We start from the raw sequence: 57,671 nt of genomic DNA on the forward strand, positions 1-57,671 counted from the left end.
GAGATCGACCATAGCTTTAACCAGACCGGTCATCTTAATCCTAATACCGTCATCAACGCGGTTGCTGTGTCGGCCGATCGAAAAATCACCATCGCTGGAGTGGATAGCGAAGGTGCCAACTTGGCACGCTTCAATGTCGATGGTTCTCCAGACCTCGACTTCGGGCACGGCGGCAGGACTTCATTCGGCGTAGGTTACCCTTCAGCCGCCATAAGCCTGTCCCTACATGATGACGGGCGTATATTCGCCGCCGGTGTGTCAGACATGGATCCCGGCGATATATGGGGAGCCGGGCTCAGGGGATTGCTCGCGGCATTCACCGCCAATGGTCGCCTGGATCCGGCATTTAATAATGGCGCGCCCCTGGTGAGCGACTTTGGCATTACAGACGGCATGGGCTGGTTTGATATAGGCGGTACACCCGATGAAATAGTTGTCGTGGGTTATGCAGGTTTGCTGTCAAGGGAGAGCGGCCTTATCGCACGCTATCTGGCCAATGGTAATCTCGACACCACCTTTGGCAATGGATCAGGATACGTCAGACGATTTTTTCCAGGCTCACGCGGTGTATGGGAGTCAGTGATCGTCCAGCCGGACAAAGGCATCGTAGTTACGGGTGATACCCCGAGGAACGTCGTCTCCCGCTACCTCGGAACATAGGCCAGGCGGCCCGGAGGCTCGGTGTTTGTCGGGCCTGTTCAGGAATCGCGGCGTAAATCCGGCGGAATCGGCAGGTCGCCCTTGAGCGGGTCCGGGCGCTTGCCCTTGCCGGCACGGTACTGGCGGATCTGGAAGACGTACGCCAGCACTTGTGCCACCGCCAGGTACAGGCCCGCCGGAATCTCCTGATCCAACTCGGTGGAGTAGTAGATCGAACGCGCCAGGGCCGGCGACTCAAGCAGCAGGACGTCGTGTTCGACGGCGATCTCGCGGATCTTCAAGGCCAGGAAGTCACTGCCCTTGGCCAGCAACACCGGCGCCCCGCCCTTCTCCGCGTCGTATTTGAGCGCCACGGCATAGTGGGTCGGGTTGGTGATCACCACATCCGCTTCGGGAATCGCCGCCATCATCCGCCGCTGGGACATTTCGCGCTGCAACTGGCGAATCCGCTGCTTGACCTCCGGCCGCCCCTCCTGGTCCTTGTGTTCGTCACGTATTTCCTGCTTGGTCATCAACAGGCGCTGGTGGGCGGTATAGAGCTGCACCGGGACATCCACCGCGGCAATGATCAACAGCCCCAGGGACATCCACAAGGTACTCCAGCCCACCAGTTGCAGGCTGTGGATGACCGCCGACTCCAGCGGTTCATGGGCGATCCGTACCAGGTCGTCGATATCCGAGGACAACACCGACAGCCCGACGAACAGAATGATGGTGAACTTGCCGACCGCCTTGAGCAGCTCCATCACCGACTTGGCCGAGAACATCCGCTTGATCCCCGGGAAGGGGTTCATCCGACTGAACTTCGGGGCCAGGGTGCCGGGCGAGAACAACCACCCGCCGAGGGCGATCGGCCCGATCAGGGCGGCGGCCAGGGCGGTCAGCAGGATCGGCTGCACGGCCCAGATAGCCATTTCCCCGGAGCGCATGAGAAAAATCCCCATGTAGCGCTGGTCGAGCACCACTTCCCGGCTCAGGGTGAAATTCATGCGCATCAACTCGGCCAGATCCTGGGCCAGGGCGCCGCCGAACACCAGCAGCGCGCCGGCACCTGCCATCATCACGGCAAAGGTATTGAGTTCCTTGGAGCGGGCAACCTCACCCTTCTCCCGGGCATCTTTTTTCTTTTTGTCCGTGGGGTCTTCTGTCTTGTCCTGGCCGCTCTCGCTCTCTGCCATGGTTCAGCGCACCCGTGCCAGTCCACGTAAAAACTGCAGGGCCTCATCGGCTAGCGGTTGATACTGGTTGAGAATATCGCCCAGGCTGACCCAGAGAATGATCATCCCCAGCACCAGGATCAGCGGAAAACCAATGGAGAAGATGTTCAGCTGCGGCGCGGCACGGGTCATGATGCCGAACGCGATGTTCACCACCAGCAACGCGGTGATCGCCGGCAGCACCAGCACCAACGCCGCCCCGAGCACCCAGCCGAGCTTGCCGGAGATTTCCCATAAATCCGTGGTCGACAGCCCGCTGCCCACCGGAAAGGTGGTGAAACTCTCGGTCAGCACTTCGATGACCACCAGATGACCGTTCATGGCCAGGAACATCAGCGTCACCAGCATGGTGAAGAACTGTCCGATCACCGCCGCCGAGACACCGTTGACCGGGTCGACCATGGACGCGAAGCCCATGCCCATCTGGATCGCGATGATCTGTCCGGCCACCACGAAGGCCTGGAAAAACAATTGCAGGGAAAAACCGAGCAAGGCACCGAAGATGATCTGCTCGGCGATCAGCAGCAACCCGCTCAGGTCCAGCGGATGCACCTCGGGCATCGGCGGCAGGCCGGGGGCGATGACCACCGTGATTGCCAGGATGAAATACATGCGGATCCGGCGCGGCAACAGGGTGGTCCCGAAGACCGGCATGGTCATGATCACCGCGCCGACCCGGAACGCCGGCAGCATGAAGCTCGCGACCCAGCTGCTGATCTGCGTGTCGGTCAGCGCGAGCAGCGACATATCAGCCGATGACCTGCGGAATGCTGCCGTACAGCGACAGGATGTACTCCATGAACTTCTGCACCAGCCAAGGCCCGGCGACAATCAGGGTGACCAGCATCACCAGCATGCGCGGCAGGAAGCTCAGGGTCTGTTCGTTGATCTGGGTGGCGGCCTGGAATATCGCCACAATCAAGCCCACCACCAGGCTCGGGATCACCAGCACGGCGACCATCAGGGTGGTCAGCCAGAGGGCATCACGGAATATGTCGACTGCGACTTCAGGAGTCATTACACATCACTCGCTCTAGACACCGCCAAAACTGCTGGCCAGGGTACCGATGATCAATGCCCAGCCATCCACCAGCACGAACAACATGATCTTGAACGGCAGGGAAATAATCAGTGGCGACAGCATCATCATCCCCATGGCCATCAGCACACTGGCCACCACCAGGTCGATGATCAGGAAGGGAATGAAGATCATGAAGCCGATCTGGAACGCGGTCTTCAATTCCGAGGTGATGAAGGCCGGCACGATAATGGTCAGCGGCGCCTGGTCGGGGGTGGCGATGTCGGTGCGCTTGGACAGGCGCATGAACAGCTCCAGGTCACTGGTGCGGATCTGCGCCAGCATGAACTCCTTGATCGGCACTTCGGCCTTGAGCACTGCATCCTGGGCCGTCATCTTGTCGGCCAGGTAGGGCTGCAGGGCGTCATGGTTCACCTTGTCGTAGACCGGCGCCATGATGAACATGGTCAGGAACAGCGCCATGCCGGTGAGGATCTGGTTCGACGGCGTCGACTGCAGGCCCAGGGCCTGGCGCAGGATCGAGAAGACAATGATGATCCGGGTGAAACTGGTCATCAGCATGACGAACGCCGGGATAAAGCTCAGCGCCGTCATGATCAGCAGGATTTGCAGGTTGACCGAGTATTCCTGCTGGCCGTTGGCCCCGGTGCCGAGGGTGATCGCCGGGATCGACAATGGATCGGCCGCCAGCGCCAGAGGCGCCGCCAGCAGCAAGGCCAACGTCAAGACAAACCGCAAAGCACCCATCACTTCTTATCCTTACCCAGCAATTCCATCAGGCGCTGAGCGAATTCAGGCGTGGCCTGCTCGCCGCTCGGCACCTGGACCGGTTCCTTGAGCACATGCAGCGGGGTGATGGTGCCCGGCGACAGCCCGAGCAGGATCTGCTCGTTGCCGACCTGCACCAGCACCAGACGGTCACGCGGCCCGAGGGCACGCGAGCCGATCAGTTCGATGACCTGCCGCCCCTTCGCCCCCGGCCCGACCTGTTGCATACGGCGCAGCAGCCAGGCGAGGACAAAGATGATCCCCAGCACCAGCAGCAAGCCGAGCACCAGTTGCGTCAGTTGCCCGGCCATGCTGCCGGGCGTACTCGGCGTGGCCGCTGTCGCCGTGGCCAGCGGTTCGGCCGCCCAGGCACTGAGCGGCGACAGCAGCAGGATGCCGAGAAGCCTGTTCATTCAGCGCAACTTCTTGATGCGTTCGCTCGGGCTGATCACGTCGGTCAGACGGATACCGAACTTTTCGTTGACCACCACCACTTCACCGTGGGCGATCAGCGTGCCATTGACCAGCACGTCCAACGGCTCGCCGGCCAGGCGATCGAGTTCGATCACCGAACCCTGGTTCAATTGCAGCAGGTTGCGGATATTGATATCGGTGCTGCCGACTTCCATGGAAATCGACACCGGAATATCGAGGATCACTTCCAGGTTCGGACCGTCCAGGGTCACCGGGTCGTTGTTCTTCGGCACACTGCCGAACTCTTCCATGGGCAGGCGGCTGCCGCCCGACGAATTGCCGGAGTCAGCCGCCAGCAAGGCATCGATATCGGACTGGCCGGCATCGCCGGTTTCTTCCAGGGCAGCCGCCCATTCGTCGGCCAGGGCCTGGTCGTCGGCGGAAGTCATATCGTTATCATTAGCCATCAGTTGTCCTCGGCAAGCAGAAATTCAGTTAACACAGCGCATTCCTGATCGACGCCCTAGCGGCGCCCGATCGCCTCAATCACTTGCAGTGCCAGGTTGCCCTTGTGGGAACCGAGCTTGACCTTGAACGACGGCACGCCATTGGCGCGCATCACCATCTCTTCCGGCAGTTCCACCGGAATCACATCACCCGGCTGCATGTGCAGGATGTCCCGCAGGCGCAACTGGCGACGGGCGACCGTAGCGCTGAGGGGCACGGCCACATCGAGCACGTCTTCGCGCAGGGCCTTGACCCAGCGCTCGTCCTGGTCGTCCAGGTCCGATTGGAAACCGGCGTCGAGCATTTCCCGCACCGGCTCGATCATCGAGTACGGCATGGTCACGTGCAGGTCGCCGCCGCCACCGTCGAGCTCGATATGGAAGGTCGAGACCACCACCGCTTCGCTGGGACCGACGATGTTGGCCATGGCCGGGTTCACTTCCGAGTTGATGTACTCGAAATTGACTTCCATGATCGCCTGCCAGGCTTCCTTGAGGTCGATGAATGCCTGCTCCAGCACCATGCGTACCACCCGCAGTTCAGTGGGGGTGAATTCACGGCCTTCGATCTTGGCGTGGCGACCGTCGCCACCGAAAAAGTTGTCCACCAGCTTGAACACCAGCTTGGCGTCGAGGATGAACAGGGCGGTGCCGCGCAACGGCTTGATCTTCACCAGGTTGAGGCTGGTGGGGACATAGAGCGAGTGCACGTATTCGCCGAACTTCATCACCTGAACGCCGCCGACCGCCACGTCGGCGGAACGGCGCAGCATGTTGAACATGCTGATGCGGGTGTAGCGGGCGAAACGTTCGTTGATCATTTCCAGGGTCGGCATGCGTCCGCGGACGATGCGATCCTGGCTGGTCAGGTCGTAACTTTTGACACTGCCGGGCTCGGCAGCGGTTTCGGTCTGTACCAGACCGTCATCGACGCCATGCAAGAGGGCGTCGATCTCATCCTGGGACAGCAGATCCTGCACGGCCATGTCGTGATCCTACTGCAATACGTAGTTAGTGAAGAGCAGCTGTTCGACCACCACTTTGCCGACTTCCTTCTGCGCCACTTCCTGCACGCTGGCAGTGGCTTTCTGGCGCAGCAGTTCCTGGCCGACCGGGGTCGCGAGGGTTTCGTAGGTCTGACCGGAGAACAGCATCACCAGGTTGTTGCGGATCACCGGCATGTGCACCTTGAGGGCATCCAGGTCGGCCTGGTTACGCGCCAGCAAGGTGATGCTCACCTGCATGTAGCGCTGGCGGCCGCTGGCGTCCTTGAAGTTGGTGACAAAGGCCGGGGCCATGGGCTCGTAGATCGCCGGCTGCTTGCCGCTGGGGGCGGCTTCGGCCACTGCCGGTGCCGGTTTGCTCTGGGCACTGTGCATGAAATACCAGGTCGCACCCACCGACAGGCCGATGGCCAGCAGCACGCCCAGCACAATGACGATGATCAGCTTGAGTTTGCTTTTACTGCCGGGTTCTTTTACCGCTGCTTCGCTCTTCGCCATGCCAATAATCCGTCACTATTCGATTTTTCATAGTCGCACGGCAAGGCTGGAGCAAGTGTTATGCCAGATCGGGCATGAGGGAAGTACTGTCTTCGAAATACAGCGGAACCTGTAGGAGCAGGGCTTGTCGGGACGCCGCAGCGCCGCGATGAGCCCCTTGAGACCGCCAAAAGCTTCGCTGGCAAGCCATGCGCCTACAGTACCGTGTGCAGCCGAAAAATGGATGCACACCGAAAGCCCCGGGATCAGGCGTAATAGTCGACCGCGCTGGAGCCGACCACCACACTGGTGCTGGCGGCAGCGGCCGCTTCGCTGACTGCGGCAACCGACAGGTCATCCTCGCTGTCGCCACTGAGGCTACCGCCACTGCCGCTACCTCTGTGCGCCTGCTGCTGTTGCTGCTGCGCGCCCTGGCCCTGGCCGGCCCAGCCACGGGCCTGGTCGGAAACCGTGACGTCGGCCTGACCCAGACCTTGCTGTTGCAGCATGTCCCGCAGGCGCGGCATGTTGCCTTCAAGGGCATCGCGCACCCCGGCGTGGGCGCTGATGAAGCTGATCTGCGTCGGCTGGTCGGCGGACATGTTCACCTTGATATCCAGGCGCCCCAGCTCGGCGGGCTGCAACTGGATCTCCGCCGACTTGAGGTTGGCGCTGGAGAGGTACATGACCCGATTGACCACTTCTTCGCTCCAACCGCTCTGGTGCATCGCCAACGGCTGGTTGGCCGGCAGTGCATTCGCGGTCTTGGGCGTGGCCGCCTGGGTCAGCGCCGCCAGGCGATTGGCGAAGTCGTCGACCCGGGTATCGCTGGAGGCGCTCTTGATATCCTTGAGACCGTCATCGATCAGGGTCTTGAAGGATTTGTCGCCACCCTGGTCGCCGCTGCCAGAATCGGTTTTCTGATCCACCAGGGTGACGACGTTATTGGCCTGGTTCTGTGCCAGCGTCGAGTCGGTGGCATTGGTGTTGGCGCTGTCGGAGGATTTTGTCGAGGCCTGGCTACCGCTGGAGACGTGCCCCCCCTGCTCCATGGCCAGACGCACTGCCGGCAGGTTGTCCAGCGGGTCGGCGGCCGGATCGAAATCCCCCCCCGTGGTCGGCGTTGCCTTGGCAGCCGGGGTCGCCGCGGCGGTGACCGCTGCCGCCAACGGCGCCTGGACCACAGCCGGATCGACGGGAGCCGCAGGAGCCGGGGTCGCCGCGGTAGCGGCCGCCTGGAGCAGAGCCGGATCAACGGCCGGGTCCGGCGTCGCTACGGCGACCGGGGTATCGGTCGCCGTGGTGTCGGTACCGTCGCTGGAAGCGGTCTTGTCGTCGGACTTGGCCGTATCGGTCGAGGCCGTCGTGCCGTCGGCCGCGGTCTTGTCAGAGGCGCCCTTGTCATCGGCGGACGCTGTCTTGCCATCCACCTTGGTCGTTTTGTCGGCAGGCAAGGATTTGCCGCTACCGGCAACCGATGACTGCGCGGAGGCATTCGGGTTGTCGGCCTTGCTGGCCGGTGCGTCCGGCTTGGCCGGCGCCACGGGGGCCTTCTCCGCCATCGACTTGAGCGGATTGAAGGCGACCTTCACCGGATTGCTCTGGGTGTTCTGGTAGACCTGCGCAAAGCTGAAAGCATTGTCCTTGGGCGGTGCGACAACGCTCGGCGCAGGAATAACAGGGTCCGCCTGCGGCTTGACGGCAGCGTTGGCCTGGAGGAGCGAATTAGGGACGAGTGACATGGATACGGTCTCCGCTGCACAAGGATCGTAAGTACAGTGCAGGAAGCAACAGCAAGGTTCGGGCCATCTTTGCCCGACCGACTCGGATGCTCCCCTTAACGGGGCTAGGGCCGGACCGGAAAGCGCTCGCGCTCGCTTTCGTAAAAACGCCGCACCACTTCATATTCACGGTCGATCTGGTTGATCAGCTCTTCGACACCGACCCGCGGAGATTGCGCGGCCAACTGCTCCAGCTGCCGGCAAAGTTCGGCCAGGCGCAACGCGCCCATGTTGCTGCTGCTGCCCTTGAAACTGTGGGCCGCCGCGCCGAGATCCACAGCATTGCTCGCCTGGTGCAATTGCCCCAGGCGTTTGCTCGAATCTTCGAGAAAGGTATCCAGCAACAGCGGATACTCATCCTCCATGATGTCCTGCAATGCACTGAGTGCATCGCGGTCCAGATGTTCCATATCGTTGTTCACTTGATCGCTCCCTGCTCCACACACGCGAATTATGCCTGAGCCTCCCACGAAAACTCCACGTGGGCGCTGCGCCCGCCGTCCGACCAGCAGGCATTGCGGCCGAGCTGGCGCACCAGCCCCACACCACGCCCCGACAGCCGTTCGGCCCCCACGGGACGCTCCATCACACGGGTCACGTCAAAACCCTTACCGCTGTCATCGACCTGTATGCTCAACCGACCGCCCTCGCCCTGCGGGATCACCTGCAGGCGTACACGGACGAAGCCCTCCTCCAGTTCGAGCAGTCGCCGATTGCGTTGCTCATAGTATTGCGCAAATCCCTGCACATCGCGCTTGAGGCTCGAATCCAGGCCGAGGACACCATGTTCCAGGGCGTTGGAGTAGAGCTCGGCGAGAACGCTGTAGAGCGCCCCGCTCTGGGTGCGCAGGCCATGCACCTCCATCAGCAGTTGCAGCATGTACGGCAACGGATTGAAGCGTTTGAGGGTGGCCGCGCGAAATTCGAAGCTCACCGACCAGTCCAGCGGGCAGGACTCGCCGCTGTCGGAGTAGATCATGGCGTTCGGCAACTGCTGCGTCGGTGCCGGCAAACTGACCTGGACCATGCTCACATCATCGCGGGACTCGCCGCGAAAGCGATGCAAGGCGTCCTGGATATCCTCGAACAGGCGATCCGGCTCCCGATTGGCGGCGAAGACTTCCTGCAGGCGCTCGACGCCGAACAACTGCTCGTCGCTGTTGCAGGTATCGATCACCCCGTCGGAGAGCAGAAATACCCGATCGCCCTGGGCCATGGGGTAGACGTCGGTGCGGTGGTCGAACGACTCGGCCCCCAGCACCCCCAACGGCAGGTTCCGCGCCACCAGCGGCTGGCGCCCTCCCGTGGCGACCCGATGCAGGTAGCCGTCCGGCATGCCGCCATTCCACACCTCCACCACCTGTCGCTGCGAGCTCAGGCAGAGAAAGGTCGCGCAGCAGAACATGTCCACCGGCAGGATGCGCTTGAGCTTGGCATTCATCTCCCGCAGGGTTTCCGCCAGGCCATAGCCCTTGGCGGTCATGCCGTAGAAGACTTCCGCCAGCGGCATCGCCCCGACCGCCGCTGGCAGGCCATGGCCGGTGAAGTCGCCGAGCAGCACGTGCATGTCACCGGCCGGGGTATAGGCCGCCAGCAACAGGTCACCGTTGAACAGCGCATAAGGCGATTGCATATAGCGGATATTTGGCGCGTTCAGGCAGCCGGCGTGAGCCACCTTGTCGAACACCGCCTTGGCCACCCGCTGCTCGTTGAGCAGGTAGTCATGGTGCCGGGCAATCAGGTCGCGCTGTTGCAGAACGGTGTCCTGCAGGCGCCGGAGACGGTCCATGGCCTTGATCTTGGCCCCGAGGATCACCTGGTTGTAGGGTTTTTCCAGAAAGTCGTCGCCGCCAGCTTCCAGGCAACGCACCAGCCCATCGACTTCGGTCATGGAGGTGAGGAAGATGATCGGCACCAGCGACTCGCCGGCCAGCAACTTGATCCGCCGCGCCGCTTCGAAACCGTCCATCACCGGCATCATCGCGTCCATCAGCACCAATTGCGGCCGCTGCGCCTCGAACAGGGCCACCGCCTCGGCGCCATTGCTGGCGGTCAGCACTCCGTGGCCCTGACGCCTGACGATGCTCGAGAGCAATAAACGATCGGCCGCACCATCCTCGGCGATCAGTACCGTCAGCGACTCCGCTCCCGACTGCATGCAAGGTCAGCCGATATCGAAGAGTTTGTCGAAATTGGAGATGGCGAGGATCTTGCGCACGTCCGAGTTACTGTTGATCACCCGTACATCGGAATGATCACCACCGGCGTGATCGCGCAACAAGAGCAACATGCCCAGCGCGGAGCTGTCCAGATAGGTCGCCTCTTTCAGATCGACCACAATGGACGACGGTTTCTTGGCAAGTCCCTCGTAAGACTCACGAAATTCCTGATGCCGGCCAAAATCGAAACGCCCCTTGATCGAGATCGTCAATTTTGCGCCATCGGGCGATACTTCTGCGACTACAGCCATGATCCTGCTTCCTTGTCAGTGGCGACGTGTACAAGGTTTAGCACCCCACCGAGGGTAGGGCAACCGTGAGCGTCAAAAATCCTGCAGATCAATACGGACTCTGCCGGGGCAAACGCTGGGACAGCTCATCCAGCAACTTCTGTTCACGCTTGTCTTCCAGATGGCGCGCCTCGTCGACATAACGTTGCACCAGCTTGCGCAAGCCTTCGACCCGGGCGTAGGCCTGCTGCCAGGCCTCGCGCGCCTTGTCGAGATTGTTCTGGTGCCAGGCCAGGCTCTGGCGCTGCTGGCCGACCGCGGTATCCAACTGGGTGAGGAACTGCTGGTAGCCCAGCAACCACTGGCCGGAGACTCCAAGGCTGCCACGCTGGATCCACTGTTCCTGGTATTCGAGACGAAAACGCTCGAGATCCTCCAGCTTGCTTTGCGCGACCCGCACCTGCCCCTGGAAATAGCCGAGACGCTGGACCGCGGTACGCTCGGTATTTTCGGCCATATCGACCACCGGGGCTAGGCGCGCGGCACGGCTCAGGGCCATGATCGATTAACCGCCGGCCACGGGAGCGAACACCGACGCCAGGTGCGCTTCGCTTTCGCCCAGGCTGATATTGGCGTTCAGACCCTGGCGCAGGTACTGGACCATCGCCGGCTGCAGGGCAATCGCCGTGTCGGTCTCGCGATCGCCGCCGGCGACATAGGCACCGACGCTGATCAGGTCGCGACTCTGCTGGTAACGCGACCAGAGCTGCTTGAAATGCTGGGCGCGGCTCATGTGTTCAGGGCTGACCACCGCCGGCATGACCCGGCTGATGGACGCTTCGATATCGATCGCCGGGTAATGGCCTTCCTCGGCCAGGCGCCGGGACAGGACGATATGGCCGTCGAGCACGCCCCGCGCCGAGTCGGCAATCGGGTCCTGCTGGTCATCGCCTTCGGACAGCACGGTGTAGAACGCGGTGATCGAGCCACCGCCGGCCTCGGCGTTACCGGCCCGCTCCACCAGCTTGGGCAGCTTGGCGAACACTGACGGCGGATAGCCCTTGGTCGCCGGTGGTTCGCCGATGGCCAGGGCGATTTCCCGCTGGGCCTGGGCGAAACGGGTCAGGGAATCCATGAGCAACAGGACATTCTTGCCCTTGTCGCGGAAATACTCGGCAATCCGCGTGCAGTACATGGCCGCGCGCAAACGCATCAGCGGCGCGTCATCCGCCGGCGAAGCCACCACCACCGAGCGTTTGAGGCCTTCCTCGCCGAGGATGTGCTCGATGAATTCCTTCACCTCGCGACCCCGTTCGCCGATCAGGCCGACGACGATGATGTCGGCCTCGGTGAAGCGGGTCATCATGCCCAGCAGCACGCTCTTGCCCACGCCGGTACCGGCGAAGAGTCCGAGGCGCTGGCCGCGGCCCACGGTCAACAAACCATTGATGCAGCGAATGCCCACGTCCAGCGGCTGGCTGATGGGGTCGCGGTTGAGCGGGTTGATGGTCGGACCGTCCATCGGCACCCAGTCCTCGGCCTTCATCCCGCCCTTGCCGTCGAGGGCACGGCCGGCGCCGTCCAGCACCCGCCCGAGCATGCTCATGCCCATGGGCAGGCGCCCGGTGTCGGCCAGCGGCACTACCCTGGCACCCGGCGCAATGCCGGCCACGCTGCCCACCGGCATCAGGAAGACCTTGCCACCGGAAAACCCCATCACCTCGGCCTCGACCTGCACCGGGTGATAACTGTCGTCGTTGATGACCATGCAGCGCGCGCCCATGGCGGCGCGCAAGCCCTCGGCTTCGAGGGTCAGACCGACCATGCGCAACAGGCGTCCTTCGAGAATCGGCTGCCCAGGCAGGTCGATGGCTTCAGCGTAACCGCTCAAGCGCTTGGCGAAGCTGGTGCGTTCAAGACGCATCGGACAGGTCCGCTTCGGGAGCCGTCGTCAGCGCTTCCTCCAGCTCCAGGGCCATGTCCGGCACCGCCGGGTGCAGGGATTGCTCGTGGAGCTGATCGAACAACTGTGCGATGGCCTTGCTGATACGGGTTTCAATGGTCGCATCGATCCGACTGTGCTCGGTTTCGACCCGGCAGCCGCCGGCCAGCAGGGCCTCGTCCTCGACGATGCGCCAGGTGGCTTCGTGGCGCTCGCGCAAGGCCTTGACCTGGTCGAAGTCCTGGGGATTGATGTGCAAGCGGACATTCTCGGCCCCCAGCGGCAACAGCTTGAGGGCTTCGCGCAGGACATGCTCGATCTGGCTGGAATCGGTCTTCAGCTCACGCTGGATGACCTCGCGGACCATATGCTCGACCAGACCCACCAGGCCCTGCTCGATCTGCCGGTCCTGCTCGGCGATGGGCGCGAACAGATTGCCCATCAGCGCTTCCAGGGACTTGAGCTTGGCACTGAGGGCGACTTCGGCTTCCTGGCGGACCTTGAGCTGGGTGCTGTGGAAACCTTCGCGCTCGCCCACGGCAAAGCCTTCGTTGTAGGCTTCCTGGCGAATGCTTTCGAGTTCTTCAAGGGTCAGCGGCTGGACTTCCTCCAGCGGCACTTCTTCCATCTCGGCCGGCGGTTCTTCCACCGGCTCGGGTTCGGGCTCCTCGACATGCGGGTCGAAACTGGGCAGCGACCAGAGGTCGAAACCGCCCACGTCCCGGGCGCGGATCAGATCGGTTGGATCAGTCATGGCTTGATCCTTAGATCATCTCTTCGCCGCCCTTGCCACCGAGCACGATCTCTCCGGCTTCGGCCATACGGCGGGCGATGGTAAGGATTTCCTTCTGCGCGGTCTCCACGTCGCTGACGCGAACCGGACCCTTGGCTTCGAGGTCGTCGCGCAGCAGTTCCGCCGCACGCTTGGACATGTTCTTGAAGATCTTTTCCTTGACGCCTTCGTCGGAGCCCTTGAGCGCCAGCACCAGCACGTCCGAAGACACTTCGCGCAGCAGCGCCTGGATACCGCGGTCGTCGACGTCGGAGAGGTTGTTGAAGACGAACATGAGGTCTTCGATCTGGGTCGACAGGTCCTCGTCGACTTCGCGGATCGAGTCCATCAACTGGCCTTCGATCGAGCTGTCGAGGAAGTTCATGATGTCCGCGGCACGCTTGATACCGCCCAGGGTGGTACGGGCCGCGTTGGAGTTGCCGGAGAACTGCTTCTCGAGAATCTGGTTGAGTTCCTTGAGGGCCGCCGGCTGCACCGTGTTCAGCGACGAGACCCGCAGGATGATGTCCAGGCGCACCTTGTGGTCGAAGTTGTTCAGCACTTCGCCGGCCTGGTCCGGGTCGAGGTACGCCACGACGATCGCCTGGATCTGCGGGTGCTCGTAACGGATCACGTCCGCCACCGCCCGCGGTTCCATCCACTTGAGGCTGTCCAGGCCGCTGGTGTTGCCGCCCAGCAGGATCCGGTCGATCAGGCCGTTGGCCTTGTCTTCACCCAAGGCCTGGGTCAGCATCTTGCGCACGTAGTCGTCGGAGCCGACGCCCAGGCTGGTCTGGTCGCCGACGATCTCGACGAACTCACTCATGACCTGCTCGACCTGCTCGCGGTGCACGTTGCGCATCTGCGCCATCGCCACGCCGACCCGCTGGACTTCCTTGGGGCCCATGTGGCGCAACACTTGTGCAGCATCCGTGGAGCCCAGCGACAGCAGCAGGATCGCGGCTTTGTCGACCCGGGTCAGCTTCTGGTTGACGGCGGCGTTATTACTCATCGGCGTTAATCCACTCTTTGACGACCTGTGCCACACGGCCCGGATCTTCGGCTACCAGACTCTTGATGGCGTTCAGCTGTGCGTCATAACCTTCACTCGGGCTCGGCAGCAGGATGCTCTGCGGACCGCCCAGGCTGACGCGGTCGTTGGCCAGTTCGCCATCCAGGCCGCCCATGCCACCGAGTTCGACGTCGCCGCCAAAACCGGCCAACTGCTTGCCCTTGCCGCCATTGGTGATGTTGTTGAGTACCGGACGCAGCACACCGAATACCAGTACCAGGATGAACAATACGCCCAGTACCTGCTTGACCACATCCCAGAACCAGGGTTGCGAGTAGAACGGAATATCGGCGATCACTTCCCCGCGCTCGGCGGAGAACGGCACGTTGATCACGCTGACGCTGTCGCCGCGGCTGGCCTCGAAACCGACGGCATCCTGGACCAGGCGGGTGAAGCGCGCCAGTTCGTCGGCGCTCCACGGCGAACGGGTGGTCTCGCCATTGGTCGGGTTGATCTTGACCTGATCGTCAACCACCACCGCCACCGACAGACGGGTCACGCGACCTTGCTGTTGCTTGGTGTGGCTGATGGAGCGATCCAGTTCGAAGTTCTTGGTCGATTGTTGACGCTTGTCCGCCGGATACGGCGCCAGCATCGGTTGGCCGGTGGCCGGGTCCATGATCTGCTGGCCGTTGGCATCGAGCAGCGGCTGGCCAGCGGCGATGGCGCCGGAAGAAGCCGCTGCGCCGCCGGTGGTCTGCGGCGCGGTGGCCGGGCCTGGCGGTTGGTTGCTCAGGGCCCCCGGCACGCCTTGTGGGCCGCTGCTGGCGGTGCGCTGTTCGGTGGTCGACTGTTCGCTGCGTAGCGCCGGCTGGTCAGGGTTGAATTGTTCGGAGGTCGACTCGACCGCGCTGAAGTCCACGTCGGCGGAAACTTCGGCCTTGTAACGGTCGTTACCCAGCACCGGCTGCAGGATGTTGTGCACCCGCTGGGTGAGCATGCTTTCCATGCGCCGGCTGTAATCGAACTGCTTGCCGGCCATGCTCAATTCAGAATTTTGCGCCTGGTCGGAGAGCAGGTTGCCTTTCTGGTCGACGACGGTGACCTGCGACTTGCTGAGTTCCGGAACACTGGTGGCCACCAGATTGATAATCGCGAGCACCTGTCCGGGCTCAAGGGTGCGGCCGGAATACATCTCGACCAATACCGAAGCGCTGGGCTTGCGCTCATCGCGAACGAACACCGAGCTTTTCGGGATCGCCAGGTGCACGCGGGCGGCCTTGATGTTGTTCAGGCTGGAAATGGTCCGCGCCAGTTCGCCTTCCAGGCCGCGCCGATAACGGGTCGCCTCCATGAACTGGCTGGTGCCCAGGCCCTGGTCCTTGTCGAGAATTTCGAAACCGATGTTGCCGTCGCTCGGTGTCACGCCGGCGGCGGCCAGCTTGAGGCGGGCGCGGGACACGTCATCGGCCTTGACCAGCAGCGCGCCGGAGTTCGGCTCGACGGTGTAGGGAATATCCGCCGCCGCCAGGGTTTCCATGACCTGCTTGGCATCCATACCCGCCAGGCTGCCATACAGCGGCCGGTAGTCAGGCTGTTGGGACCACAACACCACGGCAAAGCCGATCGCCACGCTGGCCGCCAGGCCGACCATCAGGCCAACCTGACGGAGCATGGTCATTTCGGAAAGATTTTCCAGAAAGGACAACCCGAACAGCGGCGGTTTACCGTCTGCGGGGCCGGACTTGGCCGGTACGTTATCGGCGAGAACTTCTGCCATGACTATTTACGTCCCTAACCCTTAGACCGGCATCTGCATGATGTCTTGATACGCCTGGACCAGCTTGTTGCGCACCTGGGTCAAGGCCTGGAACGAGACACTGGCTTTCTGCGAGGCGATCATGACGTCCGTCAGGTCGACACCGCTCTTGCCGATTTCGAACGCCGTGGACAGCTGGCCAGAGGCTTGCTGCACGTCGTTGACCTTGTTGATGGCATTGCCGAGCAAATCGGAAAAGCTGCTGCCACTGACTTCCGGCGCGGCCACAGCCGATTTGGGTTGAGCCATGGCATCCATTTGCATGGAGCGCATGTCCAGCATCAATCGATTAAATTCAACACCCTGGCTCATGAACGTCTCTCTCCGGCGGCCTGCATTTTTTTGACACTTGTGCAGCTGTTAGTGAAGGGTTAGCAACAAGGGTGCCAGCTCCTTGTCGTTCTCGAACAAAATCCGATACACGACGCACAAGCCCGAATCGGCCTAGCTGGCAAACAGATAGGCCTCGACATCCATTCCGGCATCGCGCATCTGCGCCAGTTTGTAGCGCAGCGTACGCGGGCTGATACCCAGTCGCTCGGCGGCCTCCTTGCGCCGCCCGCGCTCGGCGCGCAGGGTGTCGATGATCATCTGGAATTCGCGCCGACGCAGGTCGTCGCCCAGGCCACCCGCCTGCTCACCCGCTACCGCCTCGACCAGCACCGGCTCGCCGACAGACGACCGGTTGGTCAGCACAAGCCCTGGCAGCGGCGCCGCGCCGACCGGGCCGGCCAGGCAGAAATCCTCGGCCTGGATCAGCCCACCCTGCTGCAGGATCAGCGCCCGCTGGATCGCATTGTCCAGCTCGCGCACATTGCCCGGCCACGGATAGCCGATCAGACAAGCCTGCGCCTGGGCCGACAGTCGAACAGAGGCATGTTTCATTTTGGCGCTGTGCTTGGCAAGTAGACGTTCGGCCAACGGCAGAATATCGGCGGTACGCTCGCGCAACGGACGCCAGGCCAGCGGAAAAACCGACAGGCGATAGTAAAGGTCCTCACGGAAGCGTCCCGCCGCCACTTCTCCCGCCAGGTCGCGGTTGGTGGTGGCCACCACGCGGATATCCAGGGTGATCGGTTTGCGTGCACCGACCCGCTCGACCTCGCGCTCCTGGAGCACACGCAGCAGCTTGGCCTGGAGACCCAGGGGCATTTCGGAAATCTCATCGAGCAGGATGGTCCCGCCATCGGCCTGCTCGAACTTGCCGGCCTGGGCCGCGATGGCCCCCGTGAACGAGCCTTTTTCGTGGCCGAACAGGGTGGCCTCAAGCATATTGTCGGGAATCGCCGCGCAGTTGATGGCGATAAACGGCTGGCTGGCACGGGGTGATTGCTGGTGGATATACCGCGCCAGCACCTCCTTGCCGGTGCCGGACTCGCCAGAAATCAGCACCGTCGAATCGCTGCGCGCCACCCGCGCCGCCAGCTCGAGCAACTGCGCACTGGCCGGCTCCGAGGCGATCGGCCCCTCGCTGTCCGACGCGCCCGGCTGCCCCAGGGCATGCCGCGCCACCAGATCGAGCAGGGCCTTGGGCTCGAACGGTTTGACCAGATAATCGGCCGCGCCCTGGCGCATCGCATCCACCGCCCGCTCCACCGCCCCGTGGGCGGTCATCAGCAATACCGGCAATTGCGGCTGGCGCGCGCGCAGCAGGCCGAGCAACTGATGCCCGTCCATGCCCGGCATATTGACGTCACTGATCACCAGGCCGAACGACTCCGCGGCCACCGCCTCCAGTGCTTCCTCGGCCGAACCGACCGCGTGGAACCGATGCCCGGCCAGCAGCAAGGTATCGGCCAGCGCCTCACGCAAGGCATGATCGTCCTCGACCAGCAGGACCTTGAGCAGCGGTCTCATTGTTGAGCCTCCTCCATGGCGCCAGGAATCAGCGGCAGGCAGACCATCGCACAGGTGCCACGCCCCAGCCGCGATTGTAATTGCATGTCGCCCTGATGCGCCCGGGCAACGGCCTTGACCACCGCCAGGCCGAGGCCGGTGCCGGTGGTCTTGGTGGTAAAGAAGGGTTCGCCCAGGCGCAGCAGCACGGTCGGGTCGATACCCGAGCCATTGTCACTGACGCACAGGCGCAAGGTCGCGCCACGGGCGTACAGGTGCACCTTCAGGCGCACCTGGCCGGTGGCGGCCTGCTGGGCGTTTTCGATCAGGTTCAGCAGCGCGCCCACCAGGGTGTCGCGATTGCACAGCAACTCACCGACATGACTGTCGCACTGCCAGCGCACCGCGGCGCCCTGGACATGGGTCTGCGCCGCTGCCTGCAGCGCCTGCATCAAACCATTGGGCGTCAGCCGATCGGTCAGCGGCAGCTCGCCACGGGCGAACACCAGCATATCGCGGACCTGGTGCTCCAACTCATGCAGGCGCTCCTTCAAGCGCCCGGCAAAGCGTTGCTGGGTCTCGACCGGCAAGGCCTGCTCGGCGAGATGGCTGGCATAGAGCAACGCCGCCGAGAGCGGCGTACGGATCTGGTGCGCGAGGGACGCAACCATGCGCCCGAGCGAGGACAGGCGCTCGTGCCGGGCCAGTTGATCCTGCAGGCGACGGGTTTCAGTCAGGTCATTGAGCAGCACCAACTGTCCCGGCTCGGCATCCAGCGAGCGGGTGGAGATCGACAGACGCCGGCCGTCCTTGAGGGAGATCTCATGACCGTCGTCTTCACGTGGAGCAAAGCAACGAGCGATCACCTGACGCCAGAGCTCGCCGACCAGAGGCAGGCCGAGCAACTCCCGGGCCGCCGGATTGGCTTCGCTGACGATCCCCAGGGAATCGATGACGATGACCCCGCCCGGCAACAGGTCGAGCAGGTTCTGCAAACGATTGGCCAAGCGCTCTTTTTCCGCCAGTTCGGCCATTCGCTGGGCGCTGACCACGGCCAGCTCGCCCTTGAGCTCGGTGACCCGGGCTTCAAGCAGGCTGTAGGAATCGTTGAGTTGTGTCGACATCTGACTGAACAGCGAGAAAGCCTGCTCCAGACCCAACCGACCGGCCTGCTCGACGGACGACGAAGATCCCGAGGCTTCAGGGACAGGTGACATCGGGGCGGCTTGGGGCATGGTGCTCTCTCGCTTGGCTGACCGTCATTTAAACGGAACGTTACAAGAGGCTTAGCAATACCCGTGCCGAAAAAAAACCAGCCATTTTTCAGCAGCTTGAAAAACAGGCGTCAATCATCCGCCTGTTCATCACCCTCACGACGACTCATCCCGTACTTGCGCATCTTCTCCACCAGGGTGGTGCGACGGATACGCAGGCGCTCGGCGGCGCGCGCCACGATGCCATTGGCGTCGTCCAGCGCTTGCTGGATCAGGCCCTGCTCGAGGCCACCTAGGTAGTCCTTGAGGTCCAGGCCTTCGGGCGGCAGCATTGCCGAAGTGGTGAAGTCCGGGGTATGGCCGTTGATCGCGACCCGCTCTTCGAGATCGCTGCGCAGGCTGTCCACCAGTTGCTCGTCTTCGTCATCGACGTAGCGGAATTTTTTCGGCAGCTCGGCGACGCCGATCACCCCATACGGATGCATGATCGCCATGCGCTCCACCAGGTTGGCCAGCTCGCGGACGTTGCCCGGCCAGGCGTGACGGCACAGCGACATGATCGCCGCCGAATTGAAGCGAATGGAACCGCGCTTTTCGTGTTCCATGCGCGAGATCAATTCGTTCATCAGCAACGGAATGTCTTCGACCCGCTCACGCAGCGGCGCCATCTCGATGGGGAACACGTTCAGGCGGTAGTAGAGATCTTCGCGAAAACTGCCGACCTCGATCATGCTTTCGAGGTTCTTGTGGGTGGCCGCGATGATGCGCACATCGATGCTCTGGGTCTTGTTGCTGCCCACGCGCTCGAAGGTACGCTCCTGCAGCACGCGCAACAGCTTGACCTGCATCGGCAGCGGCATGTCACCGATCTCGTCGAGGAACAGGGTACCGCCGTTGGCCAGCTCGAAACGCCCGGCACGGGTGGTGATGGCCCCGGTAAAGGCGCCCTTCTCGTGACCGAACAGTTCGCTTTCCAGCAACTCGGCCGGGATCGCCCCGCAGTTGACCGGTACGAACGGCGCGTCGCGTCGCTTGGAGTGATAGTGCAGGTTGCGCGCCACCACTTCCTTGCCGGTGCCGGACTCGCCAAGGATCAGCACGCTGGCGTCGGTGTCGGCCACTTGCTGCATCATCTGGCGCACATGCTGGATGGCACGACTGGTGCCGACCAGGCTGCGGAACAGGTTGGGCTCGCGCTGCCGGCCGCGCTCACGGGCCTGGTCATACATCTCGCGATAGACCTGGGCGCGGTGCAGGGAGTCGAGCAACTTGCTGTAGCTGGGTGGCATCTCCAGGCTGGACAGGACCCGGCGACGCTGGTCTTCGGGCAGGTCGGCAGAAGAAATTTCGCCGAGAAGCAACACGGGAAGGAACTCATCCCAGGTTGACAGTGTCCTAAGCAAGCCTGTCAGTCCGCTCACGGCATTGACCGTCCCGATCAGGACGCACAATACCTCACGACTGGACGACAAGGGGCCGACCATCTGCTGCCAGTCATCGCTGGTGCAGGAAATATTTTCTTCGCCGAGAAAATTTAAGATCACCGCCAGGTCGCGGCGGCGAACGCTATCGTCATCGATCAGCAGAATTTTGGTTTCACGCCACATGCAATAGCAACTTCCCTAGTCAACTCGATGCCCGGTATGGGTGGGGCAAGCTAGACATCCGAGGCCGGACAGGGCCTCCAAGGACGACTGAAATCTGGAAACAGCACTAGTTAAGTCAAAAAAGCGTACATAGTCAAATTTATGGCGCAATACGGTTCGATTAACCCAACATTAACCGAACAGATGGTAAACCTTTGCGGCGTTCCTTGCTTGCTGGATCTTCGACATCTCATCGACTATTGACTGACGTTCGGTCATCGCTGCTTCCAGCAACTGACGATAGACGTGCAACAACTCCTCAAGCTTGACGCGCAGCGCATCCTCGTCCAACCCCGTCTCGCCCAGCACATCTTCCATGCAAGCGCGGCAGGCCAGGTCCAGCTGGGTGATGGCCTCCCAGTCACGCTCGGCCAAAGCCCTTACCAGGGCTTCGCGGGTTTCTTCGATACGCTGCAGTACGAGACTCATGATGCGCTCCTTAGAACTGCGGACCCGGTGGTGCGATAGCGTCCCAACCTTCCTTGACCGTTGTCAGCAGGCCGGCGACTTCGTCGAGCATCCCGATGTCCGAGTTTACATTGGCTTGCAGCAGGCGCGTCATCATATAGGCGTAAAGATTGTCCAGATCGGTCAGCGAATCGGCTGACTTTTCCAGATCCAGGCCCTCGCGCAAACCACCGACAATATCGATGGCCTTGCCGATGGCGACTCCCTTGGCGGGGATGTCCTTGCGCTCGATGGCACCTTTGGCCTGGGCGATACGATCCAGGCCACCTTCCATCAACATCTGCACCAGACGGTGAGGACTGGCCTCGGAGGTCTGAGCCTGGGCTCCCACCTTCTGGTATTGCCGAAGGGCTAGCATCGGATTCATGTTCTACCTCTTTAACACTCAGGGTTCGTATAAGAAGTGTATCGCCTTTGAGTCATAAAACTTTAGACCCAGAAGGCAAAAACCCGGCACGCGCTAAACGCAGCCGGGTTTTTGGCGATCCATCGGAAGTTAGCCCGACTTCTGCGCGGTCAACGAAGTGAAGAACGCCGTGATGCTGTCCCCCGTCGCCTTCAACTGCCCGACCAACGCGTCCATGGCGTTGTACTTGGCCGTCAGGGTCGCAGTCAGGCTGGTGACATGCAAATCCAGTGCCGCCTGCTGACTCGCCAGGGCACTGGCCTGGGTGTTCAAGCTGGTGCTGCGCTGATCGAGCAAACCGCCGGTCTGGACGTAGGGGGCGATCGCCGCGGTCATCCGTGCCAGCACACCGTCCGCCCCCGCGTTGGCGGTGGTCCCGGTAAACAGCGTCTGCACCTGGCCGCTCAGACCATCGGTGGTCATGGCCCGATTGAACGTGGTGGAGTTGAAGTTCAACTGCCCCGTCTGCGGATCGGTCCCCACCCCCAGTTGCGAGAGCACCGCCAACTTATTGCCCGACCCGGGCGTGGTGAGCACGCCACGGACACTGGCAATCAGTGCCCGAGGCATGGAGTCGCCAGTAAACGCCGCCGGCTTGCTATTGCCACTGGAGTCGGTCGTCGGGGCACTGAGGGTGCCGATGGTCGTCATCAAGCTGTTGTAGGCGCTCACGAACGTCTGGATCGAGGTCTGCAGACCGCTGGTGTTGGTGCCCACGGTGACCACCGAAGTAGAACCCGCGCCTCCAGTCCCCGAGAGCAGGTTCAGTGTCAGACCACTGACGGCACCGGTGACGGTATTGGTCTTGCTGGTAACCGCCAGGCCATCAATGGTGATACTTGCATCCTTGGCCAGACCATTGACCGCGCCCGAGCTTGAAGCTGTCGGGGGATTGGCCATTGCCTGGGTACCGTCGATTGTCAGGCCGGCAATACCACTGACCGACAAGTCGGAACCCGCGCCAGTGGTGTTGGAGCCGAACACAAGACGCGCCGCGCCGCTACTGTCGGTCACGATGTTGGCGGAAATACCGTTGCCCGCCAGCGTGGAGTTGATCGCATCACGGGTGCTCTGCAGCGTTGCATTGGCCGGGATGGTGACATTGTAATTAGTGCCATTCTGACTGATGGTCAGGGTACCACTCGGAATGGCACTGGTTGCACCGCCGGAAAAAGAAGCACTGGAAACCTTCGAGCTCGTGGCGAGGTTATTCACCGTAATACTGTAGTTACCGGCTACCGCGGTATTGTCAGTGGTAGCCGTCAATACGGACGGCGATCCGGAGGTTGCCGAGAAGCCGGCGAACTGCGGAGTGGTCGAGCTGTTGAGGGCGGCCAGTGCGGTCTGGAAGGTCGTCAACGCACTTTTCAGCGCACCCACGCCGGAAAGCTTCAGCGTGTTGGTTGCTTGCGACGTGCTTATCTGCTGCGTCGCGGCAGCTGAATCGGCGTTGACCAACGCGGTCACGATCGAGCCGATATTCAGGCCGGAACCCAGGCCCGTAGTTGGTACAATTGGACTTGCCATGTTTATCTCCCTTCAATTTGCAGCCAGTCTTTTGACCCTTGCCAGCGCCAAAGGCAACTGCACACACGATTCATGCCAGCTGTCAGGCTTTCGCATCAAACAGCACATTACTCGCCGAACTCAGACTGTCAGCCAGTTTCAAGGCTTCCTCGGATGGGATCTGTCGAACCACCTCGCCGCTGTCGCTGGCGATCACCTTGACCACGACTTGCCCGGAGTGCTCGTCAATGGAAAATTCCAGGTTGCGCTTGATCGATTGAACGAACTTCTCGATATCCTGCACAGCCTTTTTGAGTCTGTCGGAAGAATCCGAATCATTGCTGGTGGCCGAAACGGGTTTTACCGGATCCGCCTGAGGCGCCGCCGTGGCCGATACCGGCTTGCCGGCAACAGAACTGGAACTGGCCGGCGTAACAGCGGGGTAAGACAGACCAAGCTTTACACTCATGTCCATATCTATCACCTCTCAACATGAAAAAGCGAGAGAGTGCGACCAGCGCACCCCCCCGCCAAAACTCACTCCGAAATTACTGAAGCAGCTTCAGTACAGCGGAAGGCAGTTGGTTGGCCTGAGCCAGAACCGAGGTAGAAGCCTGTTGCAGGGTTTGCTGCTTGGTCAGTTCTGCGGTTTCAGCGGCGAAGTCGGTGTCTTGTACGCGACCCTGTGCAGCGGTCACGTTCTGAGTCACGTTGTTCAGGACGGAGATGGTGCTGGTCAGACGGTTCTGCGAAGCACCGAGGTTGGCACGGGTAGCACCGATGGCGGCGATTGCAGCGTCGATCGCGGTGATCGCGTTGTCGATGTTGGAGGCCGCGGCGGCGCTGGTAGCACCGGTCAGAACCAGAGTACCGCTGTCCACGGACAGGCTGACGGCGTCGAACTTGGAGCTCAGGGTCAGGCTGATCTGGTTGGCCGAACCGGTGTTGGAACCCACTTGCAGGGTTACGACGCCAGCAGTACCGTTCAGCAGGAACTTGCCGTTGATCTGGGTGCTCGCGGAGATACGAGTCAATTCGTCCGACATCTGGGCGAATTCGGAGTTGGTTGCGGTCTGGTCGGCGGTGCTGTTGGTACCGTTACGGGCTTGAACAGCCAGTTCACGCATACGCTGCAGAATGTCGGTGTCGGTTGCCATCGCGCCGTCGGCGGTCTGTGCCAGGGAGATACCGTCGTTGGCGTTCTTGATCGCAACGGTCTGACCGCGGATCTGGCTGCTCATACGAGTGGAGATCTGCAGGCCGGCAGCATCGTCCGCGGCGCTGTTGATTTTCAGGCCGGAAGACAGGCGCTGCATGGCGGTGGAGAGGGAGCCGGCTGCGCGGTTCAGGTTCTGCTGAACAGCCAGAGAAGTGACGTTAGTATTTACGCTTAAAGCCATGACGAAATCCTCGTTGGTTGGGTACTGCGGCTTCCGGCCCTGGCAAGCGCCGGGTATGGCCTAGAGAACCTTCGTAATAGTTATCGTCGGGATTGCAAGTTGCTTGAGGGCTTTTTTCAAAAATTTTGCCATCACCCTGCCACCCCTTTGAAAACAAGGGCTTGGCGCCCTGCTCCAGGAGGAAAAATGACGTCAGGGAATTGCCGCCGATTCCAGCAGCCCCACCAGTTCGTACTCCATCCAGTCGGCCAGCCCCAACCAGTCCTGGGATTCCTGGCAAACCAGCATTCGGGTCAGCAGTTGCGCCCACTGCTGCCGAACCTCCCCAGGCGCGCTCGCCAACGCCAACTGCGCGGCGTCGAACACCTCGACCATGTTCAAGGCCGCCTCCACATCACGACCCAGACGAAACAGCCCGGCGCATTCGCGGGCATCCTCGACACACTGCGCCAGCCGGCTCATTGGACAAACTCCTGGTCGAACCCGGTACCGACGATCCGCGCCCCTGCCCTGCTGCTGTTGAGGAATGCCACCTGCGGGTGACGGGCGATATAGCGCTCCAACTCCACCAGGTAACGACGGAAGTTCAACTGCGTCCTGACCCGTTGCCCCTGGCCGTCCAGTACCCAGTGCTGCGCCAGCTCGACACCCGGGCCGAGATCGCCATCCTTCCAGCCCGCATGGGTCTTGTTCATCGGGAAGGCGAAGTCGGCGCCGAACAGGGTGATGCGCGCCGCGCCCATCTTCACCGCCAGGTCGACCGCCGGGTGCAGCACGCTGCCGCCGACGAACAACAGGCCGCGCCGGCACCGCTCACGTACCGAGGCATAGATCGGACTGATGGAATAGCCGCCGTAACGCGGGCCTTTCCAGGCGTGCAGCACCTGGGGATCGCTCATCGGCATATAGACCAGGGGAATACCGTCGGACGCTTCGACGGGCAAATGCCGGAAACCGATGCGCTGGTCGATGCTGACCACGATATCCGGCCGGATCCCCTGCTCACGCAAAGGCCGGTAGGCAGTGTCGACACTGATGAACAACGGCCGGTCCGGCTGCTCGCTGATCGCGCGCAGCTTGGCGAACTGCTGCTCCAGCGTCGGCCCGGTGCCGATCACATAGATATGCTGGCCCGGACGCGTCGCAAACAGCTCGGTGACATCGCGGTCCGCGCCAAACACCTCGCGGGTGTCCAGCAGACGCTGGACGATAACCGCGGACTGCGGATCGAACTCGCGATTATTGAAGGTCAGGTGTACTTCGCCGACCAGACGATCACGCATCCGCGCATTGCAATCATCGGCCAGCACCAGTTCGGCCGGCAGGGCAAAAAACGGCAAGAGAATCTCGGGATGGTCGGCGGCGTAGCTCAGATCGACCCGAGGATCGGTCAGCCAGGATTGCTGATCCAACAGCCCCAGCACCAACTTGAACAACGCGCCATTGAGGACATGGACACATAGGCGTTTCAGGGTCGGGCGCTCCAGCAGGATCTGTTGCAGATCGCCCAAGCCGGTGCCGTAGAGGTGCAACAAGTCGCTGTCCGGCGGCAGACTGGCGGCCTGCAGGCGGGCCTCGGCGACGCGATCATGCCGACTGGTGAGCTGGATGCCACCCACGCTCAGGGTCGAGCCCAGCCCTTCCAGCAGTTCGACCGGCAACGACTCGCTGTCCTCGGCCAATAGCCGCGCCAGCAAACCCGGCCAACGGTCGCCGATGACCTGCAGATTCTGCTCGAAACTTTCGCTCATGCCGCCGCCCTCAACATCCGCGCAAAAAAATGGCGCTCAAGGTTATCTCACCTGGAGCGCCATTTTGCGACCCTTGGCATCAAGGCCGATGAATAATCGCCGATCCCCACGACAAGCCCACGCCAAAGCCACTGAGGGCCACGCGCTTCCAGGTCGAGTCCAGGACATGTTTCTCCAGCAACAACGGAATACTCGACGACACCGTGTTACCGGTCTCAACCATGTCCTTGATGAACTTCTCCGGCTCGCCCTCGAAACGCCGCGCCACGGCATCCACGATCGCCGCGCTGCCCTGGTGAATGCAGAACGCATCGATATCGTCCGCCTGCAGGCCGGACTCTTCCAGCAACTCGTGCAGGTGCGCCGGAACCTTGAGCAAGGCGAAGTTGAAGACCTGGCGGCCGTTCATGAAAAACACGCCATTGCTGACCTTCAGATGCGGCGCGCCGGACCCGTCGGTGCCGAACTTGGCCTTGCCCAACTGCCAGGGCGCGTCTTCACCCATCCAGGTGGCCGTCGCCGCATCGCCGAAAAGCATGGTGGTGTTGCGATCTTCCGGATCGACGATCTTCGAATACGGGTCGGCGGTGACCAACAGGCCGTTCTTCAGACCCGCCGCTTCCATGAAACCCTTGATCGCGTAGATGCCATAGACATAACCGGAGCAACCCAGGGAAATATCGAACGCCGCCACGTTGGTGGGCAGGCCGAGTTTGTCCTGGACGATGGCGGCGGTATGCGGCAGGCCTTCCTCATCGCCGTTCTGGGTGACCACGATCAGTGCGTCGATGGATTCGCGCTTGAGCTCGGGATTGCGGGCGAACAGCGCATTCACGGCTTCGACACACAGGTCCGAGGTTTCCTGACCGTCATCCTTGCGTGGCAGGAAGGCCGAACCGATCTTGCCGAGGATGAAGGCTTCATCCTTCTCGAATTTTGCACCTTGTGCGTAATTGTCCACGCCGGCTACAGGCACGTAGCTCGCAATGCTCTTTATGCCAATCATTACGGCTTCCCAATAATAAACAGCTGAAAACCCTCGTTCACCAGGACCAAGGGCTGCCGACAAACAGAGATTTGACGCCGCCCACGGGGGAGCGACTGCCGGAAGAGTAAAAGGCTATCACCGGACCCTTTATGAGCCGGGCGCCATCTTCCAGGTCGATACAATACAGTGAAGATGCGCGTTATGACTCGCAGGTCACGCTATTTTGCCGAATCAGCGCGACAAAACACTATTCGACCAGCGACCAGGACAGCGGCGTCCCACGCTTGAGGGCCTGTCGGGCCGTGCGCCCGAGCACGGCGTCGAGATGCCGGGGTGCCAGTCCCAGACCGGGGCGGATCGCCCGCAGGTTGTCGGCGCTGAAGGTTTCCCCCACGGCCATATCGCGGGTGATATACAGCGAGCGGCGATACACCAGGGACTTGCGTTCCGCCTCGGTAACGCCGTAGTGCACCTGGCCCAGGGCCTGCCAGGCGCGTTCGGTCTCGATGACCAGGCTGGCCAGTTCCGCCGGCTCCAGGGAAAAGCTCGAGTCCACCCCGCCATCAGCGCGATCCAGGGTGAAATGTTTCTCCACCACCGTTGCCCCCAGGGCCACCGCGGCTACCGCCACCCCCACGCCCATGGAGTGATCGGACAAGCCGACCTGGCAGCCGAACAATTCGCGCAGGTGAGGAATGGTTCGCACATGGCTGTTTTCCGGGCTGGCCGGGTAGGTGCTGGTGCATTTGAGCAGTACCAGGTCCTTGCAACCGGCAGCCCGGGCGGCGCGCACGCTCTCATCCAGCTCGGCGACACTGGCCATGCCGGTGGAAATGATCAGCGGCTTGCCGGTCGCGGCCACACGCCGGATCAACGGCAGGTCGGTGTTTTCGAAGCTGGCGATCTTGTAGGCCGGCACGTCGAGGCTTTCGAGAAAGTCCACCGCCGTTTCATCGAAAGGCGTGGAAAACGCCAACATGCCCAGCTCCCGGGCACGGGCGAAGATCGGCGCGTGCCACTCCCAGGGCGTATGGGCCTTTTCATACAAGGCATAGAGCGACGAGCCAGCCCATAGGCTGGCCGGGTCCTGGATAAAGAACTCGCCTTCGTCCAGGTCCAGGGTCATGGTCTCGGCGGTATAGGTTTGCAGCTTGAGCGCATGGGCACCGGCCTTGGCCGCCGCTTCGACAATGCGCAGCGCCACCTCCAGCGACTGGTTATGGTTGCCGCTCATCTCGGCAATGATGAAGGGTGGCGCGTCCGCGCCTATGACCCGCTGGCCGATCTTGAAACTAGTCATGGTGCTGATCCTTTACCACGCGCTCGAAACGGCAGGCCGACTGGACATAACCGCCGTGACGGAACAATTCGATGGAAGCCGGATTATCCGGCAGTACCTGGGCGTCGATCACCGTCACCTGCGGCCAGTGCTCGCCCAAGACGGCTTCGCCACGAGCCAGCAGCGCCCGGCCCCAACCGAGACCGGCGCGGCCCTGGAACAGATACAGCGAGACTTCCGCGCGACTGCCCGCCAGATCGTAGCGCAGCACGCCCACCGGGCCATCCGCGGCCTCGGCGATCAATAGCAGGCGTCCGGGGTTGAGCAGGCTCGCGGCCAGCCAGGCCTGATGCGCCTCCCAGCCGATGGGCTCGGAACTCAACGAGGCACGGCGTACCGACTCGGCGTTACGGCCGTCGAACAACAACTGCGAATCCGCGACCGTGACCCGGCGCAAGGCCAGACTGGAGCCGGCCAAGGCCACGGCAAACCGTCGCGCCCCCAGGCCATCCACCAGACGCCGCGACTGTGCGGCCAGGCTGCGCCGCAGACTGACATTGCCCAGGACAAAACCGATGGCCTGGCGCAGGCTGTCGACCGTCACCTCGTCGCTGCTGCCCAGGTAGACATGCACCCCGGCGGCCGCCAGCCGCTCGGCATTCGCCCGCTGATTCTCCGCCACGGCAATGCACAGGGTCGGCAGGCCGAGGACCGCACGTTCCCAGCTGGTACCGCCACCGGCCCCGATAAACAGATCGGCCCGGGCCATCAGCGCGGCGAAATCGCTGACAAAAGTCTGCACCCGCCACTGCGGACGATCAACCGCCATGGCCTGGATCGAAGCCAGCATCGGGTTGGCGGTGCCGGCGATAAAATCCACTTCCAACTCGTTGAAGTCCGCCAGGGCCTGAATGGCCTTCCAGGTTTCGCCGGCCGCATCCAGGCCGCCAAAATTCACCATTACCCGCCGGGGCTGCAAGACGATCGGCACAGCCCCCTGGCGGAACTCATCACGAATCAGCGCGTAACGGGGGCCGAAGAGCTCACGGCAGGGCCGCAAGCAGCGGTGGGCGTACTCGGGGTCGCCGGCGGTGAAATTCTGGTCGAAGAGCAGATCCACGGCATGCTGGCGATTGTTCAGGTCGTCGATCGCCGCAATCTGCCGCGCCCACTGGCGAGCGGCGGTTTGCCAGGCGTGATCGAGGCCATAGTGATCGACGATAATCCAGTCGAAGACCGGCTCGGTGACCAGGCAGGCACCCAGCGCGGCGATATCCGCCTGCCACGGCAACGGGGCCTCGATGTCCGCACCGGGCTCCTCGCCTGCGTACTCGGCCGGCAACGCCAGGGCCCGGAAACCCTGCTCGGCGATGCGTGCCAACGAGTGGCCGGGCAAGGCCCGACAGGCGAACAGCACCTCGGCGCCGCCACTGCGCAGCACCTGCGCGAGGCTCAGGCAGCGCGCCACATGCCCGCTGCCAATGGCCGGCGAGGCATCGGCACGGATCAACACTCTCATGGCTCCAGCTCTCCACCAGCCAGCAACGCGCTGTAAAGGTACTCGGCGCGCCGCCAATCCTCGTCGGTGTCGATGTCCTGGACCAGATGGCGCGGCAGGATGACCGGCAGGCTTTTTTCCGAAAACAGCACGTCGCCCCGCAGCCAGGCCGCGCTGTGCCCCCAGTAGAACTGCCCGGCATCCTGGAAGGCACGGGGCAGATCCTGGGAACGGGTCTGTCGATGCTCGGGATACAGCGGCATCAACCCGCCATCCGCGCCGAGCGTCAAAGCGCGCTGTACCGGAAAACCGAATTCGCAAACCGAAAACGCAAACGACCTTTCAGCATGGGCTTCGAGCAGCTCCAGCCCCTGGCGCAAAAACCGCGCCTGCAACAACGGCGCCGTGGCGTAGATACAGCAGGCATGCTCAAACAGGTATCCGGCCTGCTGCAAGGCCTCCACCGCATGGGCGATCACAGCGGCAGTACCGGTGAAATCATCGGCCAGGGCCGCCGGACGCATAAACGGCACCTGTGCCCCCCGGGCCCGGGCCAGGGCAGCGATTTCCTCGTCATCGGTACTGACGATCACCCGCTCGAACAACCCCGAATCGAGCGCCAGGCGAATAGAGCGGGCAATCATCGGCTCGCCATGGAACAGCTTGAGATTCTTGCGCGGGATGCGCTTGCTGCCACCACGCGCCGGAATGATTGCAATCGCAGTCAAGGGCGTTTTTCCAGCAGGAACCAGTTGATATCGTCGGTCGGAAACTGCGGATCGCGGTGGTAACTGAAGCCGTAGTCCAGCAGTTGCAGGTCCGGATAACGATCGAGCATTTCCCCGGCAAAGTCACGCTTGAACAACTTGCCGCTGTTACCACGATAGGACACTTCCACCGGCACCGGGTTGTAGTACTCGGCAATCAGGATATAGCGTCCGCTCAGGGTGTATAGCTGATCATAGGCCGTGGCCAGCAGCTCAGGCGCCAGGTGGATCAGCACGCCCTTGCTCAGGGTCAGGTCGAAGGTCCGCTCGCGCGGGTAATCGAACAACGAGCCGTGCCAGATCTCGGCGATGCCCAGATCACGGGCCTGCTCGCAGGCCTTGGCGTTGATCTCCACGCCCTGCAGGGCACACTCGGGCAGGAGCTGGTGCAAGGCCAGCAGGTTGTTGCCGGTGTTGGTGCCCAGTTCCAGCAGGCTGGAGAGCCGGCCGGTGCGCGCCAGGGCCTTGGCGAACAGCGCCAGGTTGGCGGCGACCAGCGCCTGCCCCTGGTTGCGGCCCACGTATTGATCGCCGAACTCGCCACGCCAGAACACTTCCTGTTCGCTGAACTCACGCATGTCGGGTGTTTATCCTCGGGCCATTGAGCGTCGTTTAACCGACAAGATTTCGTAATTGTTCGACCACATAGTCCTGCTGCTCCTCGGTGAGCAGCGGGAACAACGGCAGGCTGAGGGCTTCGCCGAAGTAACGCTCGGCTTCGGGGAAGTCACCGTCCTTGAAGCCCTGCTCGCGGTAGTAAGGTTGCAGGTGCACGGGAATGTAATGCAGGTTCACCCCGATGCCGGCTGCGCGCAAGGCGTCGAAGACTTCGCGCTGGCTGACCCTCATCTGTTCAAGCTGCAAGCGCACCACGTACAGGTGCCAGGCGGACTCGGCACCCGCCTGGGCCACCGGCAATTGCAGCGGCAGGTCGGCCAGCAAAAGGTCATAGCGGCCGGCCAGTTCACGACGACGGGCGACAAAGCTGTCGAGCCGGGCCGTTTGCGACAGCCCCAGCGCGGCGTGCAGGTCGGTCATCCGGTAATTGAAGCCCAGTTCCAGTTGCTGGTAGTACCACAGCCCTTGCGCGGGAACGTTCATCTGCGCCGGATCACCGGTGATCCCATGGCTGCGCAGACGACGCAGGCGCTCGGCCAGTTCGGGGCTATTGGTCAGGACCATGCCGCCTTCGGCCGAGGTGATGATCTTCACCGGATGGAAACTGAAGATGGTCATCGCGGCAAAGGCACCGCAACCCACCGGTCGCCCGAGGTAGGACGCGCCGACCGCATGGGACGCATCCTCGATCAGCGTGAAGCCATAGCGCTCGGACAATGCGGCGATGGCGCGCATATCGCAACTCTGGCCGGCAAAGGCCACGGCCACCACCACCTTGGGCAACCGCCCGCCGGCCTCGGCAACCTCAAGTTTGCGCGCCAGCAGGCCGGCATCGAGATTCAAGGTCAGGGGGTCGATGTCGACGAAGTCCACCTCGGCGCCGCAGTAGCGAGCGCAGTTGGCCGAGGCGACAAAGGTATTCGGGCTGGTCCACAAGCGATCCCCCGGCCCCAGGTCCGCCGCCAGGCAGGCGATATGCAAGGCCGCCGTGGCATTGCACACCGCCACGGCAAAATCGGCCTGGCAATGTTCGGCCAACGCCGCCTCGAAGCGCGGGATGGTCGGTCCCTGGGTCAACCAGGGCGACTTGAGCACCTCGACCACCGCATCGATATCGGCCTGTTCGATGCTCTGGCAACCATAAGGAATCTGATAAGGCGTCATACCGGCAGCCCGGCGTGCAGATCGGCAATCTGCATCACGTCCAGGAAGTCAGGGTTGGTATCGGAGCGGTATTCGAAGTCCTCATCCACCGCCTTGCCGCGCTCCCCCAGACCGTCAACCGCGAAATCGACATCGACGCTGGTGAAACGAATCGACGGCTGGATGGTGTAGTGGTCGGCGAATTCCAGGGTCATGCGCGCGTCGTCCAGCGGCACCATCAACTCATGCAGCTTCTCGCCCGGCCGAATGCCCACGTGTTTGTGCGGCAGATGCGCGGCCATGCCGGACGCCAGGTCGACGATGCGGATCGACGGGATCTTCGGTACGAACACTTCACCACCGTGCATGCGCGCGAAGCTGTCGAGCACGAACTGCACACCATGGTCGAGGGTGATCCAGAAGCGGGTCATGCGCTCGTCGGTGATCGGTAGTTCCCGGGCCCCCTCGGCAATCAGCTTGTTGAAAAACGGCACCACCGAACCCCGAGAGCCGGCCACGTTGCCGTAGCGCACCACGGCAAAGCGGGTCGCCTGCTCGCCGGCGATATTGTTGGCGGCGACGAACAACTTGTCCGACAGCAGCTTGGTGGCCCCATAGAGGTTGATCGGGCTGGCCGCCTTGTCGGTGGACAGGGCGACAACCTTCTGCACGCCATTATCGATGGCCGCGGCAATGATGTTTTCCGCCCCGTTGACGTTGGTGCGAATGCACTCGGTGGGGTTGTACTCGGCCGCCGGCACCTGTTTCAGGGCCGCGGCATGCACGACAAAATCGATCCCGCGCATGGCCAGGCGCAAGCGCTCGGCATCCCGGACATCACCGAGAAAATAGCGCATGCACGGCGCGTTGAACGTCTGCTGCATCTCGTACTGCTTGAGCTCGTCGCGCGAGAACACCACCACCCGCCGCGGCTGGTACTGCTCCAGCAGACGACGGATGAAGTTGCGGCCGAACGAGCCGGTGCCGCCGGAGATGAAAATCGATTTGCCGTTGAACATACCGTGAGTCCCTTTAACTGTCTGCCAGGCTTAAACGAGCAACTGCGCCCATCCCACTGGACTGGCACTGCCCAGACTGAAACCTTTTCCTGTCAGGGACAGGTGCGGGTTGTAGGCCGGGTCGCGCAGGAAGTTCACCGCCCACTTCTCGAGCAGGGCCGCCAGAGCCTCTGGCGCCTCGGGCAGAAGACCCGGGTGGAACACTTGCACTTGCGGCGTCCACGACACCAGGCCGCCGACCTGGCCGATCTTGAGACACAGATCGACATCGGCGAAGGCCTCGGCGAAGTCGCCTTCGTCCAGGCCACCGACCGCCTCGAAGAACGCCTTGCGCACCATCAGGCACGTCGCCGAGACCGCCGAATAGTTCTGCTCCACCGCCAGCCGCTGCATATAGCCCCTGGCATCCGTCTTTTCACCGACAAAAGGCGAACCGACACCACCGTTCAAGCCGAGAATCAGCCCGGCCTGGGAGACCTTGGTATCACGGCTGTAGAGCTTGGCGCCGACCACGCCGACTTCCGGGCGCAAGGCCTGGTTGAGCAGCGACTCGATCCAGTTGGGGTTGACCACTTCGCTGTCTTGCGCGAGCAGCACCAGGTACTCACCCAGGGCCTGATCTGCCGCCGCGTTGCAGAATGCCGAGGTGCTCGACCAGTCGGCTTGCAACACACTGACTTTACCGGCCTGAGGCTGTTCTCGGAGCCAGGTCGCGAGGGCTTCGCTGTAGCTCGGGTGATCGGCCACCAGCACTTCGTATTTCAGGTAGCGGGTTTTTTGCAGCACTGCGCTCAGGCAGCGCTCCAGTTCGGCGAAGTCGGCCTGGCCATGGAGAATGATCGACACCAGCGGGCGTTCGGTATGCCGATAATCGACAAAGTAGCTGCCCGGATTCTGCGAAGTGACCTGGGCCTTGTAGCCCCGCGTGCCCAGATGGCGCAGCAACGCCAGGCGCTCATGGGCGTTCTCTTCGAGTGCCGGTACGCTGGAAATCAGCAATGGCTCGTCCAGATGGGCCAGTCCGGCCATGCCGCCCTGCTCGATCAGACGCAGCAGCAGATCGAATTCCAGGGCTTTGCTGAAGTCGGCCTTGTAGCCGCCAACCTCCAGCAAGACTTCACGGCGAATCAACCAGTGCCTGGCCATCAGCGCCGGTACGCTTTGCAGCAGGTCGAGGTTGAAGCTCGGACGGAACACATCGATCAGCGCGCCATTGGCATCGCGCTGGATTTCATCGGTGGCCACCGCACGGCAACCTTCGGCCTCACGCAGTTCGAGACTGGCGCGCAACAGGCCACTGGCGGTGAACTCATCCCCCGCCTCGGCCAGTAGCAACCAGTCACAGGGCAGTTGGCGGATCGTCTGGTTCAACTTGTCGACCAGATTGCCCGGTGTCACCCGGATAAAGTGCAAGGTGTTCTGCAGGGTAGTCGCCGCCTGCGGCTCGCCCGCGGTGAAGACGACGATGCGGAAGGCCTTGCTGTGCCCTTCCAGCAGGCTGTCGAGGGTGACCTGCAACTTGCCGATGTCGTTGTTCAGGTCCAGTACCAGCAGGCCGAAGACCGGACCGCTGCCCTGCTCGACCTGGTAACCGCCGATCGCCTCAAGTTCGCCGGCAGACGGCTCGCGAACCTGCAGCCAATCGAGCAGGCGTCCCGAGAGCATCGCCTCGAAGGTCGAGCGATTGTCTTCAGTGGAAACGGCGTCCAGGCGCTCGGCCCAGGCGAACATATCCCGTGCCTCGTCCTCTTCGCCGAGAATCTCCAGTTGCCGGGCCAGGCGCTTGACCACCCGCCGGTTGAACAGGTTGCACTCCTGGGCCTGCCACAGGCGGTCCGCCACGCTTTCCGGGGTGTCGTTGTTGTGCGCGCGCATCAGCGCGTCCTGACGGGTCCATACACCCTCCAGTCCCATCAGTTGCACACGACCGGCCGGCATCGCATGGAGCAGGAATTCGAAGTGGGTCAACTGATCGAAAAATGCCTGGTTGTAGTAAGGCATTTCCACGTACTGCTTGGGCCCGAAGCGCCGCACGGGTGCGTCCTTGATGCTGATCCAGGTGGACTCGAACAGCCCTTCCATGGTCAGTGCCCGCCCGGTCCGCAGGCTGTCGGTCATGGCTTCGAAACTTTCCAGGGCGAAGGCTTTGCCCTGTGCCGGATCAAGCCCTTCGATCGCGGTAGGCAGGGAGGCCAGGAACTCGGCGAAGGCCTCGCGCTCGGCCACCGACTTGGCATCGGTGTAGGTCAGCGAGTGGTAGACCTCGGTGCTGTGTTCCGAATCGCCATAGTTGACCTCACGGACCACATAGGGAATCGGCAGGATCCGCGCCTTGGCCCGGGCGAGCATGTAGTAGACATGGCCGATTTCCTGCCATTGGAAACTGGTGCCTTCAGGCAAGGCCGAATGCCAGTCGCGCATCAGGGCGGTACGATGGACGGCGTAGAACGGCGGCAGGTATTGGTACATATAGTCCACCACGCGATCCTGGGCCCGCTCGGAGGCGTAGTCCTCACAGACCTTCTTGTCGCGACGGTAGTAGCTGACGCTGCCCGCCAACGACAGGTACATCATGCAGTAACCATGGCACATGCCGTAGTCGGCATTGTTCTCCAGGAACGCAACCGCCTCGGCCAACGCCCCGTGAACGATAAAGTCGTCGTCGGCGGCAAACACCATGTACGGCGTGGTCACGCTCATCACGCCATGGGCGAACTTGTTCTGCAGTTTCCAGTAGTCGTACTGCGGCACGTGCAGGTACTCGATCGAGTCATGCCCCTGCGCGACTTCGGCGTAGGCCACGGGGGAAGAGTCCAGCACCAGCAGTTTGCAAGGCAACGCGCTATAGAACTTCACCGCCCGACGCAGGAACGCCGGCCGGTTATGGGTAACCAGCACCACGGTCAACAAATCACCCAGGAGCTGCACATTCCCCTGACGCGATGCCTGTTCAGAAACGTACTTGCCTTGCATAACCTTTCCCCAAAACTGCGAATCGACCAATGAACTCAGGATGATGTGGCTATTTAGCGAACCCGGCGCAGGTAGCCGTCAGGCGCGACGGTGACCAGCAGCTTGTTCTCCAGCTGCTTGTCGATCTCGAAATCGCTGTTCTCTTGCAGGTATGCCCAGACCGCGGTCTTCGGGTTGTCACCCGGGCCCCATGGACGATCAGGGAAAAATTCCGGCGGCATGTCCTCGACCACGGTATCCATCACCACGCAGTAGCTACCGACGGAAACCAGCGGCGCGTAAAGGCGCAGCTCTTCCAGTACGTGATCGTGGGTATGGTTGGAATCCAGGACCAGGATGACCTTCTTGCCCGCGGCAGCCGCACGGACCTGCTCGGCGGTCGACTGTTCGATGCTCGAACCCTCGATCATGCGGATGCGCTTGCTCATCGGATGGCTCTCGATGGCCTCGCGGTTGTGCCGGCGGATATCAAGGTCGATGCCCAGCACTTCGCCGTGGCCTTGCAGCTCAAGCAGCGAGGCGTAGTAGATGATCGAACCGCCATGGGCGATACCACACTCGATCACCAGGTCCGGCTTGACCTGCCAGATGATCTCCTGCATCGCCATCATGTCCTGGGGCAGTTGAATGATCGGCCGGCCCATCCAGGAGAAGTGGTAGCTGTACTTGTGCTTGGCCGACTCGTTGAAGAAGTCGCGGGCCAGGCCCTGGAGTTTTTCGTCCTGGCCCTGGGCGGCGATTTCGGCTTGGCATTCGGCTTCGAAGGCTTGCATAACGGTCTTGGTCATCATTCAGTCTCGGCAAAAGTTCATTGAAAGGAGGCGCTGTCGACGGCGTGGTAGACGTAACGTCCGCCCGTCATGCGCTTGATTTCTTCGAGGTAATTGGAGTTCATCACAAACAGGTTGGCGCCAATGGGCAAGGCATCCAGGGCTTCCTCCGGCGACGACACGCGCACACCGCTGAGGGGCAGATAACGCCCCTGCTTGGCCGGGTTGATATCCACCACCTGGTCCACCGCCACTCCCGCCCGCTGCAGGAACAGCGAATAGATCACCCCCTTGGAGGACGCGCCCCAGATACACGAGCCTTGCTCGGGCGCCTCGCGGATGATGCGGATCGCCTTGGCCAGGCTGGCGGTGAAGTCATCCGGCAGGTCTTGGCGCAACACCGGCTCGGTCGGCGTCAGGCGCAGGCTGCCGAGGTCGGCGACGATATACAGGTACTGCCCGCCGAACAGATGGCCGGCCTCGTGCACGGTGCCGAACAAGCGGCGCAGGTCATCGAGACGGAAGTAGTTGACGTGTTCGTAGAACAGGTCGAACCAGGCCCGGTGCTCGACGATCCAGTCAAAGCACGGCACCTCGATATAGATCTGCCCGCCCTGGTTGGCCTCGGCCATCGCCGCCAGGAACGCCACCGGGTCGGCGATATGCTCCAGCACGTGGCGCAACACCAGGGCATCGGCGGCCAGGCCGAGGCCACGGGTGAACGGTGCCTTGATCACTTCGGGGTTGCTGCCTTCGTAGGCCGGGTCGATACCGGTGATGGCGTAGCCGAGGCCGCGCAGCAGCTCGAGGAAATAACCCTTGCCGCAACCGACCTCGATCAGGCTCCGGCCCTTGAAGTGCCGGGCAATGATGCCTTCCACGTCGCTCAAGTGCTGCTGGAACTGACCGGAATGGGCCTGCTCGTTCTGATAGTCGCTGTCGTAGCTCAACTTGTCGGCATCGAAGGCCTGGTTGAAGATCAAGCCGCTGACTTCGTCCTGTACCAGCACGATATCGGCGCGGGCCGAAGCCCTGGCCGAGGCCGCGTCGGCAAAGGTGCGGTTTTGCAGGACCGGCAGATCACCTGCCCGATACAACTCATGCGCCATGTTCGACTCCCAGTAGCTGTTGCAGTCGCTCGGCCACGGCCCAGAACGCCATGGGCTCGTGACTGGCATAACCGTAGTGACCCAGGTTCAGCGCGATGGACGATCCGCGCTCGCGCAGACGCTGCTCGACCAGGGTCCGGACCGCAATCGGGCGGCCGCTGGCGCAATTGACCACGCCGGAAAAATCCCGCTGTTCCAGCAACCGGGCCAGGTAATCGGCGGCCACTTCAATAGCCAGATAATCACGCAGTTGCTCGCCGGCCGACATGTTGAAGTGACTGTCACCGGCCGCGATGGCACGGTCCAGGCTGGCCAGCAGGCTATTGGGGTTCTGCCCCTCGCCATGCAAATAGAACAGGCGCGCCCACTGCAGGTTGAACGGCATCTGCTGGCGCAACGTCTCCAGGAACAGGCGCAGGGTGTTCTTCGCCAGACCGTAGGGATTGCTCGGCTGCGCCGGCGTCGCTTCGCTCAACGGCCCACTCTGCAAGCCATATTCGAAGCAGGTGCCGGTCACCAGGACCTGGGGCACACCGGCTTCGACCGCCTGCTTGATAAAACGGTAATCGGCGAACAGGTTGTGTTCGAAGTGAAACAGCGCCTGGTAGTTCGGCAACCCCGGCCAGGCCAAATGGGCCAGGGCATCGACGCCCTGGGTCAGCATGGCAACATCAAGGTCCACGGCATGCACGTCGGCGGCGATAAACTCCACATCGTCGATCCACGGCAACTTGCGCGCGGCCTCGGGATCGCGAGCCACGGCCCGCACCGAATGCCCGCGCGCCAGCAAGGCCGAGACCAGATGGCGACCGACAAAGCCGGTCGCACCGGTCACCAGCACTTTCAGGCCGCTCACAGGATCGTCAACTCGGGTACGGCGACGACAAAACGGCCGCCCCATTCACGCACCACGGCCTGCTGCTGACTCACTTCCTGCAACAGGTTCCACGGCAACACCAGCACGTAGTCGGGCTTTTCCGCCTCGATACGCTCAGGCGAGACCACGGGAATACGACTGCCAGGGAGAAACTTGCCCTGCTTGTGCGGGTTGGCATCGGCGACCCAGGCCAGCAGGTCCGGACGGACCCCGGCATAGTTGAGCAAGGTGTTGCCCTTGGCCGCCGCGCCATAACCGACCACACGCTTGCCTTCGGCCTTGGCCTGCAACAGGAAACGCAACAGCTCGTGCTTGATGCGCTCGGCGGCCGGTGCCAGGGTGGCGTAGAAAGCCGGGGTTTTCACCCCCGCGGCCAGCTCGGCGTCCAGCACCTGGCGGACCACTGCCTGCACCGGGCGACGAGCACCGTCGGCGCGCTGCACGAAGACCCGCAGTGAACCGCCATGGGTCGGCAAGCCGCCGACATCGAAGATTTCCAGGCCATTGCGCACGCACAAGGCCTGCACCGCGGTCAGCGACAGGTAGGAATAGTGCTCGTGATACAAGGTATCGAACTGCTTCCCGGCGATCAGGGCCAGCAGGTGCGGGAACTCGAAGGTGGCCACGCCCGTGGGCTTGAGCAGCGTCGCGAAGCCCTGGAGAAAATCATTGATGTCCGGCACATGGGCCAGCACGTTGTTGGCCGCCATCAGGTCAGCCGCCCAGCCCTCCTCGCGCAACTGCAACGCGGTATCGCGCCCGAAGAACAGCTCGCGGATCTCCAGGCCTTTGTCCCGCGCCGCCTGGGCGGTGCTGCGGGTCGGCTCGACACCCAGGCAGCGGATACCGCGCCCGGCGACATACTGCAGCAGGTAGCCATCGTTGGCGGCCACCTCCACCACGCGGCTGTCCGCGGTCAGTTCGAAGCGCTCGACCATCTCGCTCACATAACGCTCGGCATGCTCCAGCCAGGTACTGGAAAACGAACTGAAATAGGCGTAGTCAGCGTCGAACAGCGTATCGGCACGGGTGTAGTCCTCGGTCTGCACCAGCCAGCAGCTCTGGCACACCGCGACTTTCAACGGCAGCCACGGCTCGGCCTGCTCCAACTGGTCAGCCCGCAGGTAGGCATTGGACGGTGGCGAAGTCCCCAGATCGATCAACGGCAAGACCAGCGGGGTGCCGCAACCTCGGCAGTTCATAAACGCACTCCAGGGAAAGACGCATCGATCAGGGGGTGACTGCTGTCCCTGGCCGACAGATTTTTGACAGCCTCGGGCCAGGTGATTGCCAGACGCGGGTCGAGCACTGACAGACCGCCCTCGGACGCGGGCGTGTAGTCGGCGCTGTGCAGGTAAAGCAGTTCAGCATCGTCGCTGAGGGTCTGGAAACCGTGGGCGAAGCCGGCGGGAATCAACAGGCCGCGACCGTCGCCGGCACGCAGGTACTCGGCGTGCCAATGCAGGAAGGTCGGCGAATCCGCACGCAGGTCCACCGCCACATCCCAGACTTCACCACGCAGGCAGGTGATCAGCTTGGCCTCCGGGGCCTGGGCATTCTGATAATGCAGGCCGCGCACGCTGCCACGCTCGCGGGTGCAGGAGTGGTTGATCTGGCGGATATGAAACGGCTCGCCGAACGCACTCAGGCTGCCTTCGCAGAACAACCGGGAAAAATGCCCGCGCTGATCGGCGTGATGCTTGTGCTGTACGCTGAACAGCCCCTTGAGGGGCAAGGCATGAATCAGGAATTCACTCAAAGCTCACCCCGGTACAGATTCAATTGCGCCAGGGTCACGCTGCGCATGTCCTCGGCGTTTTTCCAGGCCAGGTGCCAATCGAGGGTCTGTTCCAGGCATTGCTGCAAGGACCAGCGCGGTTGCCAGCCGAGCAACTGCCGGGCGCGACTGCTGTCCAGGCGCAACAGACCGGCCTCGTGCAGCTCGCTGGGCTCGACCCGCAGGCCCGGCGCCTGGGGCCAGCGCCCGGCGAGTCGAGCGACGACGTCGCCGACACTGCACATGTCGTCCTCGCCAGGCCCGAAGTTCCACGCCCCGGCCGCTTCCGGCCCACGCTCATACAGCGCGGCGGCCAGTTGCAGGTAACCGGCCAGCGGCTCCAGCGCATGCTGCCAGGGCCGTACCGCCTGTGGATAACGCAGGGTCACCGGCTCATCCGCCGACCAGGCCCGGAGCACGTCGGGAATCAGCCGTTCCGGGGAGAAGTCGCCGCCGCCCAGGACGTTGCCGGCCCGCGCGGTCGCCACCGCCAGGCCATGGGCCTCGTAGCGTTCGGCCGGGAAAAAGGAGGCCACATAGGACTGCGCCAACAGTTCGCAACAGGCCTTGCTGCTGCTGTAGGGATCATGGCCGCCGAGGGCTTCGTTCTCGCGATAGGGCCAGGCCCACTCCTGGTTGGCGTAGACCTTGTCGGTGGTGACCAGCACACAGGCACGCACCCCACCGACCTGGCGAATCGCTTCCAACAGGTTGAGGGTACCCATGACATTGCTCGAATAGGTGCCGAGCGGATCGCGATAGGCTTCGCGCACCAGCGGCTGGGCCGCCAGGTGCAGGACAATTTCCGGTTCGGTCTCGGCGATCAGTTCAAGCAAGGCGCCGAGGTCGCGCAGGTCGCCGCGCTGGTCGTTGAGACTCTCGCCGACCCGGGCCAGTTCGAACAGGCTGGGGTCGGTACTGGGATCGAGGGCGAAGCCGCTGACCTGGGCACCCAGGCTCTCGAGCCACAGTGCCAACCAACTGCCCTTGAACCCGGTATGGCCGGTCAGCAGGACCCGCTTGCCGCTCCAGAATGCCCGGCTCAGTCCCACTGCTTCCATGGGGCCTCCCCGCTCTGCCACAGTTGCTCCAGGTGATTCTTGTCCCGCAGGGTGTCCATCGGATGCCAGAAGCCGTCGTGCTGGAAGGCGTTCAGTTGCCCCAGGGTGGCCAGTTCCGCCAAGGGTTCGGCTTCCCAGACGGTACTGTCGTCACTGAGCAGCGACAGCACCTTGGGCGACAGGACGAAGAAACCGCCATTGATCCAACCGCCATCGCCACGGGGCTTTTCGATAAAGCCACGGACCATGTCACCGTCGCGCTCCAGCGCGCCGTAGCGGCCTGGCGGCTGTACCGCAGTGACCGTCGCCAACTTGCCGCTGGAAAGGTGGAAGTCCACCAGCGCGCCGATGTTCAGGTCCGAGACGCCGTCGCCGTAGGTGAAGCAGAAGGCCTCTTCGTTCTCCAGGTAACGCCCGGCACGACGCAGGCGGCCGCCGGTCATGGTGTCTTCGCCGGTGTCGATCAGGGTCACGCGCCATGGCTCGCTGTAGTTCTGGTGAACGTCCATGCGATTGTTGCTCATGTCGAAGGTGACGTCGGAGGTGTGCAGGAAGTAGTTGGCGAAGAAGTCCTTGATGGCGTAGCCCTTGTACCCCAGGCAGATCACGAAGTCGTGGATACCGTGGGCCGAGTACTGCTTCATGATGTGCCAGAGAATTGGCTTGCCGCCGATCTCGATCATCGGCTTGGGCTTGAGGTGCGATTCCTCGCTGATCCGCGTGCCCAGGCCACCCGCCAGAATAACTGCCTTCATCAACGTCCCCTCTTGTTCGACACAGGGCCTGCTCAGGCGCTGTGGGACTTCCCAGACTGCCGGGTCAAATCGCGCCAGCGGCACGCGGCCCGTGGGCCGCGCCGCCAAATGCACGATTTATGGCGATATGCAGGGGGACTTGCAGGAAACGCGCCAGCTCAACAGCGGGATCAATCGGCCAGCCAGCCGTTCTCCCAGTAACGCAGGTTGTCGCCACGCAACATGTAGTCGCGCAGGACGATCTCACGCAGTTCATCCCCCATGCGGTAGCTGGCATCGGGATCGGACAGGTGCATGCGAATCGCCTGCAGCCACTCATCGGTGGAGTTGCTCTTGACCTTGGTGCACGGCAGGTAGCCGGTATAGGCCTTGGTATCGGTGCAGATCACCGGATAGCCGCAGGCGCCGTACTCCAACAGCCGCAGGTTGCTCTTGCAGTCGTTGAAGATGTGGAACTCCAACGGCGCCAGGGCCAGGTCCAGGTTCAGGCTGGCCAGCTTCGCCGGGTACACCTCCAGCCCGATCACCCCATGGAACTCATGCATGTAAGGGCGCAAATCGTCCGGGCACATGCCGAAAAAGACCCAGTCGACCTCCGTCGCCAGCTCGCGCACAACCTCGGCGATCACCGCCAGATCGCCGGAGTGACTAGTGCCGCCGCCCCAACCGACACGGGGTTTTTTCGAGGTCCGGCGCTGTCCCTTCAAGCCCGTCCACAGGTGGGTCGCGAGCATATTGGGAACGACCCGGATATCGCTGTGCATGGACGACAGGGCATCGGCCAGCGGCTCGGTCGACACCACGACCCGATCACACAGGCCGATGCCGCGACGAACCAGCGCTTCCATCTCGTCACGGGTCGGCATGTTGCGCACATGGGCGTTTTTCTTGGTCGGCTGGATCACATAGTCATCCAGCTCGTAGACGCGCCGGGCATTCGAGTAAGTCTTCAGCGGCACGCACTCATTGATCGGCCCTTCGGTATAACGCCCCTGCAGCACGATAACGTCAGGAGACTGACGCTCCACTTCGATAATCGACGGCATTTCATACATGACCCGCCCCACCGCCCGCCCCGCGGCCTGCAGTTCGATCAGTGGCTGCGTCACCCGGTAATGGCCGATGGCCGAGGCGTTGACCGGAAGCGCCAGGACCTTCGGCAGGTTGCGGACTGAAAACGGGCTCCAGCCGGAAAGCAGACCTGGTTCGAGGCCAAAACTGCTGCCGCCCAGGGTGCGCAGGCTCAGGTTGGGATTGTAGGCCGGATCCCGAGCGATCACGGGCAGCCAACGCAGATAGAACGCCTCCTGCTCAGCCTCGCGCAGGGCTTGCTGGTCCGCCTCGAGAACCACGCTCGGGCGGGCCCCCAGGGCCAGTTGCGCATGCGGGGTCCAGACCACCAGATAACCGCTGCGGCCAATCTTCAGACACAAATCGACTTCACCGAGCGTCTGCACAAACTGCGCTTCATCCAGCCCCTGCACGCTGTCGAACACGGTCTTGCGCACCATCAGGCAATCGGCACCGACCGCACTCAGATCATGGGCGATCTGCAAACGATGCATATAGCCCGCGGACTGCAGGGACTCGCCATGAAAAGGCAGGCCCGCAGGCCCATGCAATCCCAACACCAGGCCGGCATGTACCACGCGTCCGTCGGCATTGAACAGTTTGGGGCCCACCACGCCGACTTCCGGGCGCTGCGCATGGTTGAGCATCTCGTCGAGCCAGAGGCCGTCAGTCACCATCAGGTAGGGGTTGAACAGCAACAGATAGTCGCCCCGGGCTTGCCCGGCAACGGCGTTGATAACGGCAGCCTGGCTCTGGCGGGCAAAGGTCAATACGCGCAAACGATCGCTGCCCATACGGGCCATGGCGTTCAGCCAGGCCAGCGCCTCGGGACTTTCACTGCCGTTGTCCACCAGCAGCAGCTCGTATTGGCGGTAAAGGGTTTTTTCCAATAAGGTTTCGACACAACGCTGTACCGCCGCCAACTGATCCTTGCAGACGATAATGATCGAGACCAGCGGTCGATCCGCGTGCAGATAATCCACACGGTTGAACAGCGCCTGCCCTCTGTCACGCAACTCATGGTCCACGCCGAGACGCCACAGATGCGCCTCGAGCAGCGGTGCGTTCAGTTCGAGCAACTCGGGCAGCGACATCCACTGGGAAAGCGACAACACGGACTCCACCAGTACCTCGGCGATATGCCCGACGACCTGGGTACCGACTTGCTCGACCAGCCGCCAGAGCAGGTCGTGAGGCGCCAGTTCGCCATGTCGCGAGTCGAAACCACCGAGCGCCAGGAAAGGCTCGCGCTTGAAGGCCAGGACACGCCCCACATACGGATAGCTGCGCATCAGGTCCAGGTTGAAGTCGGACTTGAAAACCGGCTCCGCCGGCTCGCCGTCGCGCAAACAGCTCTCGTCACTATAGAAACAGCATTCCTCGCCGGCCTGCACGATGCGATCAGCCAGCACCAGCAGCGCGGGCTCCACCAGACGATCCCCGGCACGCAACAGATAAAACCAGTCAGCGCCGTCAATCTGGGCCAACAGCTCATTGAGTTGCTGCTGCCAGTCCTCTTGCAAAGGCAAGGTAAACACCCGGTCCAACAGCACGGCTTCGCTACAGGCGTCAGACAGTACCAGTGTCAACTCCGCGGGATAGAGCTGCCCGGCCAGACTCTGCAGGGTGCTGTCCAGGCCGGAGAGACCACCCTCCCGATCAATCACCACCGCCACGATCTTCGGCTGCCACGCCCACTCGAGCAGTGCATCGGGCAGCAGTTTGCGCTCGGGCTCCGTCAGGGTCCGACACGCCAGCCACTGGGCATACATTTCGGAAAAACTGTCGCTGGTAACCCCGACGCGCCAGATCTCGGTGGTCTGCTTGGTGCCCAGGGTCCGCAGCAACGCCAGTTCACCCCAGACCCGTGGCGACTCATTGGCGCGGGTCAGCGGCAACAAACGGACCCAGCCATGGGCCGGGGCCGACTCGCCGCTGCGCGCCTTGAGCATTTGCAGCAGCCACTCACGCTCGGAGAGCACCGCATCAAGCATCGCCTGCTGCCGGCTGGGCCGTTCCGGGTAACGACGCTCGACACTCAGGACGTGGTTCAGCATCACCATATTGCCGCGACGCAACAGGCAGATATACAGCGCGAACTCCAGCGAAGCGACAAAACAATGCCCCGGCTGGGTCAAGGCGGGCAACCACTCCAGCACATCCGCACGGCGCAACAGCGCATTGCTGAAACCACCCAGGATATTGACCGGAAAGGTCTCGAAAATCGCCAGCAGGTCCTCGCCCTTGAAGACCGAACAAGTGGGCGCCAACGTAGCGTTCTCAAGACGAATCGGCAGTTGCAGATCGTCGGCGTCCCAGAACATGCGTTGCGCCAGCACCAGGTTGACGTCGGCCTGCTCGACCAGGACCTGCGCCTGGCGCTCGATACAGGCGCCAAACAGTTGGTCGTCATCATAGAGAAACTTGATGAATTCGCCCTGGGCCAACTCAAGACCCGCGAGCAAATTAGCCACATGCCCGAGCTTGAGCGCGTTACGAACATAACGTACCGGCCGGCCCGCCTCTTCACTCATGGTCTCGACCAGACGGCCAATTTCGTCATCCTGGCTGTCATCGCACACGATGATTTCGAGATTGCCGTAGCTCTGGCCCAAGGCACTGTGCAGGGCTTTGCCAAAAAAGCGTGGATTGACGGCGGGAATGACGAGACTGACGAGTGGGACTGGGTTCACGACGGGGCTCGCAAGCGGCGCGACTCACCCGATCGGACGAGCCACTGGAACCGCTGAAAAAGGCGGTTGATGGAGGCGCGAGAGCCACGATGGCTCCCGCGCCCGGGTCGAATCAGATCTTGTTGAACAGGCCCAATTGACTGATTTTGCTGAAGGCCAACTGCGCCGCCTGCAACATGGTCTGCTGCAGGGTCAGCTGGGTCATGACCGCCGCCGGGTCGGCGTCGCGAATCGCCCCCTGGCTGGTGGTATTGGCCAGCACCAGGCTCTGGTTGGTGGCGTCCTGGGCATCCAGGACCTGGCCGCGGGTACCGATGGCGGTGACCGCACTGCCCGCCTGGTCCATGGCGCTGGTGACGTTGCTGACCCCGGCGTTCATGCTTGCCAGCAGCTTCTGCTGGGCAACCGGATTGCCATCGGCCGGGGTGTTCAACGTACCAATCATCTGGTTCAAGGTATCGAGGATATTCTGGGTCTGGTGATTGTTCGGCTGGACCACAAACTGATCACCGGCCGCCGGCGTACCGCCCAAGGTCAGGCTGACCCCCGCCGCCGTCGCCGTGGAACCGGCCATGGTCCCCGAGGACACCGGCCGGCTGCTGGCCGTGATCGGCGATGCATACAGGTCATAGGCCGTGGCGCTGGTGAACTTGAGGATCGCCCCACTGGCAGGGAAGGTGCTGTCGTAGGCCGCCTGGTTGGTCGTCGTCGCCCCGGTCACCACCGCGGTCGACGGGTTGCCGGCGCTGCGCGAGGTATTGAAGGTATCCGGCTGCGCCGCCAGGGTGAAGCTATGCCCGGCAATCACGGTATCCGGCACATCACCGGACTTCAGGTTGAGGTTCAGCCCCAGGTCCACGCCTCGGAAGGTGACCGTCTGGTTCGCGCCGTTGCTGTTGCTGATCACGCCGTTCTGGCTGGCTTCGGAAGTGACGTCAGCGCCGCTGGCATCGGTGATCTTGATCTGGGTACTGCTGAGGAAACTGACGGTATACGGCTGACCGCCGGCGAACTGAGCGTTGTAGGTCGCGCTATTGCTGACCTGGCCGTTGGACAGGGTGACGCGACCGTCGTCCACGGCCGGCGAAGTCATGGTGACCTGGGTGCGGGCAGTGTTGATGGACTGCTGGAACGCGTCCCAGCCGGTCACATTACTGGCCACCGAACTATTGTCGCCAATGGCCAGGTTCAACTGCGACTGATCACCGTTGTAGCTGTAGGTGCCGTCGGAGTTGGCGGTATAGGGCGGAGCGCTGGTCTTCGAACCGCCGAACAGATAGTTGCCGTTGGCATCCTGGCTGTTCATCAGCCCGAGGACCGTTTGCTGGATCTGTCCCAGCTGTTGGGCATAGGCCTTGCGATCGGCATCGGTGTTGGTGCCGCTGATGGCCGACAGCCCGATTTCGCGAGCCGATTGCATGGCGCTCTGAATCGCGGTCAAGGCCGTTTCCGACTGGCTGAACGAGCCTTTGAGCGAGCTGATATTGCTGGAGTACTGGGTCAGCGCAGCGCTTTGCTGGCCCAGTTGCAACAGCCGCGCGGCCCCTACCGGGTCATCGGCGGCGGTATTGACCTTGACCATGCTGCTGGCCTCGGCACTGGTCTTGAGCGTGTCGTTGTAACCGCGCTGGTAGTTGGCAGCCGTGGTTTCGTAATACTGGGCGGTGGAAATGCGCATGAATCACGACTCCTTAAAGGCTGCTGAGCAGCGTGCTGAAGATGGCCTGGGCGGCTTTGATAATCTGCGACGCGGCCGTGTAGTACTGCTGGTACTTGACCAGGTTGGCGGACTCTTCGTCCAGGTTGACGCCGGACAGGGAGTCGCGCGCGCCCTTGGCGTTGGTCAGGATGGTCGTCGTCGCCGTGTTGTCCGAGGTGGCCTGGGACGCCTTGGTACCGACAGTGGAGACCAACGTGCCGTAGGCGTCGGAGATGCTGCTGCCGCCGTTCGTGGCGCTCGTGCCCACGGTCTTGCTGTTTTGCAGGGCGACCAGGGCGGTGCTGTTGCGGTTGTCCGAAGAACCGGCGCCAGTCATCGACATGGTAAAGCTTTCACCGGACTTCGGATTACCGCTGACCGTGGTCTGAACGGTGAAGGTCTTCTGCACGCCTGCGCCGTCCAACACCGGATTGCCGCTGGCGTCGACCATGTTGATTTTCAGGTTCAGTGTGTTGGCCTGCCCCGGCACGATGGTACCGGTGCCCATGACGTTGCCCTGGGCATCGGTCAGGGTGTAGCCCTGGGTACCCGCGGTCGCACCGGTACCCGGTGCGCCGAAGACGATCTTGGCCGGCGTGCCGTACTTGATGGCATCCTGCAACTGCGCGTTGTTGGTCGCGTTGGACGTGCCCAACTGGTCGACCAGGGTCGGCTGGGTGTAGGTGCCGCCGTTGTTGGCACTGGTGACACCGGCCAGCGGCGCCGCGGCGGCAATGTTCTGCGCGTTGGTCATCACCGTCTGGATATCACTGGCACCGCTGCGGGTCGGGGTCACCTTGAAGGTGTCGCCGGCACTCATCGCGCCGCCGCCATTGAGGCTCAGGGTGATCCCGTCGATGACCGGGGGTGGCGTGGTCGTGGTGCTGAAGGACCCCATCGCGGTGCCGTCCGAGCGCGTGACGCTGTAGTTGGTCGCGCTGCTGAAGGTGACCTGGTAATCGTTGGTGGTCAGCGCACCGGTGTCGGCGATGGTCACGTTCAGGTTGCCGGAACCGGCGCTGTTGTTCCCATTGGCGATGCTGCGCTGGCTGATCAGGGTGGCGCTGTTGATATCGTTGAAGATCGGCGAACCGAAGTTGCCGTTCTTGTCGATGCCCTGGGCCTGCTGCTTGTTCATCTGGTCGGCCGCGACCATGGCAATGCGCCCCAACGCGTTGATCGACGGGTCGAGCACATCGCTGCGATAGCGCAGCAGACCACCGATCTCGCCACCGGTCACGGTGGAGGTGATATCGACGGTGCTGGTGCCGCGATCCAGTTGCAAGGCCGACTGGCTCGGGTCGTCCTTGCTCGGCACGGCGGACAGGGTGTTGGTGCTGTTGCCCATCACCAGCGGCTGACCGCTGCCGATATAGACGTCATAACTCGAACCGCGCTGGACCACCTGGGTCCCGACCAGCTCGGACAACTGGCGCACCGCCTCGCTGCGCTGGTCCAGCAGGTCGTTCGGGGCACCGGCGGCGGTGGTGACTTTGGAAATCTGATCGTTGTACTGGGCAATGGTACTCGCCAGCTTGTTCACCTGGCCGGCCATGTCCGACAGGTTGCTGTTGATCCCGGTGTTCTGGGCGCTCAATTGCTGGGAGAGGGAGTTGAGTTTGTCGCTCAACGCCTGGGCGCTGGTCAGCGTCGTCTGGCGGGACGCATCGTCCGTCGGGGTGGTCGACACACTTTGCAGCGAGCTGAAGAACTTCTGCAACGAAGCGGTCATGCCGGTGTTGGTATCCGACAGCATGGAGTCGGTCGGCGTGACCTGGGCCAGGTACGAGGACGAATCGCTGTTGAGCGAGGTCGAGGTTTGCAACTGCGCATCCAGATAGGCGCTGTAGACCCGACGGACATCCGCCAGGGTCGTGCCGGTACCGATGAACACGTTGCCGTATTGCTGCGAGGCAGAGCTGGTCTGAACGGTTGACTGACGTGAATAGCCGGCCGTATCAACGTTGGAAATGTTGTTGCCGGTGGTGTTCAAAGCCGTCGAGGCCGCGTTCAACCCCGTCATACCAATATTGAGCAAGCTCATGATTCAGACCTTATAAATTCGTGGAAGCGCCCGCCGCAGCGTAGTTCTGGTAGCTCTTCATCTGTTTTGCTATTTGCGAAATCTTGCTGGCGTAGTCCGGGTCAGTGGCATACCCGGCCTTTTGCAACTCGCGTACAAACTGTTCAGGTTTATCGGCCGACTTCAGCACATCTTGATAGCGATTATTACTTTGCAGCATGGTCACCAGATCGTGGAAGCTGTCCTGGTAGGAGGCATAGGAACGGAAGTCCGCCGTCTCCTTGACCATCTGGCCATTTTTGAACTCACTGGTGATGGCGCGGGCCTGCGGCCCTTGCCAACTGCTGCCGGCCTTGATGCCGAACAGGTTGTGACTGCTGCTGCCGTCCTGCTGGCGCATGACCGATTTGCCCCAACCGGTTTCCAGGGCTGCCTGGGCCACCAGGTAACGCGGGTCGACACCAATGCGCCTGGCCGCCTGTTCCGCCATCGGCAGCATGGTGGCGACGAATTCGTCGGGCGAACCGAACGCCTGTTTGGCCGGCGCCAACGGCGGCTGGGCCACGGCGCGACCATAGATCTGCATGCGCGTGCTCGGCACATTGCTCAAGCCGTGGATGGCCTGACCCTGGAGCACGGAATCGCTGGCGGCGCTGTTGCGCGCCGGCACAGCCTGGGCGTTGACCGTGGCCAGGCTGCCGTCGGCCGACGGCACCAGCCCGGCGACCAGGCGATCAGTCAACTTGCTCGGCAACGCCAGGCGGCGCTCGTTGAGCTTGGCCATGTCGTTGTGCAGGCTGCCGTCGCTGTTGTGGATCGGGCTGGCGACCCGCGAGGCCCACAACGGCCGCTGGCCATTGGAGCGCGCGAATGGTGAAGCCGCGGTCGCGGCCGTGGTGGTGCCAGCATTGATCGGTGTCGGCACCGGCGTTTCGCTCGCAACCGTACCGGCCGGCGGCCCGACCTTGAGCCTGCCCTGGGAGGGATGCGTCGGTTTGTTCTTGCTCATCTGGCGCACCAGCACATCGGCCAGGCCGATACCGCCCCCCTGGCGCGACATGGTCACGGCCAACTGATGGTCGTACATTTCCTGGTACTGCTTGGTCGCCGGGGTATTGAGCGGATTGTCCTGGGCCATTACATCAGTGGCCGCGCGCGCGGACTTGAGCATTTCGCCAACGAACAGCGACTCGAACTCCTGCGCCACCTTGCGAATGTTGGCATCGCTGTCGCGGTTGCCGACCTTCAGGCTGTTCATTCGGTTCAGGTCGCTGTAGGCACCGGAGTCGCCGGTGCTTGCCAACCCGCTCTTGCGCATATCCACCATAGCGACGGCCTCAAATCACGATCAGGTCGGCTTGCAAGGCGCCGGCCTGTTTCAAGGCTTCGAGGATCGCCATCAAGTCGCCTGGCGCCGCACCCACCTGGTTCACCGCACGGACGATCTCGTCCAGGGTGGTCCCCGGGCCAAACTTGAACATCGGCTTGGCTTCCTGCTGGGCGTTGACCCGCGAACGCGGTACCACCGCCGTGGTGCCATTGGACAGCGGCCCCGGCTGGCTGACGATCGGGTCTTCGGTAATGGTCACGGTCAGGCTGCCGTGGGTCACGGCCGCCGGCGACACCTTGACGTTCTGGCCGATCACGATGGTGCCGGTGCGCGAGTTGATAATGACCTTCGCCACCGCCTGGCCCGGATCGACCTCGAGGTTTTCCAGCATCGACAGGTAGTCGACCCGCTGGCTCGGATCCAGCGGCGCGGTGACGCGGATCGAACCGCCGTCGATGGCCTGGGCCACGCCCGGGCCGAGCAGATCGTTGACCTTGTCGACGATCCGCTTGGCGGTGGTGAAGTCGGAACGGTTGAGGTTCAGGGTCAGGCTGTTGCCCTGGTTGAAACCACTCGGTACCGCGCGCTCCACCGAAGCCCCGCCGGGAATACGGCCGGCCGACGGAACGTTGACGGTGATCTTCGAACCGTCCGCGCCAGAAGCATCGAAACCGCCCACCACCAGGTTGCCCTGGGCGATGGCGTAGACGTTGCCGTCGATACCCTTGAGTGGCGTCATCAACAGGGTGCCGCCGCGCAGGCTCTTGGCGTTACCGATGGACGAGACAGTGATATCCACCACCTGCCCCGGCTTGGCGAACGCCGGCAGGTCGGCACTGATCGACACCGCCGCGACGTTCTTCAACTGCACGGTACCGGCGTTGGCCGGCACCTTGATGCCGAACTGCGAGAGCATGTTGTTGAAGGTCTGCAGGGTGAACGGTGTCTGCGTGGTCTGGTCACCCGAACCGTTGAGACCGACCACCAGGCCATAACCAATCAGCTGGTTGGAGCGCACACCGGAAATACTGGCGATGTCCTTCAACCGCTCGGCCTGGGCACCGAGAGCGGTGGACATCAGCAGCACAGCCGCCATCAGATGCTTGAGATTGAACATGGTCGTAGCACCTAGAAAGGCCAGAGCGGGCTGAGGAAGAAGCGGTCGAGCCAACCCGGCTGGCTCGTATCGGCAAAGGCGCCGGTACCCGAGTAGGTGATGCGTGCATCGGCCACGCGAGTGGACGGAACGGTGTTATCGGTGGCGATATCATCCGCCCGGATCATCCCGGCGATGCGCACCAGCTCATTGCCGGTATTGAGGGTCAACCACTTCTCGCCCCGTACGGCGATGATGCCGTTGGGCAGCACGTCAGCCACGGTCACGGTGATCGAGCCGGTCAGGCTGTTGCTCTGCGCGGCCTTGGAGGAACCGTCGGTGGTCTTGGTACCGCCATAGCCGATATTCAGGTTTGCGTTGCCGCTGGTCACCGACGAGCCGAAGAGCGTGGTCAGGCCAAAGTTGTTGGCATCTTTCTTCGACAGGTCGGAGTTGGCATTTTTGCTCGCCTGGGTGGCTTCATTAAGGGTAATGGTGACAATGTCACCGACCCGGAAAGCCTTGCGGTCGCCATACAGGTTCTGCTCGAAGCCGGCCTGGTAGATCGAACCGTTGTTCGCCGCGGCGGGCAACGGGGTACGCGGCAACACCGGCGCGTAATACGGGTCATTGGGCTTGGGTGGCGGGCTCATGCAGCCGGCCAACAGCGCCATCGCGCTCAACGCGAGCATGGAAAACAACCGATTCATGACCCTATTACCTCACGGTGTTGCAGGCGCCCTTCAGGCCGCCTCATAGACTTGATTACAGGTTCTGTGCGACGTACTGGAGCATCTGGTCGGCGGTGGAAATCACCTTGGAGTTCATCTCGTAGGCACGCTGGGTGGTGATCATGTTGACCATTTCTTCCACGGTGCTGACGTTGGAAGTTTCCAGGGTGCTCTGCTCGGTGGTACCGAAACCGTTGAGACCCGGGGTGCCGACCTGCGGCGCGCCGCTGGCGGCGGTTTCCAGAAACAGGTTGCCGCCCTTGGCCTGCAGGCCGGCCGGGTTGATGAAGTCGGCGGTCTGGATATTGCCGATCACTTGCGAAGTCGGGCTGCCGGCGACGGTGATCGAGACCGTGCCGTCCTGGCCGACGGTGAAGGTCTGGGCGTTGTTCGGGATGATGATCGCCGGCTGCAGGGTGAAACCGTTGGCGGTGACGATCTGCCCGGTGTTGCTCAGGTGGAAGGTACCGTCACGGGTGTAGGCCGTGGTGCCGTCCGGTTGCAGGATCTGGAAGAAACCGCGACCGTTGACAGCCATGTCCAGCGGCTGGTCGGTGGTTTGCAGACTACCGGCGGCGAAGTTCTTCTGGGTGCCGACGATCCGCACACCGGTACCCAGTTGCAGGCCCGACGGCAGTTCGCTGTCCTGGGTCGACTCGGCACCCGGCTGACGCTTGATCTGGTACAGCAGGTCCTGGAACTCGGCGCGATCACGCTTGAAGCCGGTGGTCGAGACGTTGGCCAAGTTGTTGGAAATAGTCGTCAGGTTGGTGTCTTGTGCCGCCAAACCTGTTTTTGCAACCCATAGAGCCGGAAGCATTCTGTTCTCCTTCGCGCGCCTGTTTTACGGCGCTACGTTCTGGTGATTAGCTGTTCTGCAAGACCCGAGCCATAGCCGTGTCATCTTCTTTGGCGGTGTTCATCATCTTGATGTGCAATTCGAACTGCTTGGACAGGGCCAGCACCGAGGTCATTTCCTCCACGGCATTGACATTGCTGCCCACCAGGAAGCCCGAGACCACCTTGACGTTGGCGTCGACCGGCGCGGTCGTGCCGTCCTTGGTATGCACCACGGCATCCGGCCCCTTGATCATGTTCTTCAGATCCGGGTTGACCAGCTTGATGCGGTCGACTTCCGCCACCACCCGCGGCCCTTCACCCATGGCGCGAATGCTGATGGTGCCGTCCTCGCCCACTTCGATCTTCGACTCGGGTGGCACGGCGATCGGCCCGCCATTGCCCATGACCGGCATGCCGTTGCCGGCACGCAGCACCCCGAGGGCGTCAATATTCATGCTCGCGGTGCGCACGTAACCTTCGCCGCCGTCAGGTGTCTGCACGGCCACCCAGCCGTCACCGGCCACCGCCACGTCGAGATCGCGACCGGTCTCGACCATCGGACCCGAGTCGAAATCCGTGCCCGGACGCTCGGACATGGCGTAGGCACGTGACGGAAAGCTGTCACCGAACACCGGCATGGAACGAGCCTGTTCCAAGTCACGTTGAAAACCGTTGGTCGAGAGGTTCGCCAGATTGTTGGCATGGGCCTTTTGCGCCAGAGCATTCTGGGCCGCACCGGTCATTGCCACGTAAAGGTACTTGTCCACAGTCTTTCCTCTTCCTGACGGGCGTTTGCCGCCACCGCTGTACTGCGAGAGGCGCAAGCAATTTCCGAACCAACTTTTTTCTTGACGCAGGACAAGCCCTCGTGACGGGGCTTGAGTACCTTTGGCTGGCTTTCAAGGTCTTGAGGGCAGGCGAAAAAACGGCGCGGTTATGCCGCTGGCGGCAAGTATCGGTCGTTTCTCCTCGTGCGGCGGGCGCCAGAAAACCACCCTGGAATAGACCTTGCAAGCCAACCCGGCAGACGGCAACCAACGTCAAGTTTGCCCCGTGACTGCCGACATTCAGAATTAGCCACAGTATTCAGGAGGGCTGACGTGAACCTGTACATCAACCAACTACAGAAAAAAGCCGACTTCAAGGAAGAGATCTATTCAGGCGCCATCTTCCTGGACACCCAGTTGGCGACCGCCAAGGAGCTCTGTGGTTTTGCCAAGGAAAGCATCACCCTGGCCTTTGACGGCGAGACCGATCACCAGTCCCTGCACACGATGATGCCGGTCGAGGAATTCGTCAGCCGGGTTACCCGCCTCAAGGGCCAGTTCACCAACAGCCAGCGCGTCAAGGACCTGATCCTGGCGTTCATCCATGAAGTCGGCATCGACCCGCGCGAGTACATCTTCGATGTGCCGCGCCTGCGCGTCGTGCCCAACTACAACTACCTGCACGCCGGCGTCAGCTACGCCTACAAGCCCCATCGCGACACCTGGTACGGCAGCGTCGATTGCCAGATCAACACCTGGATGCCGGTCTACACCATCGCCCCGAACCAGACCATGATGATCAACGCCGGCTACTTCGAAAAGCCGGTGCTCAACACCTCGAAGGACTGGAGCCTGAACGACTGGATCAACAACCAGCGGCACAAGGCCAAGGAAAACCTGACCGAGGAAGTGCGCGTGCACCCGGTGCCCCTGGCCGACATCGATACGTCGTCGGAAGTCCGCATTGCCGGCAACACCGGTGAGATGCTGATCTTCTCCGGTTCACATTTGCATGGCACCGTACCCAATTACACCGAACAGACCCGCTTCAGCGTGGACTTCCGCCTGATGCACCTGGACGACCTGCAACACAAGCGCGGCGCCCCCAACGTCGACAGCGCCTGCCCGGATGTCGGGGCCGGCTTCAAAGACTACTTCCACGCCCACGACTTCTCGAATTTCCAAGGAATCTATCAATGACCAAGCGCCGCATTACGCCTGCCGAGGCTCAATACAACGAAACCCGTGCCGGCGTGCTCAAGCGGGTCGATGCCGAATACGTGGCCGACGCGCCGTTCGTGTTCGCCAACCGCATCAACGTGACCGCCGCCCTGTCGCGCATGGAGCTGTTCAAGAAGGTCATGGACGTGCCGGGCGCGATCATCGAATGCGGCGTGTACAAGGGCAACTCGCTGATGCTCTACATGCACCTGTCGATGATCCTCGAGCCGTACGCGATCAACCGTTCGATCGTCGGCTTCGACACCTTCGAAGGCTTCACCAGCATCAACAAGGATGAAGACCCGGCCGACATCAACGAGAACATGTTCTCCGACACCGACCAGTCGCTGATCCAGGACATGATCGATGCCAACGACCTGCTGCGTCCGGTCAACCGCATCCCACGCTGCGAACTGGTCAAGGGCGATATCTGCAAGACCGTGCCGGAATTCGTCAAGTCCCGTCCGGACCTGGTGGTGGCCATGCTGATCCTCGATACCGACCTCTACGAGCCGACCAAGGTTGCCCTGGAAACCTTCCTGCCGTACATGCCCAAAGGCGCCATCGTGGTGCTCGACGAGGTTGCCTATCGCAACTTCCCGGGTGAAACCAAGGCCCTGCGCGAAGTCTTCGACATGAACAAGATCGAACTCAAGCGCCTGCCGTTCGACTCGTGCGTGGGCTACTTCCACATCTGATCGAGCCAGGGGCGGGAGGCCTGGTTACTGCCCGCCCTTGACGACCTCATATTCCTTCAGCTTGTTGGCAATGGTGGTATGGGAAACCCCCAGCCGCTTGCCCAGCAAGCGACTGCTCGGATGCTCCGAGTACAGGCGCTCCAGCACCGCCCGCTCGAACCGCCCGACAATCTCGTCCAACCCGCCCTCCAGGGAAAAATCCCCCAGGGGTTGGCGCACGCCATAGTCCGGCAACCGGATATGCTCGGCCTTGACCACCCCGCCCTCGCAGAGGGAAACCGCCTGGAACAGCACGTTCTCCAACTGCCGGACATTGCCCGGCCAGTGATAGTGCGCAAGACGATCCATCGCCGCCGGCGCCAGCTTTGGCAAGGGGCAACCGATCTGCCGACTGGCCTGGTCGAGAAAATGCTCCACCAACGGGGTCAGCCCGTCCAGGCACTCACGCAGGGGCGGGATATGCAGGGACAACACGTTGAGACGGTGATAGAGGTCCTGGCGAAACTCACCCCGCGAACACAGCTCCGAGAGGTCGACCTGGGTCGCGCAGATCACCCGCACATCCAGGTACACCTCCTCGTCGCTGCCGACCCGACGGAACCCGCCATCCTGGAGAAAGCGCAATAACTTGACCTGCAGGCGCGGACTCATCTCCCCCACCCCGTCGAGGAACAAGGTGCCGCCGGCGGTCAGTTCCAGCAGCCCGAGCTTGCCCTCGGCCCGCGCGCCCTCGAACGCGCCGGGACCGTAGCCGAACAGCTCGGTTTCAGCCATGGACTCC

The 57,671-nt window shown here is 62.4% G+C and carries 54 protein-coding genes and 1 pseudogene (1 of these 55 running past the window's edge); 3 read left to right on the forward strand and 52 right to left on the reverse strand.

Annotation, left to right across the window (positions count from 1 at the left end; translation table 11 throughout):
- Positions 1-660 (forward strand): annotated as a pseudogene (locus M5C01_RS09585) (hypothetical protein); the annotation flags it as partial.
- Between the two features lie 38 nt (positions 661-698).
- Here M5C01_RS09585 and flhB read toward each other — a convergent pair.
- The 51 genes from flhB to M5C01_RS09840 all read right to left on the reverse strand — a co-directional run bounded on the left by flhB (position 699) and on the right by M5C01_RS09840 (position 54,971).
- Positions 699-1,838 (reverse strand): flagellar biosynthesis protein FlhB, encoded by a 1,140-nt coding sequence (gene flhB / locus M5C01_RS09590; RefSeq protein ID WP_152738527.1) that lies wholly within the window; start codon positions 1,836-1,838, stop codon positions 699-701.
- Positions 1,839-1,841: 3 nt separating this feature from the next.
- Entirely contained in the window at positions 1,842-2,624 is a 783-nt protein-coding gene (fliR, locus tag M5C01_RS09595) for a flagellar biosynthetic protein FliR (RefSeq protein WP_103495948.1), read from the reverse strand.
- Between the two features lies 1 nt (position 2,625).
- Positions 2,626-2,895, reverse strand: coding sequence for a flagellar biosynthesis protein FliQ (gene fliQ / locus M5C01_RS09600; protein ID WP_100939027.1), 270 nt, complete (start codon positions 2,893-2,895; stop codon positions 2,626-2,628).
- 15 nt (positions 2,896-2,910) lie between these two features.
- Positions 2,911-3,663 (reverse strand): flagellar type III secretion system pore protein FliP, encoded by a 753-nt coding sequence (gene fliP / locus M5C01_RS09605; protein WP_152738523.1) that lies wholly within the window; start codon positions 3,661-3,663, stop codon positions 2,911-2,913.
- Positions 3,663-4,097: a flagellar biosynthetic protein FliO gene (gene fliO, locus M5C01_RS09610; RefSeq protein WP_152738520.1), complete on the reverse strand. Its 435-nt coding sequence runs from the start codon at positions 4,095-4,097 to the stop codon at positions 3,663-3,665. Before fliO ends, fliP begins: the two co-directional genes overlap by 1 nt.
- Positions 4,098-4,565: a flagellar motor switch protein FliN gene (gene fliN / locus M5C01_RS09615; RefSeq protein ID WP_103495951.1), complete on the reverse strand. Its 468-nt coding sequence runs from the start codon at positions 4,563-4,565 to the stop codon at positions 4,098-4,100.
- Positions 4,566-4,621: 56 nt separating this feature from the next.
- Positions 4,622-5,590 (reverse strand): flagellar motor switch protein FliM, encoded by a 969-nt coding sequence (fliM, locus tag M5C01_RS09620; protein ID WP_103495952.1) that lies wholly within the window; start codon positions 5,588-5,590, stop codon positions 4,622-4,624.
- A gap of 9 nt (positions 5,591-5,599) precedes the next feature.
- Positions 5,600-6,106, reverse strand: a complete 507-nt coding sequence (gene fliL / locus M5C01_RS09625) for a flagellar basal body-associated protein FliL (RefSeq protein WP_103495953.1) — start codon at positions 6,104-6,106, stop codon at positions 5,600-5,602.
- Between the two features lie 245 nt (positions 6,107-6,351).
- A complete protein-coding gene (locus M5C01_RS09630) occupies positions 6,352-7,827 on the reverse strand; it encodes a flagellar hook-length control protein FliK (protein ID WP_103495954.1) in 1,476 nt (491 codons plus the stop codon).
- Between the two features lie 104 nt (positions 7,828-7,931).
- Positions 7,932-8,276: an Hpt domain-containing protein gene (locus M5C01_RS09635; protein ID WP_152738612.1), complete on the reverse strand. Its 345-nt coding sequence runs from the start codon at positions 8,274-8,276 to the stop codon at positions 7,932-7,934.
- A 41-nt stretch (positions 8,277-8,317) separates the two neighbouring features.
- Positions 8,318-10,024, reverse strand: a complete 1,707-nt coding sequence (locus tag M5C01_RS09640; protein WP_152738516.1) for a SpoIIE family protein phosphatase — start codon at positions 10,022-10,024, stop codon at positions 8,318-8,320.
- 6 nt (positions 10,025-10,030) lie between these two features.
- Positions 10,031-10,336 (reverse strand): STAS domain-containing protein, encoded by a 306-nt coding sequence (locus M5C01_RS09645; protein ID WP_040069840.1) that lies wholly within the window; start codon positions 10,334-10,336, stop codon positions 10,031-10,033.
- Between the two features lie 88 nt (positions 10,337-10,424).
- Entirely contained in the window at positions 10,425-10,874 is a 450-nt protein-coding gene (gene fliJ / locus M5C01_RS09650) for a flagellar export protein FliJ (RefSeq protein ID WP_152738512.1), read from the reverse strand.
- A 6-nt stretch (positions 10,875-10,880) separates the two neighbouring features.
- Positions 10,881-12,239 (reverse strand): flagellar protein export ATPase FliI, encoded by a 1,359-nt coding sequence (fliI, locus tag M5C01_RS09655; RefSeq protein WP_103495958.1) that lies wholly within the window; start codon positions 12,237-12,239, stop codon positions 10,881-10,883.
- Complete coding sequence (fliH, locus tag M5C01_RS09660; protein WP_103495959.1) at positions 12,229-13,011, reverse strand: flagellar assembly protein FliH; 783 nt, start codon at positions 13,009-13,011, stop codon at positions 12,229-12,231. Before fliH ends, fliI begins: the two co-directional genes overlap by 11 nt.
- Positions 13,012-13,021: 10 nt before the next feature.
- The gene (fliG, locus tag M5C01_RS09665; RefSeq protein ID WP_100939016.1) at positions 13,022-14,041 is read right to left on the reverse strand and encodes a flagellar motor switch protein FliG; all 1,020 of its coding nucleotides are present in this window, start codon (positions 14,039-14,041) and stop codon (positions 13,022-13,024) included.
- A complete protein-coding gene (gene fliF / locus M5C01_RS09670) occupies positions 14,034-15,821 on the reverse strand; it encodes a flagellar basal-body MS-ring/collar protein FliF (protein ID WP_103495960.1) in 1,788 nt (595 codons plus the stop codon). The genes fliG and fliF overlap by 8 nt, the downstream gene beginning before the upstream one ends.
- Before the next feature lie 21 nt (positions 15,822-15,842).
- Positions 15,843-16,172, reverse strand: coding sequence for a flagellar hook-basal body complex protein FliE (gene fliE, locus M5C01_RS09675; protein ID WP_103495961.1), 330 nt, complete (start codon positions 16,170-16,172; stop codon positions 15,843-15,845).
- Positions 16,173-16,304: 132 nt separating this feature from the next.
- Positions 16,305-17,717 (reverse strand): sigma-54-dependent response regulator transcription factor FleR, encoded by a 1,413-nt coding sequence (fleR, locus tag M5C01_RS09680; protein ID WP_152738509.1) that lies wholly within the window; start codon positions 17,715-17,717, stop codon positions 16,305-16,307.
- Positions 17,714-18,913 carry an ATP-binding protein gene (locus M5C01_RS09685; RefSeq protein ID WP_248764309.1) on the reverse strand — a complete coding sequence of 400 codons (1,200 nt, stop codon included), beginning with the start codon at positions 18,911-18,913 and terminating at the stop codon, positions 17,714-17,716. Before M5C01_RS09685 ends, fleR begins: the two co-directional genes overlap by 4 nt.
- Before the next feature lie 128 nt (positions 18,914-19,041).
- Positions 19,042-20,517: a sigma-54 dependent transcriptional regulator gene (locus M5C01_RS09690; RefSeq protein ID WP_103495964.1), complete on the reverse strand. Its 1,476-nt coding sequence runs from the start codon at positions 20,515-20,517 to the stop codon at positions 19,042-19,044.
- Between the two features lie 171 nt (positions 20,518-20,688).
- Positions 20,689-20,985 carry a flagellar protein FliT gene (locus M5C01_RS09695; protein ID WP_152738503.1) on the reverse strand — a complete coding sequence of 99 codons (297 nt, stop codon included), beginning with the start codon at positions 20,983-20,985 and terminating at the stop codon, positions 20,689-20,691.
- Positions 20,986-20,995: 10 nt separating this feature from the next.
- Positions 20,996-21,391: a flagellar export chaperone FliS gene (fliS, locus tag M5C01_RS09700; protein ID WP_103495966.1), complete on the reverse strand. Its 396-nt coding sequence runs from the start codon at positions 21,389-21,391 to the stop codon at positions 20,996-20,998.
- Between the two features lie 129 nt (positions 21,392-21,520).
- Positions 21,521-22,957 (reverse strand): flagellar filament capping protein FliD, encoded by a 1,437-nt coding sequence (gene fliD, locus M5C01_RS09705; RefSeq protein WP_152738500.1) that lies wholly within the window; start codon positions 22,955-22,957, stop codon positions 21,521-21,523.
- A gap of 82 nt (positions 22,958-23,039) precedes the next feature.
- Positions 23,040-23,411: a flagellar protein FlaG gene (locus tag M5C01_RS09710; protein WP_152738497.1), complete on the reverse strand. Its 372-nt coding sequence runs from the start codon at positions 23,409-23,411 to the stop codon at positions 23,040-23,042.
- Between the two features lie 73 nt (positions 23,412-23,484).
- Positions 23,485-24,336 carry a flagellin domain-containing protein gene (locus M5C01_RS09715; protein ID WP_152738494.1) on the reverse strand — a complete coding sequence of 284 codons (852 nt, stop codon included), beginning with the start codon at positions 24,334-24,336 and terminating at the stop codon, positions 23,485-23,487.
- Positions 24,337-24,528: 192 nt separating this feature from the next.
- Positions 24,529-24,798 carry a hypothetical protein gene (locus tag M5C01_RS09720; RefSeq protein WP_152738491.1) on the reverse strand — a complete coding sequence of 90 codons (270 nt, stop codon included), beginning with the start codon at positions 24,796-24,798 and terminating at the stop codon, positions 24,529-24,531.
- Entirely contained in the window at positions 24,795-26,087 is a 1,293-nt protein-coding gene (locus M5C01_RS09725; RefSeq protein ID WP_152738488.1) for a 6-hydroxymethylpterin diphosphokinase MptE-like protein, read from the reverse strand. The genes M5C01_RS09720 and M5C01_RS09725 overlap by 4 nt, the downstream gene beginning before the upstream one ends.
- Positions 26,088-26,166: 79 nt before the next feature.
- Positions 26,167-27,093 (reverse strand): ketoacyl-ACP synthase III, encoded by a 927-nt coding sequence (locus tag M5C01_RS09730; protein WP_103495971.1) that lies wholly within the window; start codon positions 27,091-27,093, stop codon positions 26,167-26,169.
- Between the two features lie 229 nt (positions 27,094-27,322).
- On the reverse strand, positions 27,323-28,375 hold the full coding sequence (gene pseI, locus M5C01_RS09735; protein ID WP_152738483.1) for a pseudaminic acid synthase: 1,053 nt from the start codon (positions 28,373-28,375) through the stop codon (positions 27,323-27,325).
- Positions 28,368-29,873, reverse strand: a complete 1,506-nt coding sequence (pseG, locus tag M5C01_RS09740) for a UDP-2,4-diacetamido-2,4,6-trideoxy-beta-L-altropyranose hydrolase (RefSeq protein WP_152738480.1) — start codon at positions 29,871-29,873, stop codon at positions 28,368-28,370. The genes pseI and pseG overlap by 8 nt, the downstream gene beginning before the upstream one ends.
- Positions 29,870-30,580 (reverse strand): pseudaminic acid cytidylyltransferase, encoded by a 711-nt coding sequence (gene pseF, locus M5C01_RS09745; protein WP_152738477.1) that lies wholly within the window; start codon positions 30,578-30,580, stop codon positions 29,870-29,872. The genes pseG and pseF overlap by 4 nt, the downstream gene beginning before the upstream one ends.
- On the reverse strand, positions 30,577-31,197 hold the full coding sequence (locus M5C01_RS09750) for a pseudaminic acid biosynthesis-associated methylase (protein WP_152738474.1): 621 nt from the start codon (positions 31,195-31,197) through the stop codon (positions 30,577-30,579). Before M5C01_RS09750 ends, pseF begins: the two co-directional genes overlap by 4 nt.
- A gap of 34 nt (positions 31,198-31,231) precedes the next feature.
- On the reverse strand, positions 31,232-32,401 hold the full coding sequence (pseC, locus tag M5C01_RS09755; RefSeq protein ID WP_103495976.1) for a UDP-4-amino-4,6-dideoxy-N-acetyl-beta-L-altrosamine transaminase: 1,170 nt from the start codon (positions 32,399-32,401) through the stop codon (positions 31,232-31,234).
- Complete coding sequence (gene pseB / locus M5C01_RS09760) at positions 32,398-33,399, reverse strand: UDP-N-acetylglucosamine 4,6-dehydratase (inverting) (protein WP_103495977.1); 1,002 nt, start codon at positions 33,397-33,399, stop codon at positions 32,398-32,400. The genes pseC and pseB overlap by 4 nt, the downstream gene beginning before the upstream one ends.
- Positions 33,400-33,429: 30 nt before the next feature.
- Positions 33,430-36,372, reverse strand: a complete 2,943-nt coding sequence (locus tag M5C01_RS09765; protein ID WP_152738471.1) for a TIGR00180 family glycosyltransferase — start codon at positions 36,370-36,372, stop codon at positions 33,430-33,432.
- 53 nt (positions 36,373-36,425) lie between these two features.
- Positions 36,426-37,163, reverse strand: coding sequence for a cephalosporin hydroxylase family protein (locus M5C01_RS09770; protein ID WP_103495979.1), 738 nt, complete (start codon positions 37,161-37,163; stop codon positions 36,426-36,428).
- A gap of 17 nt (positions 37,164-37,180) precedes the next feature.
- Positions 37,181-38,251 carry a class I SAM-dependent methyltransferase gene (locus M5C01_RS09775; RefSeq protein WP_152738468.1) on the reverse strand — a complete coding sequence of 357 codons (1,071 nt, stop codon included), beginning with the start codon at positions 38,249-38,251 and terminating at the stop codon, positions 37,181-37,183.
- Positions 38,241-39,098 carry an NAD(P)-dependent oxidoreductase gene (locus M5C01_RS09780; protein WP_103495997.1) on the reverse strand — a complete coding sequence of 286 codons (858 nt, stop codon included), beginning with the start codon at positions 39,096-39,098 and terminating at the stop codon, positions 38,241-38,243. The genes M5C01_RS09775 and M5C01_RS09780 overlap by 11 nt, the downstream gene beginning before the upstream one ends.
- A 5-nt stretch (positions 39,099-39,103) precedes the next feature.
- Positions 39,104-40,330 (reverse strand): class I SAM-dependent methyltransferase, encoded by a 1,227-nt coding sequence (locus tag M5C01_RS09785; protein WP_152738465.1) that lies wholly within the window; start codon positions 40,328-40,330, stop codon positions 39,104-39,106.
- Entirely contained in the window at positions 40,327-40,887 is a 561-nt protein-coding gene (gene rfbC / locus M5C01_RS09790; protein ID WP_152738462.1) for a dTDP-4-dehydrorhamnose 3,5-epimerase, read from the reverse strand. Before rfbC ends, M5C01_RS09785 begins: the two co-directional genes overlap by 4 nt.
- Positions 40,884-41,966: a CDP-glucose 4,6-dehydratase gene (gene rfbG / locus M5C01_RS09795; protein ID WP_152738459.1), complete on the reverse strand. Its 1,083-nt coding sequence runs from the start codon at positions 41,964-41,966 to the stop codon at positions 40,884-40,886. Before rfbG ends, rfbC begins: the two co-directional genes overlap by 4 nt.
- On the reverse strand, positions 41,948-42,721 hold the full coding sequence (gene rfbF, locus M5C01_RS09800) for a glucose-1-phosphate cytidylyltransferase (protein WP_103495984.1): 774 nt from the start codon (positions 42,719-42,721) through the stop codon (positions 41,948-41,950). Before rfbF ends, rfbG begins: the two co-directional genes overlap by 19 nt.
- 170 nt (positions 42,722-42,891) lie before the next feature.
- Positions 42,892-46,485 (reverse strand): glycosyltransferase, encoded by a 3,594-nt coding sequence (locus M5C01_RS09805; protein WP_178129817.1) that lies wholly within the window; start codon positions 46,483-46,485, stop codon positions 42,892-42,894.
- Between the two features lie 112 nt (positions 46,486-46,597).
- Positions 46,598-48,163: a flagellar hook-associated protein 3 gene (locus M5C01_RS09810; RefSeq protein ID WP_152738456.1), complete on the reverse strand. Its 1,566-nt coding sequence runs from the start codon at positions 48,161-48,163 to the stop codon at positions 46,598-46,600.
- 13 nt (positions 48,164-48,176) lie between these two features.
- Positions 48,177-50,228 (reverse strand): flagellar hook-associated protein FlgK, encoded by a 2,052-nt coding sequence (gene flgK, locus M5C01_RS09815; protein ID WP_103495987.1) that lies wholly within the window; start codon positions 50,226-50,228, stop codon positions 48,177-48,179.
- Positions 50,229-50,238: 10 nt separating this feature from the next.
- Positions 50,239-51,534: a flagellar assembly peptidoglycan hydrolase FlgJ gene (gene flgJ, locus M5C01_RS09820; protein WP_152738453.1), complete on the reverse strand. Its 1,296-nt coding sequence runs from the start codon at positions 51,532-51,534 to the stop codon at positions 50,239-50,241.
- A gap of 10 nt (positions 51,535-51,544) precedes the next feature.
- Positions 51,545-52,654, reverse strand: coding sequence for a flagellar basal body P-ring protein FlgI (locus M5C01_RS09825; RefSeq protein WP_152738450.1), 1,110 nt, complete (start codon positions 52,652-52,654; stop codon positions 51,545-51,547).
- Between the two features lie 11 nt (positions 52,655-52,665).
- Complete coding sequence (gene flgH / locus M5C01_RS09830; protein ID WP_103496532.1) at positions 52,666-53,343, reverse strand: flagellar basal body L-ring protein FlgH; 678 nt, start codon at positions 53,341-53,343, stop codon at positions 52,666-52,668.
- Positions 53,344-53,398: 55 nt separating this feature from the next.
- Positions 53,399-54,184 (reverse strand): flagellar basal-body rod protein FlgG, encoded by a 786-nt coding sequence (gene flgG, locus M5C01_RS09835; RefSeq protein ID WP_152738447.1) that lies wholly within the window; start codon positions 54,182-54,184, stop codon positions 53,399-53,401.
- Between the two features lie 46 nt (positions 54,185-54,230).
- Positions 54,231-54,971, reverse strand: coding sequence for a flagellar basal body rod protein FlgF (locus tag M5C01_RS09840; protein WP_177100078.1), 741 nt, complete (start codon positions 54,969-54,971; stop codon positions 54,231-54,233).
- 333 nt (positions 54,972-55,304) lie between these two features.
- Here M5C01_RS09840 and M5C01_RS09845 point away from each other — a divergent pair, with 333 nt between their 5' ends.
- The gene (locus tag M5C01_RS09845) at positions 55,305-56,171 is read left to right on the forward strand and encodes a hypothetical protein (RefSeq protein WP_103496529.1); all 867 of its coding nucleotides are present in this window, start codon (positions 55,305-55,307) and stop codon (positions 56,169-56,171) included.
- Positions 56,168-56,890 (forward strand): TylF/MycF/NovP-related O-methyltransferase, encoded by a 723-nt coding sequence (locus M5C01_RS09850; RefSeq protein WP_100938982.1) that lies wholly within the window; start codon positions 56,168-56,170, stop codon positions 56,888-56,890. Before M5C01_RS09845 ends, M5C01_RS09850 begins: the two co-directional genes overlap by 4 nt.
- Positions 56,891-56,914: 24 nt before the next feature.
- Here the strand turns inward: M5C01_RS09850 and M5C01_RS09855 are convergent, their stop codons facing one another.
- Positions 56,915-57,671, reverse strand: partial view of a sigma-54-dependent transcriptional regulator gene (locus M5C01_RS09855; protein ID WP_103496528.1) — the end only. Its footprint extends 803 nt past the window's final position; the window shows 757 of its 1,560 coding nt (coding positions 804-1,560); its start codon lies beyond the right edge, outside the window; the stop codon is at positions 56,915-56,917.

The organism is Pseudomonas sp. MWU12-2319, from assembly GCF_023242525.1.
Classification (GTDB): Bacteria; Pseudomonadota; Gammaproteobacteria; order Pseudomonadales; family Pseudomonadaceae; genus Aquipseudomonas; species Aquipseudomonas gingeri_D.

Bases quoted from the DNA above. Each gene is read 5' to 3' on its own strand.
- flhB (WP_152738527.1), bottom strand. From the start codon at position 1,838: ATGGCAGAGAGCGAGAGCGGCCAGGACAAGACAGAAGACCCCACGGAC.
- fliR (WP_103495948.1), bottom strand. From the start codon at position 2,624: ATGTCGCTGCTCGCGCTGACCGACACGCAGATCAGCAGCTGGGTCGCG.
- fliQ (WP_100939027.1), bottom strand. From the start codon at position 2,895: ATGACTCCTGAAGTCGCAGTCGACATATTCCGTGATGCCCTCTGGCTG.
- fliP (WP_152738523.1), bottom strand. From the start codon at position 3,663: ATGGGTGCTTTGCGGTTTGTCTTGACGTTGGCCTTGCTGCTGGCGGCG.
- fliO (WP_152738520.1), bottom strand. From the start codon at position 4,097: ATGAACAGGCTTCTCGGCATCCTGCTGCTGTCGCCGCTCAGTGCCTGG.
- fliN (WP_103495951.1), bottom strand. From the start codon at position 4,565: ATGGCTAATGATAACGATATGACTTCCGCCGACGACCAGGCCCTGGCC.
- fliM (WP_103495952.1), bottom strand. From the start codon at position 5,590: ATGGCCGTGCAGGATCTGCTGTCCCAGGATGAGATCGACGCCCTCTTG.
- fliL (WP_103495953.1), bottom strand. From the start codon at position 6,106: ATGGCGAAGAGCGAAGCAGCGGTAAAAGAACCCGGCAGTAAAAGCAAA.
- M5C01_RS09630 (WP_103495954.1), bottom strand. From the start codon at position 7,827: ATGTCACTCGTCCCTAATTCGCTCCTCCAGGCCAACGCTGCCGTCAAG.
- M5C01_RS09635 (WP_152738612.1), bottom strand. From the start codon at position 8,276: ATGGAACATCTGGACCGCGATGCACTCAGTGCATTGCAGGACATCATG.
- M5C01_RS09640 (WP_152738516.1), bottom strand. From the start codon at position 10,024: ATGCAGTCGGGAGCGGAGTCGCTGACGGTACTGATCGCCGAGGATGGT.
- M5C01_RS09645 (WP_040069840.1), bottom strand. From the start codon at position 10,336: ATGGCTGTAGTCGCAGAAGTATCGCCCGATGGCGCAAAATTGACGATC.
- fliJ (WP_152738512.1), bottom strand. From the start codon at position 10,874: ATGGCCCTGAGCCGTGCCGCGCGCCTAGCCCCGGTGGTCGATATGGCC.
- fliI (WP_103495958.1), bottom strand. From the start codon at position 12,239: ATGCGTCTTGAACGCACCAGCTTCGCCAAGCGCTTGAGCGGTTACGCT.
- fliH (WP_103495959.1), bottom strand. From the start codon at position 13,011: ATGACTGATCCAACCGATCTGATCCGCGCCCGGGACGTGGGCGGTTTC.
- fliG (WP_100939016.1), bottom strand. From the start codon at position 14,041: ATGAGTAATAACGCCGCCGTCAACCAGAAGCTGACCCGGGTCGACAAA.
- fliF (WP_103495960.1), bottom strand. From the start codon at position 15,821: ATGGCAGAAGTTCTCGCCGATAACGTACCGGCCAAGTCCGGCCCCGCA.
- fliE (WP_103495961.1), bottom strand. From the start codon at position 16,172: ATGAGCCAGGGTGTTGAATTTAATCGATTGATGCTGGACATGCGCTCC.
- fleR (WP_152738509.1), bottom strand. From the start codon at position 17,717: ATGAGACCGCTGCTCAAGGTCCTGCTGGTCGAGGACGATCATGCCTTG.
- M5C01_RS09685 (WP_248764309.1), bottom strand. From the start codon at position 18,913: ATGTCACCTGTCCCTGAAGCCTCGGGATCTTCGTCGTCCGTCGAGCAG.
- M5C01_RS09690 (WP_103495964.1), bottom strand. From the start codon at position 20,517: ATGTGGCGTGAAACCAAAATTCTGCTGATCGATGACGATAGCGTTCGC.
- M5C01_RS09695 (WP_152738503.1), bottom strand. From the start codon at position 20,985: ATGAGTCTCGTACTGCAGCGTATCGAAGAAACCCGCGAAGCCCTGGTA.
- fliS (WP_103495966.1), bottom strand. From the start codon at position 21,391: ATGAATCCGATGCTAGCCCTTCGGCAATACCAGAAGGTGGGAGCCCAG.
- fliD (WP_152738500.1), bottom strand. From the start codon at position 22,957: ATGGCAAGTCCAATTGTACCAACTACGGGCCTGGGTTCCGGCCTGAAT.
- M5C01_RS09710 (WP_152738497.1), bottom strand. From the start codon at position 23,411: ATGGACATGAGTGTAAAGCTTGGTCTGTCTTACCCCGCTGTTACGCCG.
- M5C01_RS09715 (WP_152738494.1), bottom strand. From the start codon at position 24,336: ATGGCTTTAAGCGTAAATACTAACGTCACTTCTCTGGCTGTTCAGCAG.
- M5C01_RS09720 (WP_152738491.1), bottom strand. From the start codon at position 24,798: ATGAGCCGGCTGGCGCAGTGTGTCGAGGATGCCCGCGAATGCGCCGGG.
- M5C01_RS09725 (WP_152738488.1), bottom strand. From the start codon at position 26,087: ATGAGCGAAAGTTTCGAGCAGAATCTGCAGGTCATCGGCGACCGTTGG.
- M5C01_RS09730 (WP_103495971.1), bottom strand. From the start codon at position 27,093: ATGATTGGCATAAAGAGCATTGCGAGCTACGTGCCTGTAGCCGGCGTG.
- pseI (WP_152738483.1), bottom strand. From the start codon at position 28,375: ATGACTAGTTTCAAGATCGGCCAGCGGGTCATAGGCGCGGACGCGCCA.
- pseG (WP_152738480.1), bottom strand. From the start codon at position 29,873: ATGAGAGTGTTGATCCGTGCCGATGCCTCGCCGGCCATTGGCAGCGGG.
- M5C01_RS09750 (WP_152738474.1), bottom strand. From the start codon at position 31,197: ATGCGTGAGTTCAGCGAACAGGAAGTGTTCTGGCGTGGCGAGTTCGGC.
- pseC (WP_103495976.1), bottom strand. From the start codon at position 32,401: ATGACGCCTTATCAGATTCCTTATGGTTGCCAGAGCATCGAACAGGCC.
- pseB (WP_103495977.1), bottom strand. From the start codon at position 33,399: ATGTTCAACGGCAAATCGATTTTCATCTCCGGCGGCACCGGCTCGTTC.
- M5C01_RS09765 (WP_152738471.1), bottom strand. From the start codon at position 36,372: ATGCAAGGCAAGTACGTTTCTGAACAGGCATCGCGTCAGGGGAATGTG.
- M5C01_RS09770 (WP_103495979.1), bottom strand. From the start codon at position 37,163: ATGATGACCAAGACCGTTATGCAAGCCTTCGAAGCCGAATGCCAAGCC.
- M5C01_RS09775 (WP_152738468.1), bottom strand. From the start codon at position 38,251: ATGGCGCATGAGTTGTATCGGGCAGGTGATCTGCCGGTCCTGCAAAAC.
- M5C01_RS09785 (WP_152738465.1), bottom strand. From the start codon at position 40,330: ATGAACTGCCGAGGTTGCGGCACCCCGCTGGTCTTGCCGTTGATCGAT.
- rfbG (WP_152738459.1), bottom strand. From the start codon at position 41,966: ATGGAAGCAGTGGGACTGAGCCGGGCATTCTGGAGCGGCAAGCGGGTC.
- rfbF (WP_103495984.1), bottom strand. From the start codon at position 42,721: ATGAAGGCAGTTATTCTGGCGGGTGGCCTGGGCACGCGGATCAGCGAG.
- M5C01_RS09810 (WP_152738456.1), bottom strand. From the start codon at position 48,163: ATGCGCATTTCCACCGCCCAGTATTACGAAACCACGGCTGCCAACTAC.
- flgK (WP_103495987.1), bottom strand. From the start codon at position 50,228: ATGAGCTTGCTCAATATTGGTATGACGGGGTTGAACGCGGCCTCGACG.
- flgJ (WP_152738453.1), bottom strand. From the start codon at position 51,534: ATGGTGGATATGCGCAAGAGCGGGTTGGCAAGCACCGGCGACTCCGGT.
- M5C01_RS09825 (WP_152738450.1), bottom strand. From the start codon at position 52,654: ATGTTCAATCTCAAGCATCTGATGGCGGCTGTGCTGCTGATGTCCACC.
- flgH (WP_103496532.1), bottom strand. From the start codon at position 53,343: ATGAATCGGTTGTTTTCCATGCTCGCGTTGAGCGCGATGGCGCTGTTG.
- flgG (WP_152738447.1), bottom strand. From the start codon at position 54,184: ATGCTTCCGGCTCTATGGGTTGCAAAAACAGGTTTGGCGGCACAAGAC.
- M5C01_RS09850 (WP_100938982.1), top strand. From the start codon at position 56,168: ATGACCAAGCGCCGCATTACGCCTGCCGAGGCTCAATACAACGAAACC.